The organism is Collinsella sp. MSK.8.10 (genome assembly GCF_019041915.1).
Classification (GTDB): Bacteria; Actinomycetota; Coriobacteriia; order Coriobacteriales; family Coriobacteriaceae; genus Collinsella.
This window is the reverse complement of record NZ_JAHPYF010000007.1, coordinates 57,672-115,342: the sequence shown is the minus strand read 5'-3', so window position 1 is coordinate 115,342 and position 57,671 is coordinate 57,672. Positions and strand designations below refer to the sequence as shown.

Annotated in this window: 54 protein-coding genes and 1 pseudogene (2 of these 55 cut by a window edge); 11 read left to right on the top strand and 44 right to left on the bottom strand. The window is 60.9% G+C overall.

The genetic code is table 11. From position 1 onward, the window contains the following. The 26 genes and pseudogenes from KTF55_RS08435 to KTF55_RS08310 form a co-directional block, all read right to left on the bottom strand. Positions 1-518, bottom strand: the 5' portion of a protein-coding gene (locus KTF55_RS08435) for a Gfo/Idh/MocA family protein (protein WP_217108316.1). 562 nt of this gene lie to the left of the window's left edge; 518 of the gene's 1,080 nt are visible here — the first part of the coding sequence; the start codon lies at positions 516-518; its stop codon lies beyond the left edge, outside the window. A gap of 510 nt (positions 519-1,028) precedes the next feature. After that, positions 1,029-1,334 (bottom strand): 50S ribosomal protein L24, encoded by a 306-nt coding sequence (gene rplX / locus KTF55_RS08430; protein ID WP_099432059.1) that lies wholly within the window; start codon positions 1,332-1,334, stop codon positions 1,029-1,031. 13 nt (positions 1,335-1,347) lie between these two features. Then, complete coding sequence (rplN, locus tag KTF55_RS08425) at positions 1,348-1,716, bottom strand: 50S ribosomal protein L14 (RefSeq protein WP_006235041.1); 369 nt, start codon at positions 1,714-1,716, stop codon at positions 1,348-1,350. 118 nt (positions 1,717-1,834) lie between these two features. After that, positions 1,835-2,095 (bottom strand): 30S ribosomal protein S17, encoded by a 261-nt coding sequence (rpsQ, locus tag KTF55_RS08420; protein WP_217108315.1) that lies wholly within the window; start codon positions 2,093-2,095, stop codon positions 1,835-1,837. Between the two features lie 16 nt (positions 2,096-2,111). Further along, on the bottom strand, positions 2,112-2,327 hold the full coding sequence (gene rpmC, locus KTF55_RS08415) for a 50S ribosomal protein L29 (RefSeq protein WP_006235039.1): 216 nt from the start codon (positions 2,325-2,327) through the stop codon (positions 2,112-2,114). Between the two features lie 107 nt (positions 2,328-2,434). Then, positions 2,435-2,830: pseudogene (rplP, locus tag KTF55_RS08410) on the bottom strand (50S ribosomal protein L16); the annotation flags it as partial. Further along, positions 2,830-3,540: a 30S ribosomal protein S3 gene (gene rpsC, locus KTF55_RS08405; protein WP_006235037.1), complete on the bottom strand. Its 711-nt coding sequence runs from the start codon at positions 3,538-3,540 to the stop codon at positions 2,830-2,832. The gene rpsC and the pseudogene rplP, both read right to left, overlap by 1 nt. A 6-nt stretch (positions 3,541-3,546) precedes the next feature. After that, positions 3,547-3,918, bottom strand: a complete 372-nt coding sequence (gene rplV, locus KTF55_RS08400; protein WP_006235036.1) for a 50S ribosomal protein L22 — start codon at positions 3,916-3,918, stop codon at positions 3,547-3,549. A 14-nt stretch (positions 3,919-3,932) separates the two neighbouring features. Beyond that, a complete protein-coding gene (gene rpsS, locus KTF55_RS08395) occupies positions 3,933-4,193 on the bottom strand; it encodes a 30S ribosomal protein S19 (RefSeq protein ID WP_006235035.1) in 261 nt (86 codons plus the stop codon). Between the two features lie 32 nt (positions 4,194-4,225). Further along, a complete protein-coding gene (rplB, locus tag KTF55_RS08390; protein ID WP_022094198.1) occupies positions 4,226-5,056 on the bottom strand; it encodes a 50S ribosomal protein L2 in 831 nt (276 codons plus the stop codon). Positions 5,057-5,235: 179 nt separating this feature from the next. Further along, entirely contained in the window at positions 5,236-5,523 is a 288-nt protein-coding gene (gene rplW, locus KTF55_RS08385) for a 50S ribosomal protein L23 (RefSeq protein WP_022094197.1), read from the bottom strand. Next, the gene (gene rplD / locus KTF55_RS08380; protein ID WP_006235032.1) at positions 5,524-6,150 is read right to left on the bottom strand and encodes a 50S ribosomal protein L4; all 627 of its coding nucleotides are present in this window, start codon (positions 6,148-6,150) and stop codon (positions 5,524-5,526) included. A gap of 46 nt (positions 6,151-6,196) precedes the next feature. Then, a complete protein-coding gene (gene rplC, locus KTF55_RS08375) occupies positions 6,197-6,817 on the bottom strand; it encodes a 50S ribosomal protein L3 (protein ID WP_035137484.1) in 621 nt (206 codons plus the stop codon). 459 nt (positions 6,818-7,276) lie between these two features. After that, on the bottom strand, positions 7,277-7,903 hold the full coding sequence (locus tag KTF55_RS08370) for a histidine phosphatase family protein (protein WP_217108314.1): 627 nt from the start codon (positions 7,901-7,903) through the stop codon (positions 7,277-7,279). Positions 7,904-7,942: 39 nt separating this feature from the next. Next, the gene (locus KTF55_RS08365; RefSeq protein WP_148331879.1) at positions 7,943-9,097 is read right to left on the bottom strand and encodes a cation diffusion facilitator family transporter; all 1,155 of its coding nucleotides are present in this window, start codon (positions 9,095-9,097) and stop codon (positions 7,943-7,945) included. A gap of 151 nt (positions 9,098-9,248) precedes the next feature. After that, complete coding sequence (locus KTF55_RS08360) at positions 9,249-10,463, bottom strand: PTS transporter subunit EIIC (RefSeq protein ID WP_217108313.1); 1,215 nt, start codon at positions 10,461-10,463, stop codon at positions 9,249-9,251. 40 nt (positions 10,464-10,503) lie between these two features. Next, the gene (gene accD / locus KTF55_RS08355; protein ID WP_226790690.1) at positions 10,504-12,228 is read right to left on the bottom strand and encodes an acetyl-CoA carboxylase, carboxyltransferase subunit beta; all 1,725 of its coding nucleotides are present in this window, start codon (positions 12,226-12,228) and stop codon (positions 10,504-10,506) included. Further along, positions 12,215-13,558 carry an acetyl/propionyl/methylcrotonyl-CoA carboxylase subunit alpha gene (locus tag KTF55_RS08350; protein ID WP_055250229.1) on the bottom strand — a complete coding sequence of 448 codons (1,344 nt, stop codon included), beginning with the start codon at positions 13,556-13,558 and terminating at the stop codon, positions 12,215-12,217. Before KTF55_RS08350 ends, accD begins: the two co-directional genes overlap by 14 nt. A 10-nt stretch (positions 13,559-13,568) precedes the next feature. Then, positions 13,569-13,991, bottom strand: a complete 423-nt coding sequence (gene fabZ / locus KTF55_RS08345; protein WP_118334718.1) for a 3-hydroxyacyl-ACP dehydratase FabZ — start codon at positions 13,989-13,991, stop codon at positions 13,569-13,571. A 9-nt stretch (positions 13,992-14,000) separates the two neighbouring features. Further along, the gene (gene accB, locus KTF55_RS08340; RefSeq protein WP_217108312.1) at positions 14,001-14,477 is read right to left on the bottom strand and encodes an acetyl-CoA carboxylase biotin carboxyl carrier protein; all 477 of its coding nucleotides are present in this window, start codon (positions 14,475-14,477) and stop codon (positions 14,001-14,003) included. 3 nt (positions 14,478-14,480) lie between these two features. Next, a complete protein-coding gene (gene fabF / locus KTF55_RS08335) occupies positions 14,481-15,728 on the bottom strand; it encodes a beta-ketoacyl-ACP synthase II (RefSeq protein ID WP_217108311.1) in 1,248 nt (415 codons plus the stop codon). Between the two features lie 39 nt (positions 15,729-15,767). Beyond that, positions 15,768-16,541: a 3-oxoacyl-[acyl-carrier-protein] reductase gene (fabG, locus tag KTF55_RS08330; RefSeq protein ID WP_217108310.1), complete on the bottom strand. Its 774-nt coding sequence runs from the start codon at positions 16,539-16,541 to the stop codon at positions 15,768-15,770. 30 nt (positions 16,542-16,571) lie between these two features. Further along, on the bottom strand, positions 16,572-17,498 hold the full coding sequence (locus KTF55_RS08325) for an ACP S-malonyltransferase (protein WP_217108309.1): 927 nt from the start codon (positions 17,496-17,498) through the stop codon (positions 16,572-16,574). Next, on the bottom strand, positions 17,486-18,430 hold the full coding sequence (gene fabK, locus KTF55_RS08320; protein ID WP_217108308.1) for an enoyl-[acyl-carrier-protein] reductase FabK: 945 nt from the start codon (positions 18,428-18,430) through the stop codon (positions 17,486-17,488). Before fabK ends, KTF55_RS08325 begins: the two co-directional genes overlap by 13 nt. A 2-nt stretch (positions 18,431-18,432) precedes the next feature. Next, positions 18,433-18,669, bottom strand: coding sequence for an acyl carrier protein (locus KTF55_RS08315; protein WP_217108307.1), 237 nt, complete (start codon positions 18,667-18,669; stop codon positions 18,433-18,435). 52 nt (positions 18,670-18,721) lie between these two features. Beyond that, entirely contained in the window at positions 18,722-19,681 is a 960-nt protein-coding gene (locus KTF55_RS08310) for a 3-oxoacyl-ACP synthase III family protein (protein WP_217108306.1), read from the bottom strand. A 116-nt stretch (positions 19,682-19,797) separates the two neighbouring features. Here KTF55_RS08310 and KTF55_RS08305 point away from each other — a divergent pair, with 116 nt between their 5' ends. Further along, on the top strand, positions 19,798-20,634 hold the full coding sequence (locus tag KTF55_RS08305) for a biotin--[acetyl-CoA-carboxylase] ligase (protein WP_217108305.1): 837 nt from the start codon (positions 19,798-19,800) through the stop codon (positions 20,632-20,634). Between the two features lie 116 nt (positions 20,635-20,750). On the opposite strand, the gene rpsJ is transcribed toward KTF55_RS08305, so the two are convergent. The 12 genes from rpsJ to KTF55_RS08245 form a co-directional block, all read right to left on the bottom strand. Further along, positions 20,751-21,059, bottom strand: coding sequence for a 30S ribosomal protein S10 (rpsJ, locus tag KTF55_RS08300; RefSeq protein WP_022094184.1), 309 nt, complete (start codon positions 21,057-21,059; stop codon positions 20,751-20,753). 60 nt (positions 21,060-21,119) lie between these two features. Further along, entirely contained in the window at positions 21,120-23,219 is a 2,100-nt protein-coding gene (gene fusA, locus KTF55_RS08295; RefSeq protein WP_022094183.1) for an elongation factor G, read from the bottom strand. Between the two features lie 19 nt (positions 23,220-23,238). Beyond that, complete coding sequence (gene rpsG / locus KTF55_RS08290; RefSeq protein ID WP_006235013.1) at positions 23,239-23,712, bottom strand: 30S ribosomal protein S7; 474 nt, start codon at positions 23,710-23,712, stop codon at positions 23,239-23,241. Positions 23,713-23,785: 73 nt separating this feature from the next. Continuing rightward, on the bottom strand, positions 23,786-24,163 hold the full coding sequence (gene rpsL / locus KTF55_RS08285; RefSeq protein ID WP_006235012.1) for a 30S ribosomal protein S12: 378 nt from the start codon (positions 24,161-24,163) through the stop codon (positions 23,786-23,788). 341 nt (positions 24,164-24,504) lie between these two features. Next, a complete protein-coding gene (locus tag KTF55_RS08280) occupies positions 24,505-25,581 on the bottom strand; it encodes a DUF4179 domain-containing protein (RefSeq protein WP_217108304.1) in 1,077 nt (358 codons plus the stop codon). Beyond that, entirely contained in the window at positions 25,532-26,050 is a 519-nt protein-coding gene (locus KTF55_RS08275) for an RNA polymerase sigma factor (protein WP_226790689.1), read from the bottom strand. Before KTF55_RS08275 ends, KTF55_RS08280 begins: the two co-directional genes overlap by 50 nt. A gap of 311 nt (positions 26,051-26,361) precedes the next feature. Next, on the bottom strand, positions 26,362-30,840 hold the full coding sequence (locus tag KTF55_RS08270; protein WP_217108303.1) for a DNA-directed RNA polymerase subunit beta': 4,479 nt from the start codon (positions 30,838-30,840) through the stop codon (positions 26,362-26,364). 6 nt (positions 30,841-30,846) lie between these two features. Further along, positions 30,847-34,275: a DNA-directed RNA polymerase subunit beta gene (locus KTF55_RS08265; protein ID WP_006235007.1), complete on the bottom strand. Its 3,429-nt coding sequence runs from the start codon at positions 34,273-34,275 to the stop codon at positions 30,847-30,849. 350 nt (positions 34,276-34,625) lie between these two features. Next, complete coding sequence (locus KTF55_RS08260; protein ID WP_195192002.1) at positions 34,626-35,534, bottom strand: UTP--glucose-1-phosphate uridylyltransferase; 909 nt, start codon at positions 35,532-35,534, stop codon at positions 34,626-34,628. A gap of 313 nt (positions 35,535-35,847) precedes the next feature. After that, the gene (rplL, locus tag KTF55_RS08255; protein WP_006235005.1) at positions 35,848-36,225 is read right to left on the bottom strand and encodes a 50S ribosomal protein L7/L12; all 378 of its coding nucleotides are present in this window, start codon (positions 36,223-36,225) and stop codon (positions 35,848-35,850) included. 102 nt (positions 36,226-36,327) lie between these two features. Then, positions 36,328-36,849 (bottom strand): 50S ribosomal protein L10, encoded by a 522-nt coding sequence (gene rplJ, locus KTF55_RS08250; RefSeq protein ID WP_089572500.1) that lies wholly within the window; start codon positions 36,847-36,849, stop codon positions 36,328-36,330. A 505-nt stretch (positions 36,850-37,354) separates the two neighbouring features. Next, a complete protein-coding gene (locus tag KTF55_RS08245) occupies positions 37,355-38,491 on the bottom strand; it encodes a pyridoxal phosphate-dependent aminotransferase (RefSeq protein ID WP_217108302.1) in 1,137 nt (378 codons plus the stop codon). A gap of 93 nt (positions 38,492-38,584) precedes the next feature. On the opposite strand from KTF55_RS08245, the gene KTF55_RS08240 reads away from it, so the two are divergent. Beyond that, positions 38,585-39,247 (top strand): hypothetical protein, encoded by a 663-nt coding sequence (locus KTF55_RS08240; RefSeq protein ID WP_217108301.1) that lies wholly within the window; start codon positions 38,585-38,587, stop codon positions 39,245-39,247. A gap of 1 nt (position 39,248) precedes the next feature. Here the strand turns inward: KTF55_RS08240 and KTF55_RS08235 are convergent, their stop codons facing one another. The 6 genes from KTF55_RS08235 to KTF55_RS08210 form a co-directional block, all read right to left on the bottom strand. Further along, positions 39,249-39,812 carry a uracil-DNA glycosylase family protein gene (locus KTF55_RS08235; protein ID WP_217108300.1) on the bottom strand — a complete coding sequence of 188 codons (564 nt, stop codon included), beginning with the start codon at positions 39,810-39,812 and terminating at the stop codon, positions 39,249-39,251. A 3-nt stretch (positions 39,813-39,815) separates the two neighbouring features. Then, entirely contained in the window at positions 39,816-41,192 is a 1,377-nt protein-coding gene (locus KTF55_RS08230; protein ID WP_217108299.1) for an alpha-amylase family glycosyl hydrolase, read from the bottom strand. Positions 41,193-41,345: 153 nt separating this feature from the next. Next, positions 41,346-42,542 (bottom strand): MFS transporter, encoded by a 1,197-nt coding sequence (locus KTF55_RS08225; RefSeq protein ID WP_217108298.1) that lies wholly within the window; start codon positions 42,540-42,542, stop codon positions 41,346-41,348. Positions 42,543-42,665: 123 nt separating this feature from the next. After that, on the bottom strand, positions 42,666-45,026 hold the full coding sequence (feoB, locus tag KTF55_RS08220; protein ID WP_217108297.1) for a ferrous iron transport protein B: 2,361 nt from the start codon (positions 45,024-45,026) through the stop codon (positions 42,666-42,668). 121 nt (positions 45,027-45,147) lie between these two features. Beyond that, positions 45,148-45,468 (bottom strand): hypothetical protein, encoded by a 321-nt coding sequence (locus KTF55_RS08215; protein WP_118065820.1) that lies wholly within the window; start codon positions 45,466-45,468, stop codon positions 45,148-45,150. A 47-nt stretch (positions 45,469-45,515) separates the two neighbouring features. After that, a complete protein-coding gene (locus tag KTF55_RS08210; RefSeq protein WP_217108296.1) occupies positions 45,516-46,415 on the bottom strand; it encodes an alpha/beta hydrolase in 900 nt (299 codons plus the stop codon). 246 nt (positions 46,416-46,661) lie between these two features. On the opposite strand from KTF55_RS08210, the gene KTF55_RS08205 reads away from it, so the two are divergent. From KTF55_RS08205 to KTF55_RS08165, 9 genes are all read left to right on the top strand, one after another. Continuing rightward, on the top strand, positions 46,662-47,225 hold the full coding sequence (locus KTF55_RS08205; RefSeq protein WP_217108295.1) for a PTS glucose transporter subunit IIA: 564 nt from the start codon (positions 46,662-46,664) through the stop codon (positions 47,223-47,225). A gap of 235 nt (positions 47,226-47,460) precedes the next feature. Then, positions 47,461-49,395, top strand: a complete 1,935-nt coding sequence (locus tag KTF55_RS08200) for an acyltransferase family protein (RefSeq protein ID WP_217108294.1) — start codon at positions 47,461-47,463, stop codon at positions 49,393-49,395. Between the two features lie 136 nt (positions 49,396-49,531). After that, the gene (gene asnS, locus KTF55_RS08195) at positions 49,532-50,935 is read left to right on the top strand and encodes an asparagine--tRNA ligase (protein WP_226790687.1); all 1,404 of its coding nucleotides are present in this window, start codon (positions 49,532-49,534) and stop codon (positions 50,933-50,935) included. Between the two features lie 258 nt (positions 50,936-51,193). Beyond that, the gene (locus KTF55_RS08190; RefSeq protein ID WP_217108292.1) at positions 51,194-51,976 is read left to right on the top strand and encodes a WYL domain-containing protein; all 783 of its coding nucleotides are present in this window, start codon (positions 51,194-51,196) and stop codon (positions 51,974-51,976) included. 160 nt (positions 51,977-52,136) lie between these two features. Further along, positions 52,137-53,117: an ABC transporter substrate-binding protein gene (locus KTF55_RS08185; protein ID WP_117765096.1), complete on the top strand. Its 981-nt coding sequence runs from the start codon at positions 52,137-52,139 to the stop codon at positions 53,115-53,117. Between the two features lie 204 nt (positions 53,118-53,321). After that, on the top strand, positions 53,322-54,245 hold the full coding sequence (locus tag KTF55_RS08180; RefSeq protein WP_117655043.1) for an ABC transporter permease: 924 nt from the start codon (positions 53,322-53,324) through the stop codon (positions 54,243-54,245). Next, a complete protein-coding gene (locus tag KTF55_RS08175) occupies positions 54,238-55,032 on the top strand; it encodes an ABC transporter ATP-binding protein (protein WP_117839998.1) in 795 nt (264 codons plus the stop codon). Before KTF55_RS08180 ends, KTF55_RS08175 begins: the two co-directional genes overlap by 8 nt. A 147-nt stretch (positions 55,033-55,179) precedes the next feature. Further along, entirely contained in the window at positions 55,180-55,947 is a 768-nt protein-coding gene (locus KTF55_RS08170; RefSeq protein ID WP_217108291.1) for a mechanosensitive ion channel family protein, read from the top strand. A 94-nt stretch (positions 55,948-56,041) separates the two neighbouring features. Next, on the top strand, positions 56,042-57,671 hold the 5' portion of the coding sequence (locus tag KTF55_RS08165; protein WP_217108290.1) for a BMP family ABC transporter substrate-binding protein. Its footprint extends 287 nt past the window's final position; the window shows 1,630 of its 1,917 coding nt (coding positions 1-1,630); the start codon lies at positions 56,042-56,044; the stop codon falls past the right edge of the window.

The following is a 57,671-nucleotide window of genomic DNA, read 5'->3' as shown; positions in this document are numbered from 1 at the left end:
CCGACATCCATGCGACGACGCAGCTCCTGATACAAGGGCATGTGAAGCACCGTGGTGGCGTCCATAAGGACCACGTTGTGCTCGTCGGCAATGGCGCGGGCCTCGTCAAGCTCGGCGGAATTGAGGGTAATGGCCTTCTCGCAGAGCACGTGCTTGCCAGCTGCCAGAGCGGCTCGCAGATAGGTGATATGCGTGTTGTGCGGCGTGGTGATATAGACTGCGTCAATGTCCGGATCGGCGTAGAGATCCTCGACCGTGCCATAGACCTTCTCAACGCCATACTGCTCTGCAAAAGCCTGAGCCTTGGACAGCGTGCGGTTGGCAACGCCCGCGAGCTTTCGGCCGGCAAGGGCGAGAGACTGAGCCATCTGGTTGGCGATAACGCCACACCCAATTACAGCCCAACGAAGCTCGGGAGCCGTAAAGATGTCGTTTGGGAACGGCTGATTCTGGACCGAGGCAAACGCCGCCTTTGCGGCTGCCTCGGCGTCGAGCGGAGCCTGTTTGGAATCTGCCATGATGTGCCTCCTGAGTCATCGGAAGTCCTTCATTTCTAACAAACCTATAGTCGCACAATTGCGCGCGTATCTGCTCGTGTTTGCGTATTTATTTGCTTATCGGTCATTATTTAGCCATAGTTGGCAGATGTTTGCGCGGCTATGCGCATTGTCGCGCAAGGCTATGCGCGTAAATGCGCATGCGACGATCCTTGTGAAACATAAAGGGGCGGAACACCAAAGCCCTAAAAGACAGACCCAGCTGTATTACTTCACTCCTCTGGGGGCATCAGACATCAAAGGATCGTCCCAAACTGCCGGCACATAGAGACTGTCCCCCCAACGACTGGTCATTTAAGTCTGTCCCCAATGAATGGTCGTCCCCAGCTGCCGACAGAAAATGAACGCCCCCAGGTGCCGGCATTTCAACGGCCACTCATTTAAGTCTGTCCCCAATGAGTAGGGATAGAAAAAGACCCGGGTGCCGTGGAGCATCCGGGCCTTTGCTAGCAACTTGATGTTGCGGGCAGCTTAGAACTTGTGGCCGCACTTCTTGCAGACGCGCAGCTTGTTCTTGCCGTCCTTCTCGTGACCGACGCGGGTAACCTTACCGCACTCGGGGCAAACGAGATTGACGTTGGAGGCGTCGATGGGAGCCTCCTGCGAAACGATGCCGCCCTGCTGGTTGGCAGCGTTGGGCTTGACGGCCTTCTTGACGACCGAAACGCCCTCGACAACGACCTTGTTCTCGGCGGGGAGAGCACGCAGGATAACGCCCTGCTTGCCGCGATCCTTACCAGAGAGAACCTGGACCTTATCGCCCTTCTTGATATACATATATCTCCCCTAACTACAGGGTCTCGGGAGCGAGCGAGACGATCTTCATGTACTTCTTGTCACGAAGCTCGCGAGCGACAGGCCCGAAGATACGGGTGCCGACGGGCGAACCATCGTTGTTGATGACAACGCAGGCGTTCTCATCAAAGCGAATGTAGGAGCCATCCTTGCGGCGGATCTCCTTAACGGTGCGAACGACGACGCAACGGACAACGTCCTTCTTCTTGACGTTGGCGCCAGGGGTAGCCTCCTGGACAGCACCGATGAACACATCGCCGATGCCTGCATAACGACGCTTGGAACCGCCAAGCACCTTGATGCAGCGAATCTTGCGAGCGCCGGAGTTGTCGGCGACGTTCAGCATGGTTTGCATCTGAATCATGGTAGATGTTCCTCCGAACTAAGAACCGAAGAGAGGTGCGCAGCCTTTATACGGCCCGTGGTATGCAAGCCAGGCATACGCACATCTTCGGAAACGTACAAGTCGTAAGAGCGACTGCTTATTTAGCGCGCTCGACGACCTCGATGAGGCGCCAACGCTTCATCTTGGACATAGGACGGGTCTCCATAACGCGGACGGTATCGCCCACGCCAGCCGTGCACTCCTCGTCGTGAGCGTGCAGCTTCTTGGAGCTGGTCATCATCTTGCCGTACTTGGGGTGACGCTTGTGCTCGGTGATGGTGACAACAATGGTCTTGGCACCGGAGACGGAGGTAACGACACCCGTACGGACCTTACGCGAGTTACGCGAATCAGTCATGTTCTCTCCTTAGGTCCTACTCGGCGACAGCGGACTTCTCCGCTGCGATCTCGCGGGCGCGCTGCTCCGTGAGGACGCGAGCGATGTCCTTCTTCACGGTGTTGACGCGAGCGGTGTTGTCCAGCTGGCTGGTGGCCATCTGGAAACGAAGGTTAAAGAGCTCGGCGCGCATTTCCTTCAGCTTCTCAACGAGCTGAGCGTCCGAGAGCTCACGAATCTCTGCGGGCTTCATTAGTTCTCCTCCTTGGCGGCGGCGGCGTCCTCAGCAGCCCACTTGGCCTCGAGAGCGGCCTCCTCAGCCATCTCCTTCTCGATGCGCTGCTCAGCGTTCTTGGCAGCAACAATCTTGGTCTTGATGGGAAGCTTATGCTGTGCAAGACGCAGAGCCTCGCGAGCGACCTCCTCGGGCACGCCCTTGACCTCGAACATGATGCGGCCGGGCTTGACGACGGCCACCCACTCCTCGGGGTTACCCTTACCAGAACCCATGCGAGTCTCGGCAGGCTTCTTGGTGATGGGCTTATCGGGGAAGATCGTGATGTAGACACGACCGCCACGCTTCATGTAGCGGGTCATGGCAATACGAGCGGCCTCGATCTGACGGTTGGTGATCCAATGGGCCTCGAGAGCCTGGATACCAAACTCGCCGAAATGCAGCTCGGTATTACCCTTGGCCTGGCCCTTCATGGAGCCACGCTGCACCTTGCGGTGAAGAATACGCTTAGGGGCAAGCACTACTGACCCCTCCTCTCGGAGTTACGACGACGAGGACGGGAAGAGCCCTCGAGTGCAGGGTTGGGAACAGGCTGGCCCGGGAGCTTCTCGCCCAGGTAGATCCAGACCTTCACGCCGCAAGCGCCCATGGTGGTGCTGGCGACAGCCGTGCCGTAGTCGATCTTGGCACGGAGGGTGTGCAGAGGCACGCGACCCTCACGGTACCACTCACGACGGCCCATCTCGGCACCGCCGAGACGACCGGAGCACTGGATACGGATGCCCTTAGCGCCGGCCTTGCGGGCGGACTGGACAGCCTTGCGCATGGCGCGACGGAAGGCAACGCGGCCCTCGAGCTGCTCGGCGATAGACTGAGCAACGAGGTTGGCGTCGAGCTCGGGGCGCTTGATCTCGACAACGTCGACGGAGAGCTGGCCCTTGGAGACGCCAGCAACCTTCTCGAGCTCGGTGCGGAGGGTATCGATCTCGGCACCCTTCTTACCGATGACAACGCCAGGGCGAGCGGTGAGGATGATGACCTTCACCTTGTCGCCAGCGCGCTCGATCTCGACGCGGGAGACAGCTGCGCGGGAAAGACGCTTCTCGAGGTACTTGCGGATCTCGAGATCGTTACCGAGGGTCTTAGCGTAATCCTTCTCTGCGAACCAGCGGGAGCGCCAGTTCTCGGTGATGCCAAGACGGAAGCCGGTGGGGTAGACTTTCTGACCCATACAGCTTTACGCCTCCTTTCGAGGAGCAACGACGACGGTGATGTGGGAAGTACGCTTCAGAATGCGAGAAGCGGAACCCTTGGCGCGGGGACGGATGCGCTTAAGCGTCGGACCCTCGTCAACATAGGCAGCGGCGACAACCAGGTTGTCGGCACGCAGACCGTTGTTGTTCTCGGCGTTCGCAACGGCGGAACGGAGAACCTTCTCGACATCCACGGCGACGGCGCGGTCGCAGAAGTGGAGGATGTCGAAGGCCTGAGCGACAGGCTTGCGGCGGATCAGATCGACCACCAGGCGGGCCTTGCTGGGGGAAACACGCACGTACTTAGCGACGGCGCGAACCTCGGTGGCCTCAGTTTCAATAGACTTAGTTGCCATTTACGGTTAACCCCCTATTTGGCCTTGTGGCCACGGAACGTACGAGTCGGCGCGAACTCGCCGAGCTTGTGACCAACCATGGACTCGGTAACATACACGGGCACATGCTTGCGGCCGTCGTGGACGGCGATGGTGTGACCAACCATCTCGGGGAAGATGGTGGACGCGCGGGACCAGGTCTTCACGACGTCCTTCTTGCCAGCCTCGTTCATCGCGGTGATACGCGAGAGAAGGCGAGTCTCCACGAACGGGCCCTTTTTGAGACTTCTGCTCATAAGTGCTTTCTCCTAAAACTCGGTATCCGAAATTACTTCTTACGGCGACGAATGATGTGCTGGTTCGAGACCTTCTTCTTCTTGCGCGTACGAAGGCCCTTCGTCGGCTTACCCCAGGGGGTAACGGAGGGACGACCAGAGGTGTGGTTCTTGCCCTCGCCACCGCCGTGCGGGTGGTCGACAGGGTTCATGACGGTACCGCGGACGGTCGGGCGCACGTTCATGTGACGCTTACGGCCGGCCTTGCCGATGACGATGTTGGAGTGATCGGCGTTGCCGACCTCACCGACGGTGGCGCGGCAGGTAACGAGGATGCGGCGCATCTCGGAGGAAGGCATACGGACGATGGCGTACTTGCCCTCCTTACCCATCAGCTGGCAGGAGTTACCGGCGGAACGGGCGATAGCAGCGCCCTTGCCCGGCTGGAACTCGACGGCGTGGATGAGCGTACCGACGGGGATGTCGGCGAGGGGCAGAGCGTTGCCCGGCTTGATGTCGGCGTCAGAACCGGACATGATGGTCTGACCGACCTCGAGGCCCTTGGGGGCCAGGATGTAGCGCTTCTCACCGTCAGCGTAGTGCAGCAGAGCGATGCGAGCGGAACGGTTCGGATCGTACTCGATCGTGGCGACCTTGGCGGGCACGCCGTCCTTGTTGCGCTTGAAGTCGATCACGCGGTAACGACGCTTCACGCCGCCGCCCTGGTGGCGGGTGGTGATGCGGCCGTTGTTGTTACGACCGGCCTTCTTGGGCAGGGGCTCGAGAAGAGACTTCTCGGGCTTGGTGCAGGTGATCTCGGAGAAGTCGGAGATCGTCTGCCAACGCCTACCAGCGGAGGTCGGCTTAAGGTGCTTTACAGCCATTACAATCCCTTTCAATAGGAATCCGTTAGCCATCGCAGACAGGGATTCGAGGTTCTGCCTCGGGTGCGATGACACCGGACGTATACACGGTTCCGGGCGTGTCCATTTTATACGCCCAAAACCTTGAGCTCTCGCCTCCCCTTTTTGGGAGGCATGAGCTCACTCAACAGCAGCGAGTCTTAGGCCTGGTTGCCAAAGACCTCGATGGTGTCGCCCTCGGCCAGCGTGACGATGGCCTTCTTCCAAGAACGGGTCTTGCCGGCGACATAGCGCACGCGCTTGGTCTTGGGCTTGACCGTCAGGGTGTTCACGCGAACGACCTTGACGCCGAAGATCTCCTCGACAGCGTCCTTGATCTGATACTTGTTAGCATCCTTGGCGACCTCGAACGTGTACTTGTTCAGCTCCATGCCGGAGAAGGAACGCTCGGACACGATCGGACGGATGATGATCTCGTGGGCGGTCATTTATGCAAGCACCTCCCCGAAGTGAGCGGCGATGTCGGCGGGCATCAGCACGGCGTTGTTGTTGACGAGATCGTAGGTGTTGGCCTCGTCAGCGGTGATGATGAACGTCTTGGGAATGTTGCGGAACGACAGGTAGGCGTTGACGTCCTCATCGCGAACGATGATGGTCAGACGCTTGCCCTCAAGGCCGAGAGCCTTGAGCATGGCGACGGCAGCCTTGGTGGAAGGCTTCTCGAAGCCGTAGTCGTCGACGAGCACGAGCTCGCCATCGGCCAGCTTGGCGGACAGCGCGGAGCGCATAGCCAGCTTGACCTCCTTGTTGTTCATACGCTTAGCGTAGGAACGGGGCTTGGGGGCGAAGACAACGCCACCGTGACGCCACTGGGCAGCACGGATGGAACCCTGGCGGGCACGGCCGGTGCCCTTCTGACGCCAAGGCTTCTTGCCGCCACCGGAAACCTCAGAGCGGCCCTTAGCGGACTGGGTGCCCTGACGCCAAGAGGCCATCTGGCACTTGACGATGTGGTGCATAACGTGGATGTTCGGCTCGATGCCGTACACCTCAGCGGCGAGCTCGGCCTCGGCGACCTTCTTGCCCTCGCTGTTCTTTACTTCAAACTTTGCCATTTAAGTGTTCTCCTTGGTATGACGCTGGGCTAAATGGGCTGGGCCCTTAGGCCATACGGATGGCGACGAGACCATTCTTGGCACCCGGGACAGCGCCCTTGACCAAGATGAGGTTCTGCTCGGCATCGATGCGGACAACGGAAAGGTTCTTGACGGTAACGCGCTCGTTACCCATGTGACCGGCCATCTTGACGCCCTTGAGGACGCGCGCAGGATAGGCGCACTGACCGATAGAACCGGGGTGACGCTGGAAGTGAGAACCATGCGTCATAGGACCGCGGCGCTGACCCCAGCGCTTGATGCGACCCTGGAAGCCCTTACCCTTGGAGGTACCGATGACGTCGACCTTCTCGACATCAGCGAAATCAGCGACGGTGACGACCTCGCCGACCTTGTGCTCCTCGCCGTTCTCGACGCGGACCTCACGAAGGAAGCGGACAGGCTCGACGCCAGCCTTGGCGAAGTGACCAGCCATGGGCTTGTTCACGTTCTTGGCCTTGATGTCGCCGAAACCGATCTGGACGGCGTCATAGCCGTCGGTTGCCTGAGTTTTAACCTGCGAGACAGCGCAGGGGCCAGCCTGGATGACCGTGACGGGAACGACGTTGTCGTCCTCGTCCCAAACCTGGGTCATGCCAATCTTGCGGCCGAGAATCATGCTGATCAAGATATGATCCCAACTCTCGCGTGGTCTTGGGACAATGCGTACACCACCGAGCGTACGCCCCTAGAGGACCACTACTTACACGACGTGCTCCCCAGCCTTGTATTTCGCCCGGACTACCTGACAACCCTATTAAGCAGGCATTTTGTCCAGCCAGAATACTCCCCTGGTTACACACAGCTGTTTAGTATACACGGCTGCGGGCGTATCCATCGAGATTCATATTTCACTCACATTGTTTACGCAGGTAAAGTGCGTGGCACGTTCCCAGTGTGCGGCGGAGGGGGCGGGCCTGAGACATATTAAGGTTGCTGCTCTACAGTCCTGCTCACGACGGAGAGCACATTAAGTGCTCTCCTGTTCGTGCGGAACTCGCGACAACCTTAATATGTCTCAGGCCCGCCCCCTCCGCCGCACACTGGGAACGCCACGTTGATGTCTGCTAAACCTTGCTCGCTCAGGCTAATGACTTTGTTGGGGGTCCACTATTTGCTGGAGGGTGAACTTGCATTGGGACGGTTCGCCTTCTGCTTGTGGCTTTGCCTCATCGAAATCGAAGATCATGATGGCGCAGTTGGGGAGTTTTGTTGGGAGCTCGAAGTCCTCTGGGGCTGCGGCCTTGATAAATTGGCGGCTGGCGCTGCCGTGGCTTACTGCTAGAAGGGTTTCGATGCCCCCGGAGCCCATGATATTGGTAAGCGCATCCACCATACGTTCTTGCAGCGCCTGGCTTCCTTCTCCTCCGAAGGGGACCAGGTCCTCGCCCGGATCCCAGACGTCGGTGGGCAGCGCGCCGTGCGGGCCTTCTTCGAAGGAGCCGTAGCAGCGCTCGATAATGCCTTCGCAGGGCTCGGCTGCTGCGTCCGGGCCGAGGAGCTCGCATGCGACGAGACTTGCCGTGTCCATGGCTCGGCCTAAGGGTGATGAGACCACTTTGTCGGGGACGACGCCGTGGGCTTTGAGCCATGCGGCTGCCATCCCGGCTTGCTGACGGCCTAAGTCGGTGAGCGGTGAATCGCAGCGGCCCTGGACCAGCTTTTTGACGTTGAACTCCGTCTGACCGTGGCGGAGTAGATACAGCTTCTTCATGCTCTCCCCTTCTGCATAACCTGCTTTGCCGGCATAGCCTTACTCGTGGGTATGCCCTACGTAGTCTTCGTCGATCGTAATCTTGGCAATCGACTTGGGATATTCCGATTCGACCCGTTGTGTCAGCGCGTGCTTTACGTCTTCGGCACTCATCTGCAGATCCGAGGGACGCACGCAGTCAAAGATCACGTTGGTGTGCGTAGGACCCGGCACGCAGCGCAGGTCATGAATCGAGAGGCGGCTATCGATCTCCTGGGCCATGGCGTGAATGCGCAAGCGCATGCTCGCCAGCTTGGGGTCATCGGTCACGATGGGATCGTAGTGAAGCGTAACGATCATGCCGTCTTCGTCCCTAAACGACTGCTCGATGTTATCGAGCGTGTCGTGACTTTCCAACGGGCTGTCCTCGGCCGCCATCTCGGCATGCGCACTTGCAAACTTCCTGCCCGGGCCGTAGTCGTGAACCATCAAATCGTGAACGCCCAAAACGCCGGGATAGCTCATGATCTTGTCTCGAATGTGCTTGACCAGCTTAGGATCGGGCGACTGGCCCAAAAGCGGGCTCACCGTATCCTGGATGAGCTCAAAACCGCTCCAGCCAATATAGGCGCCAACGGCAAGGCCGACCCATGCGTCAAGATTGATGTGCGTCACCTGCGAAACAATTGCGCACGCCAACACGGCGCCTGTGGCAAGGACATCGTTCTTGGAATCCTGCGCGGTCGCATGCAGCGTCTCGGACTCAATGCGATCGCCGAGCTTTTGGTTGAGGGCCGCCATCCACAGCTTTACAACCATCGAAAGTGCCAGGACCGCCACCAGGGCAAGCGAGAACTCGACAGGCTCCGGGTTGACAATACGCTCCACCGAGGACTTCACCAGTTCGATGCCAATAAGCAGCACGAGCGCCGCCACGACCAAACCCGAGAGATACTCGTAGCGACCGTGGCCGTAAGGATGCTCGGGGTCGGCCGGCTTGCTCGCCAGCTTAAAGCCCAGCACGCTCACGATATTCGAGCTTGCATCGGACAGGTTGTTCATGGCATCCGCCACAATCGAAACCGATCCCGACAGCACGCCAATTACGCCCTTCGCAGCGCATAGTGCCACATTGGCGAGAATACACACCACGCCCGTCAACGTGCCCACGCGCGCACGGTCGCCCTGCGCACGCTTAACAATCCACTCGACCATCTACATCCGCCCCCACGGTACTGCCTATATATCTATTGCTCAAACGGATTGTAGTGTAGCCACTTTGTCCCCCAGATACAAAAAAGGCCGCAACCCACACGGGCCACGGCCTTGGAATATGGCAAAGGAATCGTCCTTGTGTCGCACAGGTTTACGCGCTTACTTCGGCCACGCTCTTCGAGGTTTCGGGTGAATCGGCTCCGTCCCCCGTCGTCTGTCCCTTCGCCGGCACCGCGCCAAAGCAGTAGCTCAGCGCCGCAGACACCGCAAATGCCACACCGCCGGCAGCGCAGCACCACAGCAGGTTCGAGATGCCGCCCGTGGCAAAGCCAATGACCATAAGGACATTCGTCATGCCGATGGTATAGGCCGTAACGTGGCCCACGGCCGCAACAAGGCCTCCGACGGCGCCGCCAATGGCCATGCACGTCAGGCACCTGCCATATTTAAAGCCGCAACCGTACAGCGCCGGCTCGCTTACGCCGCCAAGAACACCCGAGATTGAATAGCCCAGCATGAGCGCCTTCTCGTCCTTATCCGCAACGCGAAGCGACGCGCCAAAGGGCATGCCCCAAACGGCGAACGTTGCCATCGTCGCGGCGATCAGGATGCACGAATCCGTTCCCACACTCATAAACTGCGCATAGGCGAGCGATAGGACAACGTTGCTGACGCCGGCGATCTTTAGGAACTCCCAGCCCGCAGCAAGCCCCATGAGCGTGAGCAGCGACACGATGCCACCGGAATTGCCAAGCATAAACATAAGCTGGCCCAACAGCATGCCCAGATAGCTGCCCGCCGGCGCCGTAATACACAGCGAAACCGGAACCATGACAAGCATGGTCGCAAACGGAACGAACGAAAACGCCACGGCCTTAGGGATAACGCGCTTAAAGAAACACTCCACTCGCCATAGCACGGGCACCGAGATGAGAACCGGAATAACAGTCGTCGTGTAATCGTTGACCGGCGCGGGAAGCAGACCATACACGGAAGTCATCGATGCCCCCGTCGTCGATGCGGCATCGACAAGCTTGAGTAAATCGGGTGCAATCAATACGCCGCCCAGCATCATGCCCAGCTGCTCCGAGCAACCGAGCTGGCGGGCGGCCGCCCAACCAAGATAAATGGGCAAAAAGTAGTAGCCGGCGTTATAGAGCCAACTGTAGAACAGGCGATAGATATCGGAATCGGCAGACCACAGGCCCAGCATGCCTTCGCCCATAATGACAGCGACGGTGCGGAACAACGCCGCGCAGACAATAAACGGCAGCGCCGACATCATGCTTTTGGACAGATAGTCCACCACGGCCATGGCGTTTGATGAAACCGACGTTGTAAACGAGGTGTTAGAAACTTGTAGCATGGAATGCCTTTCCCAATATGACATGCGGGCTGTCCCTTTGTTACATCGTGCGGTATCGACCGATTGCGCGGTACTTTTCGTAGCGGAGGTTTGTGAGGGTCGCGTCGTCGAGCTGCCCAAGCGCATCGAAGGCATCAAATGCCGAGGACATGACGGCACCGGCGATCTCCTCATGCGACAGGCCTTTATCGTCAACAATGCCGTCGATGATGCCGAGCGCCAGCAGATCGGGGGCCGTGAGCTTAAGCGCCTCGGCGGCCTCATTCGCGCGCTCGGTATCCTTCCACAGGATCGACGCACAGGCCTCGGGGCTCACGACCGAATAGGCCGAGCCCGAGAGCATCAGGATGCGGTCGGCCACGGACAGCGCCAGCGCGCCACCAGAGCCGCCCTCGCCTGTCACCACCGAGACAATCGGCGTCTTAAGGCCGCTCATCTCCATGAGGTTCTGGGCAATCGCCTCACCCTGGCCGCGTTCCTCGGCACCGATGCCGCAAAACGCGCCCGAAGTATCGACCAGGCACAGAACCGGTCGACCAAACTTTTCGGCCTGGCGCATCAGGCGACGCGCTTTGCGGTAGCCCTCGGGATGTGCCATACCAAAGTTGCGACGCATGCGCTCTTTGGTCGTGGTGCCGCGCTCGATGGCGATGACCGTTACGGGGCGTCCGTCTTTCCAGCCAATGCCAGCCACCACAGCGGCGTCGTCGCCAAAGTAGCGGTCGCCGTGCAGCTCCACAAATCCATCCAGGCCCAGCGAGATCATCTCGCCCGCCGTGGCGCGATCTGCCGAGCGGGTCTGCTTGACAATCTCGAGCGCGGTTTTTGGTGCGGCCGAGCGCTTGAACAAGTATCCCAGCTTTTTGCCGCGGCGACCCGTATGCACGATCTCATGCGGTGCCCCCAGGCCGGGCGCGTGCCCTTCGTGCAGCGCCAGCAGCTCGCCTACCGTGAGCGCAATCTCGCCACGCGGAACAACGGCATCGCAAAAGCCGTGCTCCAGCAAAAACTCGGAGCGCTGGAATCCCTTGGGCAGGCGCTTGTGCATGTTCTGCTCGATCACGCGCGGGCCGGCAAATGCCGTCAGGGCATCGGGCTCGGCCAGGATAATGTCGCCCTCCATGGCAAAGCTCGCGGTTACGCCTCCGGTCGTGGGGTCGGTGAGCACCGTGATATACAGGCCGCCCGCCTCGCTGTGGCGCCTAACCGCCGCAGAAATCTTGGCCATCTGCATAAGCGAGGTCACGCCCTCCTGCATGCGCGCACCGCCCGAAACGGTAAAGCCGACAACCGGCAATCCCAGCTCGGTCGCACGCTCAAATGTGCGACAGATCTTCTCGCCCACCACGGAGCCCATCGAGCCCATCATAAAGTTGGCGTCCATAAAGAAGAGCGCGGTATCGCAACCGCAGATTTTGCCCCTGCCGCACACAACGGCATCGCGCTCGCCCGAACGCTCGCTCACGCTCTTGAGCTTGTCGGCATAGCCGGGAAACGAGAGGAAGTCCTCCGACGCCAGATTGGCATCCCATTCCTCAAACGTGCCCTCGTCGACCGTCATGCGCATGCGCGCGCGACCGCTCACGCGAAAGTGTTTGCCGCAACGAGGGCAGACCTCGAGGTTGTCGTGTAGGCGTGCCTCATCGATCACGCGGCGGCACTCCGGGCACTTGATAAACACGTGGCGCGCGGGAAACTCGGCGCACGACTCGGTCATCGGTCCCTCGAGGACGTTGACCGTCTTCGCTTTTCTATTCATCAGCATAGAGATGCCCCATCAGATCGGTGTGATACATGCCCGACAAGAACTCGTCGTTTGCCAGCACGTCGAGCTGAAGCTCGCTGTTTTCGCTCACGCCCTCAATCACGAGCTCGCCCAGGGCCGAGCGCATCTTGCGAATGGCGCCGTCACGCGTGGGCGCACACACGATGAGCTTGCCAAGCATGGAGTCGTAGTACGGCGGAACGTTCGCACCGGTAAACATGGCGGAATCCCAGCGCACGCGCGGACCACCCGGCACACGCAACGCGGTGACCGTTCCGCATGACGGCAGAAAGTCCGGCGTTTCGGCATTGATGCGGCACTCCATGGCGTGGTTGCGGACCGGCATATCCTCCTGCTCAAAGGGCAGAGGCTGGCCGGCTGCCACGCGCAGCTGCCACTTGACCAAGTCGGTATCGGTCACAAACTCCGTAACCGGATGCTCCACCTGCAAGCGCGTGTTCATTTCCATAAAGTAGAAATTGCCGTCGTCCGAATACAGGAACTCGATGGTGCCAGCGCCCTCATAGCCAACGGCACGAGCCAGGTCGCGCGCGGCCTTGTGCATGCGCGCGCGAATATCATCGCGTCCGTCGAGGCACGGCGCGGGGCTCTCCTCAATCAGCTTTTGGTTGCGGCGCTGCACCGAGCACTCGCGCTCGCCGAGCGAAAACACATGGCCCTGCTTATCGGCCATAATCTGCACCTCAACGTGATGCGCCGGCGCGACGAACTTCTCCATGTAGCACTCGCCGTCGCCAAAAACGGCCTCGCCCTCGGCACGTGCTTCAATAAAGGCCTTTGCCGCGTCTTCCACGCGCTCGACCTTGCGAATGCCGCGGCCGCCACCGCCTGCGCGCGCCTTGATGAGCACGGGGCAGCCGATGCGCTCAGCCTCGGCCGTCGCCTCCTCGGGGCTTTTGAGCAAATCGCAGCCCGGAACGATGGGCACGCCCGCCGCGGCAGCCGTTCGGCGTGCGGCGTCCTTGTCGCCCATGCTGTCGATGACCTCGGCCGAGGGACCAACAAACGCCAGACCGTACTTGTCGCAGTCGCGCACGAAGCTCGCCTTCTCGGAGAAAAAGCCATAGCCGGGATGAATTGCCTTAGCTCCCGACTTCACGGCACAGGTGAGCACGGCATCGTCGTTGAGGTAGCTCTCGGCAAGACGCGGGCCGCCGATGCAATACGCCTCGTCGGCAAGCTGCACGTGCAGCGCGTCCGCATCGGCCGTGGAATAAACGGCGACGGTCTTGATGCCCATATCGCGGCACGCGCGGATAACACGGACCGCGACTTCGCCGCGGTTGGCGATGAGCACTTTGTCGAACATGAAGCCTTCCTTAACTTTCGTGCACGAGTGCAAAAGACATATCGGCGCGGCAACACACCTCGCCGTTGACGCTCGCGGTGCCCGTCGCAAAGCGGAACGGCCCGCGCGCACGTGTGATGGAGCACACCAGATCCACCGTGTCGCCCGGGCGCACCGGACGCTTAAAGCGCACCTTGTCCAGGCTCGTATAGAACGGTGTCGCACCGCGCGCTTCCTCATCGCCCATCAGCAGCACGCAGCAGTTTTGGGCGAGCATCTCGCACTGAATCACGCCGGGGACCACCGGGTTTCCCGGAAAATGCCCCTGCAAAAAGTACTCGTCGCCCGTAATCGTGATCTTGCCGTGGGCCTCGTCGCCCACCAGCTCGGCTTCGTCGAGCAAAAGCATCGGCTCGCGATGCGGCAACAGCCTCTTGAGCTCTTCTTTGTTCATGGATATCACCTATCCGATCCTCATGAGGCAGCTGCCAAACTCCACGAGGTCGCCGTCGGCCACGCAGATCTCGAGCACCTCACCGTCTGCCTCGGCCGTCACCTCGTTGAGAACCTTCATGGCCTCGATGATGCAGAGGGTCTCGCCGGCCTTGACCTTAGAGCCCACGTGCACAAACGGCTCTTCGCCCGGCGCCGGGGCGGCATAGAACACGCCGACCATGGGAGCGGTCACCTCGGTGCCCTTGGGCTCCGGCGCGGCGGCAGGTGTCTGCGCGGCGGGTTCCGGTGCGGCGGCAGGCATGGCGACAGGAGCCACCGCCGGAGCGGTCACGGCACCCGGCATGGGCATGGGCACGGCAACCGGCTGTGCGGCGCTCGCACGCTCGAGTTCGACCGCGGTGCCATCGGGCTCCTCAACACGCACGCGTGTGAGGCCGCGGTCCTCCATCACATCGGCTATCTCGGCAAGTCTTTTGGAATCCATGCTCTAGCTCCTTGCATATCTACGCAGCGCGATGGCGGCGTTGTGCCCGCCAAAGCCCAGGTTGGTCGAAAGCGCCCAGGTAAGGTCGGCGCGAACCGCGCGATTAGGCGTGTAATCAAGATCGCAGGCGGGATCGGACGTGTGGTAGTTAATGGTCGGGGGTACCACGCCCTGCTCGAGCGCCATGGCGCAGGCCATGACCTCGATGGCACCCGTAGCGCCGATCATATGGCCGGTCATCGACTTGGTCGACGAGACGTGTGCGGCGCGCGCCGCATCCTCGCCGAGCGCCCGCTTAATACCCGCTGTCTCAGACGAATCGTTGAGCTTGGTCGAGGTACCGTGGGCGTTGATGTAGAGGCCCTCGGAAGGCTTGACGTCGCCCTCGGCCACCGCCAGCGATATCGCACGGGCAATGCCGGCGGCATCGGGGTCGGGGCTCGTAATGTGATAGGCATCATCGGTGTTGCCATAGCCCACGACCTCGGCATAAATGTGCGCACCGCGGGCCTGTGCGTGCTCCATACCCTCGAGCACGAGCACGCAGGCGCCCTCGCCCATCACAAAGCCGTCGCGGTCTGCATCGAACGGGCGGCAAGCCGTCGCAGGATCGGGGTTGGTGGTCAATGCGCGGCAGGACGTAAAGCCCGCAACGGCATCGGGGATAATGGCCGCCTCGGCGCCACCCGCGAGGATCGCGTCGGCATAGCCGTGCTTGATGGCGCGGAACGCCTCGCCCACCGCATGGGCCGAGGTCGCGCACGCGGTCACCACGGGCAGGGTCGGCCCCTTTGCCTTGTGGCGAATCGCGATATTACCCGATGCCATGTTGGGGATCATCATCGCAATCATGTAAGGCGATGCACGGCGGGGCCCACGGTCGGCAATCGTATGGACGTTGTCGACGAGCGTCTGCATGCCGCCCACGCCCGACCCCACGTAAACGCCCAGGCGCTCGCGATCGATGGCGCCTTCGACATCAAAGCCCGCATCGTGCATGGCCTCGTCCGACGCCGCCAGTGCAAACTGAACGCAGGGGTCCAGGTGCTTGGCGTCGTGCTTGCCAAAGTAGTCGTTGCCGTCAAAGCCCTTGACCTCGGCCGCCACCTTGACGGCAAACGCATCCGTATCGAAGTGCGTAATCGGGCCGATGCCACAGGTCCCGGCGCACATGGCCGCCCAGGTGGCAAGCGCGGTGTTGCCGAGCGGCGATACGGCACCGATGCCGGTGATTGCAACTCTCTGTTCCATCTTGGTCTCCTCATTCAAGCCGTTCTTCGGCCCTGGTTTCTACATCGCCATTCCACCGTCAATGCGTACGACCTCGCCCGTAATGTAGGCAGCCGCATCACTCGCCAAAAAGCGCACCACGCCGGCCACTTCCTCGGGGCGCGCCATGCGCTTAAGGGGAATCTGCTCCTCGGTTGCCGCACGCACCTTCTCCGAGAGCTTTGCCGTCATGTCCGTCTCGACAAACCCGGGGGCGACCGCGTTAACCCTCACGCCGCGGGGCGCAAGCTCGCGCGCGACCGCTTTGGTAAGCCCTATCACACCCGCCTTGGAGGCAGCGTAGTTGGCCTGCCCGGCATTGCCCATCAGGCCCACGACCGAGCTCATGTTGATGACGCAACCGCCGCGCTGGCGCATAAAGGTCTTGGTGAGCGCACGCGTCGTGTTGAACGTGCCCTTGAGATTGACATCGAGCACGCGATCGAAGGCGTCATCGCCCATACGCATGAGCAGGCCATCGCGGGTGATGCCGGCGTTGTTGACAAGCGCCCAAATGGAGCCAAAGTCGTTGAGGACCGTCTCCACGCACGCGTTGACGGCATCGGGGTTGGCCACGTCACATTGATATGCGCGCGCCGTGGCGCCAGCCGCCTCACAGGCTTCGCATGTCTCGCGCGCCGCATCGACGCTGCCGGCATAGACGACGGCGATATCGTAGCCATCCTCCGCCAGGCCCACGGCACAAGCGCGGCCGATACCACGCGAGCCGCCCGTGACCAGTGCCACGCGACGTGAGTCGTTGCGCTCGAGCGTGCCGTTGTTCAAGTTGCCCATGTCATTCCTTTCGGGTTACAGCCCTGTGGACTATGCGAGCTCGTCGGCAATAGCTGCGACCTGCTCGGCCGTTTCGCACGAATACACGCGAACGTCGCTCAGCGTACGCTTGACCAGGCCCGACAGCGTTTTACCAGGGCCGACCTCAATAAACGTGTCGATGCCCTGATCTTGCAGAGCATGCAGCGTGTCGACCCAGCGAACGGCATGGCTCACCTGGTTGGCCAAGACATCCGATGCCGCTCGCGGGTCCGCCGGATAGGGCGCCGCCGTCATGTTTGCCATGACCGGAATCAGCAGCGGAGACAGCGCGTGGCCGGCTTGGATATACGTCGCCAGCCCCTCAGTCGCCTCGGCCATATAGGGGCTATGGAATGCACCCGACACCGCGACCTTCATGGCGCGACCGCCAGCCTCTTTTACCAGGACGTCGAGGGCCTGCAGCGCCTCAGGCGCTCCGGCAACAACCGTCTGCTGCGGACTGTTGTAGTTGACCGGCCAGCAGTTCTCGCCGGCCTGTTTTGCCAGGTTCTCGACTTGCGCCGCATCGAGTTTGATGACGGCGCGCATGCCGCCGGGGTGACGCTCGGCCGCCGTGGCCATCAATGCCGCGCGCTCACACACGAGCTCAAAACCCGCTCGCGTATCGAATGCCCCCGCAAAGGTGAGCGCGGCGACCTCGCCCAGCGAAAAACCCGCACAGGCGGCAGGTACCACGCCGCGCTCACGCAGGGCGGCAGCCGCTGCCAGGTCGTGAACGAACACGCACGGTTGCGTGTTCTCGGTCTGCGAGAGCTCCTCTTTCGAGGCGCTCCGGCACTGCTCGCTGGTCCCCGGGCGCACCTCGTCGGCAATGGCAAACACCTCGGCAGCCGCCGGCGATGCTTCGATGAGGTCGACGCCCATCGCGGGATGCTGGGCACCCTGACCGGCAAACAGAAACGCTACGCTACCCATGCGGACGCACCCTTCAGGACGTGCTCGGCGCCATCGACCAGATCGTCGACGATTTCGCGAGCGCTCTGGCGCTCGTTGACCATGCCGGCAATCTGCCCGCACAAATACGAACCCTCTTCGTAATTACCGTCCTTGGCGGCCTTGCGAAGCGCACCCGTGCCCATGGCCCCGAGCTCCTCGGGGCTTGCGCCCGCCGCCTCGTTCTTGGCATAGGCGTTGGTGAAGGGGCTCTTGAGGGCGCGAACCGGATGTCCCGTCGAGCGACCGGTCGCACGCGTCGAGGTGTCGTTGGCCTTCAGGACCATCTCCTTGTACTGCTCCGATACGGTGCACTCGTCTGCGACCAGAAAGCGCGTACCCACCTGGACGCCGGCAGCGCCGAGCATAAAGGCGGCCGCCACACCGCGGCCATCGGCGATACCGCCAGCCGCAACCACGGGAATATCGACCGCATCGACAACCTGCGGGACAAGCGCCATCGTCGAGGTCTCGCCAATATGGCCGCCTGATTCGGTGCCCTCGGCAACCACGGCAGTGGCTCCGCGACGCGCCACGAGACGTGCCAGTGCCACCGAAGCCACGACGGGAATAACCTTGATGCCCGCATCGCTCCAGGTCCTCATGTACTTGGTGGGATTGCCGGCGCCGGTCACCACAACGGGCACCCGCTCATCAATCACCACTTGTGCGACCTCGTCGACAAACGGGCTCATGAGCATAACGTTGACGCCGAATGGCTTATCCGTTTTGGCGCGCAGCTCGTGAATCTGATCGCGCAGCCAGTTTGCGTCGGCATTCATGGCCGCGATAATCCCTAAGCCGCCCGCCTCGGACACGGCAGATGCCAGCGAGGCGTCAGCAATCCAGGCCATGCCACCCTGGAACACGGGTTTTTCGATGCCGAGTAGATCGCAGAGAGGAGACTTGAGCATCACTACTTCTCCAATGCCGCCTCGACCGTATCGACGAACTCGCCGACCGTCTTGGGGTTCTCCTCGGTATCGAGCTCAATGCCAAACTCGTCCTCGACGGCAACGAGAATCTCGACGGTACCCAGGCTGTCGAGGCCAATCTCCTCGAGCGTGGACTCGGACTTCATCTCGACATCGTCAAGGCCGGCGGTCTCGCGGATAACGTCGCAAACGCGCTCGAAGGTCTTCTGATCTGCCATGGTAGTTCTCCTTTGTTTGTGCCCTAGGGGCGTTTTTATTTCCTATGTGCGACTACTTCCAACGAAGCAGATAGCCACCTATATCCAGGCCGGCGCCAAATCCAACGAAGGCGATGGTGTCGCCCGCATTCAGTGCGTCGGTGCGTGCCAGCCGGTCAAGCGCAAAGGGAATGCAGGCGCTCGAAATGTTGCCGGTCTCGCGCAGCGTTCGAACCACGCGCTCGTCTGGCACGCCGAGACGCTTGACCGCCTGACTCAGGATTCGTTCGTTAGCCTGATGGAATACAAAATGATTGATGTCTTCGACCGAAATGCCCGCATCGCTCACAAGCCTATGGACCGTGTCGCAGATGGCATTGACGCCGAACTTGAACACACGACGACCGTTCATGGACAGCACGCTCTCGCTATCTGCGGAAGCCTTAAACGGCGAGGTGCCGACCAGACCGGGAACGCGCAATGTCTCGACGTCGGGCGCCGTCGAAAGCTCAACGGCAAGGGGGCTGTCTCCCCCAGCCTCAATCACCGCGGCGCCTGCCCCATCGCCAAAGAGCACGCAGGTGGCGCGGTCGGTCCAGTCGAGCGCGCGCGTCATCTGCTCGGCAGCAACGATAAGCACGCGCTTGGCACGACCCCGGGCGATATAGCCCTCGGCAACATCGAGCGCAAATACGAAGCCGGCACAGGCCGCCGAGACATCGAAGGCAGGGCACGTCGCGCCTAGTCGCTCAGCGACGGCACATGCCTCAGCGGGAACAAGGTGGTCACCCGTCGTCGTCGAGCAGACGATCAGATCCAGCTGGCTCGCGTTGATTCCGGACACCAGGAGTGCCCGCTCGCTCGCCGCTACGGCAAGGTCGTCGAGTGACTCGGTGGTGCACACATGGCGGCTCTTGATGCCTGTGCGGGTAAAAATCCACTCATCCGAGGTATCGAGGAACTCGGACAGCTCGTCATTGGAAACACTGCGCTTAGGAAGCGCCGAGCCTGTTCCAAGAATCGTGAAACCCATCACTAACCTCCTTTGAGTTGTTGACGTGTTTACATCGACCAAGAGAGGATAGCGCATTCTTCGCTTTGTTGACGTGTTAACATTAAAATGTCCAAATGCGACAAAGGCTTCACATTGTGTCTATCTCTCGACACCATTGCGTCATTCACTTATTCATTAAGGAGGTAGCAGCCGCTATAGATGCCCAATTAACGATAGTCGACGTAACCGGATCGACCAACGATGACCTGCTCGAGGCAGGAAAACAGGGAGCGCCGCACGGCACGGGGCTTGCCGCCCGCGCGCAAACGGCAGGACGCGGCCGACGCGGCCACAAGTGGGATTCAACCGCCGGCAACCTATTGCTTTCGATTGTCCTACGTCCATGCGTTAATCCTGCAAAGTACTCTGGTCTTGCCGCCGTCAGCGGCCTAGCGGTGCTCGAAGCGCTCGAAAGGCAGGGTCTTGCAAACGAGATTCGCCTTAAATGGCCCAACGACCTGGTCGCGCGTGGACGCAAGCTCGGCGGCATTTTGGTCGAGGCGGCTCGTGACACCGAGGGCAAGCCCTTTGCCGTCTGCGGCATTGGCGTCAATGTGAACTATGTGCCCTCGGAGGTTCCCGATGGCGGCCTGCCGGCAATCGGCCTCTCAGACCTCAACGAGAATGTTCCCACCGTCGATGCGCTGCTCAAGGAGGTCTATCACACCGTCGTAAACGCTGTGGACACGTGGGCAGATCTGCTCAACGCCATGGGAGAAGACGCTGGTCCGATCGCGCCCTTCCACGATGATTATGTTGCTCATCTCAATTGGATTGGGAAGCACGTTATCGCCCGTTCCCCTGCCGGTGACGAGCTGGCGCGTGGCATATTTCAAACGGTCGATGCCTTTGGTCGCGCGTGTATCGAAACGGAAGACGGCTTGCAATCCTTCCATTTTGAGGAGGCATCGATGCGTCCCATGGGTAAATAAGGCGCCACAGCCACCCGCTCTACAGCATTACCAGGTCCCCCAAGGCCATCACTCAGAACAAAAGAGCCCCGCTACCGTAATGGCAGCGGGGCTCTGTAAGCTATGAGCGATATCGCTTAGAGCTTGATGTCGATGTCGACGCCAGCGGGAAGGTCGAGACGCATGAGCGAATCAACGGTGCCCGAGGTGGGGTCGAGGATGTCGATGAGGCGCTTGTGGGTGCGCATCTCGAACTGCTCACGGGAGTCCTTGTTCACGTGCGGCGAGCGGATAACCGTGTACAGGTTGCGCTCGGTGGGCAGGGGGACAGGACCGGAAACGCGAGCGCCGGTCTTCTGAGCGGTCTCGACGATGAGCTTCGCGGACTGATCGACGACCTCGTGATCATAGCCCTTGAGGCGAATGCGGATCTTCTGGGTAGCCAACTTAAACCTCCAAAGAGTGCGAGAGACGTTCTCGCGGATTACGTAACAGGGAGCTCGAACTTAGGCGTTCTTGCTCATGACCTCGTCCACGATGGACTTGGGCGCGGGCTCATAAGAGTCGAACTGCATCGTGTAGGATGCACGGCCCTGGGTCTGGGAGCGAAGGTCGGTAGCGTAACCGAACATCTCGCCCAGCGGCACCTTGGCACGGATGAGCTTGCTGTTCTTGCGATCCTCCATGCCCTCGATCTTGCCGCGGCGACCGGAGAGGTTGCCCATAACGTCGCCCATGTACTGCTCGGGGGTCTCGACCTCGACAGCCATGATCGGCTCGAGCAGCTGCGGATCGGACTTCTTGAGAGCGTCCTTGATAGCCATGGAACCGGCGATCTTGAAGGCGGCCTCGGAGGAGTCGACCTCGTGGTAAGAACCGTCGAACAGGGTGACCTTAACGTCGAGGACCGGGAAGCCGGCGATAACACCGGTGTTCAGGGCCTCCTGGATGCCCTTGTCGATGGACGGGATGTACTCCTTGGGCACGACGCCGCCGACGATAGCGTTGACGAACTCGTAGCCGAAGCCCTCCTCCATCTTCTCGAGCTTGATGACGGCGTGGCCATACTGACCGCGACCACCGGACTGACGGACGAACTTGCCCTCAGCCTTCTCGACGTCGTGACCAGCGGTCTCGCGGTAGGCAACCTGGGGCTTACCGACGTTAGCGTCAACCTTGAACTCGCGGAGCAGACGGTCGACGATGATCTCGAGGTGCAGCTCGCCCATGCCGGCGATGATGGTCTGGCCGGTCTCGTGGTTGGTGGACACCTGGAAGGTCGGGTCCTCCTCGGCGAGCTTGGTCAGAGCCAGGGACATCTTGTCCTGCTCGGCCTTGGTCTTGGGCTCGATGGCAACGTCGATAACGGGCTTGGCGAACTCGATCTTCTCGAGGACGATCTCCTTGCCCTCGGCGCACAGGGTGTCACCGGTGGTGGAGTTCTTGAAGCCGACGCAAGCGACGATGTCGCCGGCGGCAGCGTCGTCACGGTCGATACGCTCGGCGGCGTTCATCTCGAGGATGCGGCCGAGGCGCTCGCGCTGACCATTGGAAGCGTTGACCACGTAGGAGCCGGACTCGGCACGGCCGGAGTAAACGCGGACGTAGGTGAGCTTACCGACGAACGGGTCGGTCATGATCTTGAAGACCAGGCCGGAGAAGGGCTCGTCGAAGGAAGGATGACGCTGAATCTCCTCGCCGGTGTCCGGATCGGTACCGGTGACGGCCTCGACGTCGAGCGGGCTGGGCAGGTAGTCGACGACAGCGTCGAGCAGCTCCTGGACGCCCTTGTTCTTGTAGGCGGAGCCCACGAAGACGAGGTTGAGCTCGTTGGCCAGAACGCCCTTGCGCAGAGCAGCCTTGAGCTCCTCGACGGTGAAGTCCTCCTCCATGAGGATCTTCTCCATGAGCTCGTCGTCAAAGCTGGCAGCAGCGTCGAGGAGCTCCTCGCGCTTGGTGGCAGCGATGTCGGCAAACTCAGCCGGGATCTCGTCCATCGGCTCGGGGTAGGTCATACCCTTCTCGTCGGCCTTGAAGTCCCATGCAGTCATGGTGACCAGGTCGATGACGCCCCAGAAGTTGTCCTCGGCGCCCATCGGGACCTGAGCGGCCACGGCGTTAGCGTCGAGACGATCCTTCATGGTCTCGATAGCGTTGAAGAAGTCAGCGCCCACGCGGTCATACTTGTTGATGAAGGCGATGCGGGGGACGTTGAAGGTAGAAGCCTGACGCCAAACGGTCTCAGACTGGGGCTGAACGCCGGCAACGGCGTCGAAGACGGCGACAGCGCCATCGAGGACGCGCAGGCAGCGCTCGACCTCGGCGGTGAAGTCAACGTGGCCCGGGGTGTCGATGATCTGGATGCGGTAGTCCTTACCGTCCTTGTTCCAGAAGCACGTGGTAGCAGCGGAGGTAATGGTTACGCCGCGCTCCTGCTCCTGAACCATCCAGTCCATGGTGGCAGCGCCCTCATGGACCTCACCGATCTTGTGGGTCTTACCGGTGTAGTAAAGAATACGCTCGGTCGTGGTGGTCTTACCAGCATCGATGTGGGCCATGATGCCGATGTTACGGGTATCGGAAAGCTTGTACTTAGGCTTAGCCATGTTAGTTCCTTACCTTAACTTACCAACGATAGTGAGAGAACGCGCGGTTGGCCTCGGCCATCTTGAAGACGTCCTCACGCTTCTTGACGGAAGCGCCCAGGCCGTTGGAAGCGTCGAGGATCTCGTTGGCGAGACGCTCGGCCATGGTCTTCTCCTTGCGAGCGCGGGAGAAGTTGACGATCCAGCGGATACCCAGAGCGGTGGAACGACGGGAGTTGACCTCCATCGGGACCTGATAGGTAGCGCCACCGACACGCTTGGGCTTAACCTCGAGCGTGGGCTTGACGTTGTCCATAGCCTTCTTGAAGGTAGCGAGAGCGTCGCCACCCTCGGACTTCTCGGCAACGATCTCGAAAGCGGTGTAAACGATGCGCTCAGCGGTGGCCTTCTTGCCGTCAAGAAGGACCTTGTTGATGAGCTGAGTCACCAGGCGGTTGTTGTAAACGGCGTCAGGCTGAACCTCACGACGATTAGCTGCTGCACGACGCGGCATGTGAAATCTCCTTAAGTGTCTACCGTGCGGCGCTTAGGCGGCACACGGCGAAAGTATCAAAACGTTATCTGGCTTATTTGGCCTTGGGGCGCTTAGCACCGTACTTGGAACGGGCCTGCATACGGTTCTGGACCGGAGCAGCGTCGTAGGCGCCACGGATGACGTGATAACGGACACCAGGGAGGTCACGGACACGACCGCCGCGGACGAGCACGATGGAGTGCTCCTGCAGGTTGTGGCCCTCACCCGGGATGTAAGCAGTAACTTCGATGCCGTTGACAAGGCGAACACGGGCAACCTTACGAAGAGCCGAGTTCGGCTTCTTGGGGCTCGTGGTGAAGACGCGGGTGCACACGCCGCGCTTCTGGGAGTTGTGCTGCAGAGCAGCGTTCTTGGACTTCTTGGGCACGGAACGGCGGCCCTGGCGAACCAGCTGGTTAATAGTAGGCAAAGCGTACTCCTTCTCGAATGATTCCAGCTTTCTGTAAAGTGCAACGGCTTGAATCGAGGGGTCAGCATCCCCCTACGAAACACGCAGTTCGATAGGATACGTGGCGTTAGCTGTGCCGTCAACAGACCACGCCGCCGGGCGTATCCCAAAATAGACACATTTCCGCAAAGCCTACACAAAAGGAATCCCCTCCTGTGCGGGGGGGGGGGGCGGATTCCCGGCCCGGGCGGCCTATCAAGATTTTGCCGCATACTTCCGAAATTCAGACGAATACCGCTCGCTTTAACCGCCCATTTACCGCAAAAGAGGCCGCTTCCCCTAGTAGGAAGCGGCCCCAAATCTTACGAATAGACGATGGCAAAGGGTACTTCTGTTTCGGTCTCTCCTGTTGACGTGCACCTCGTGCCCTCAAGCGTTACTGAGACCACTTGGTCGACATCAATCAACTTCGTTGGCACCCAGATGTTCTCTCCGCTATTGCGCGCATAAGAAAAATATAAGTTGAACACCCCTGCGTCGTCATCTTCGATAGTCTGCTCCGATCCATCCTTGTAGCTGACGGTCAGCTTATTATCAACTGCTTCATAGCCCAGATCATCGATGTGCGTCTGGATGGAAAACGGGCTAATCTCAAGAGTCGAGTCATCGGAGCGGAGTTCCTTTGTATCGACGTACGCTCCAACGCTAAACTCGGGCGTCGATGCCTCGAACGGCTTCGCATCCTCGCCTTCGCCCTCGGTCCACGAGATATTCCAGGTGACCGCATGTTGAAAACCTCGCTCGCGATTCATAGAAGCAAAGTACATCGTGCCATTAATGACAGTATCGCTTGATGTGTCCTTATCAATGGTGCAGCGTGTGTCAGCCCATTCCTCGCCGAACTTCATATCGGGCGTGCCGATGCCCTGTTCTTCTTCACCATAAAGAACAAGTTCGCCGATCTCTGCTGCCGGCTTGTAGCAGTTAACTCCATTTGGATTGGACAACGTAAACGTCACGGCGCCGCAGCCGTTTTGATCGATAGCCATCTCATGGATATCGAGCGTATAACCGTTACCCTCGACGGACAGATTAACCTTCTGGACTGCACCCTCCAGGCTTTGGGGCGCGATGCCATCACCAAACTCTCTGGTGTAGGTGTATTTAGTCCCCGATGAGCCACCGTTGGTCCAGGTAATGGAATCCCCATTGCCGTGGTTTCCCCAGGCTGAGGCAAAATAGCCGGAATTGACAACGGCGTAGGCGACCCCTCCGGTCGCCAGCACTCCGGCAAGGCATCCGATCACGGCAACATACAGAGGCTTCGCGTGACCCTTTCGGCGAAGCGGCTCACCAGCAGCGGCATAAAGAACACGGTCAGCAAGATCGCTATCGGCTTGGACGGACTCGAAGGCCTGCTTGATTTGATTGGATTTCACGGTCGCCCTCCTCTAGGATGAACTTGAGTTTCGATCTGCCGCGAGCTAAACGCGTTCGAACGGTCGCGGCTGGTACATGCAACAACTCGGCAATCTCTGAGGTCGAAAAGCCCAGATAGTAATAGAGCACGATGGGGACACGGAATCGCTCCGGAAGTCGCATAACGTCTGACAGGACCGCCTTGGTCTCATCCTGCGCCGCCGAAAGCGAATCGGCCAGGTTCTCAATATCCTCCACACGCCTCCATGGCTTTCGAAAGAGAGATTTGCATTCATTGATCGTGACCCGGATAAGCCATCGACGAAGATGTTCCCAGCTTTCAAATTGCGCATCGTTTTTGAGTAACTTCAGAAAGACGTCTTGAGCGACATCGTCGGCGTCGGCGCGATCACGCAGGTACGTCAACGCGATTCGAAACACGACATCCCTGTGATCTTCAACCGCCTGTCTAAAAGCTTGTTCTTCCATAATCACCTCCCGGTGATGCTGATGTTTCTTGCTGAGGCCCTCACCATAGATACGCTTTGACCGAACGGAATGTTTCAAATTCAAGCAGGAAAAAACCGACCAACATAAACCCGTCCCTTATTGGCAAGGGATCAACGGAACGCAACAGGTTGAGCATACGCAAGCGAGCGGTCCCCAGAGCGTACAAGGTGGCATGAAAAAGGCAGGGCATTGACCTTTTGGTCATGCCCTGCCTTTTGAATGACAGATTGTAGCTCTGGGGGCCGCGCAGCGACGGAGGTCGCCGCCGTTCGTTAGAACGGCGGAACTAATTACTCCTCGTCGTTGTCCTTTGCCTCTTCGGCGTCGTCGGTGTCCACGAGCTGGTTGAGCAGCTCGTCGAGGGACGCCATGTCCTCGTTGATCGCGCCGTTGGCGGGAGCCTTCTTGTCGTCGATCGGGGCGCCCAGGAGCTCCTCGTCGGCGTCGGCGTGATGCGTTGGCGTGGCGGAGGTGCCCAGCAGGATGTCGTCCGGACCGTCGGGGCTAAAGACCATCTGCAGCAGCTGCGAGAGGTCTTCCTCGTCGGCAACGTCATCGTTGTTCTCGAGGATGTAGAGCAGGTCGTGGGCCTCCAGGCCGTCACGGAGCTCCTCGATCGCCTTGGCACCGATACCATCGATGCGCAGCAGATCCTCCTCGGACTTGCCGACCAGGTCGCCGACCGTCTCAATGCCGACCTCGCTGAACTTGTTGGTCCAGCGCTGCGACACGCCCAGGTCGTCGAACAGGTACAGGCGAGCCTTCTCGGCGGAGATGGTGTGGCCGTTGCGGGTGAACGAACCGTCAGCACCGCCGAACTCGTCGTAGCCGGCCCAGTCGAGCTGCTGCGGGAGCTGCTCGTCCAGGTCCTTGAGCTCAACCGGAGCCCACTCGGGCAGCGACTTGGCGTTGGGCGAAGCCGGACCGTCGATGTCGACATAGCCGTCGGCCGTGCGATACGTCAGCTTGGCGTTGGCGTACGGCTTGAGGCCGGTACCAGCCGGGATCTTCTTACCGACGATGACGTTGGACTTAAGGTCGAGCAGGTGGTCGACCTTGCCCTCGATGGCAGCCTCGGTAAGGACGCCGGCGGTACGGATGAACGAAGCGCTCGACAGCCAGGAGTCGATGTTGGACGCGACCTTGAGCGTACCCAGGATGACGGGCTCGGCCACGGGAGCCTGACCGCCCAGACGGGCAACGCGCTCGACCTCGTCGGCGAACTCGTAGCGGTCGACGTACTGACCAAGCAGGTACTTGGAGTCGCCGGGGTTGGTGATCTGAACGCGACGCAGCATCTGACGTGCGAGCACCTCGATGTGCTTGTCGTTCAGGTCGACGCCCTGGCTGGTGTAGACGTCCTTGACGCTCTCGACGAAGGTGTGCATCGTCGACTCGATGTCGGTCAGCTTGCGCAGGTTGCGGAAGTTGACGAAGCCCTTGGTGATCTGGTCGCCGGCGCGAACCTCGCAGCCGTCCTCGATCTCGGGCATGAAGCGCACCGAAGCGGGGACGCGACGCTCGTCGAGGACACGGGTGTGATCCTCGGAGTCGGTGAGCGTCAGCACGTACTCGGACTTCTCGGGCTTAATCGAGAGGTGACCGGAGTACGGAGCCAGCTCGGCCTCGCGACCCAGAATCTTCTCGTTGACGTTGCCGACGATATCGAACATACGGCTGACCGTAGGCAGACCCTGCGTAATATCGTCGACGCCAGCGACGCCGCCGGAGTGAATGGTACGCATCGTAAGCTGCGTACCAGGCTCGCCGATGGACTGGGCGGCAATAATGCCGACCGCGGTACCGATGGCGACCGGACGACGGGTGGAAAGATCCCAGCCGTAGCACTTCTGGCACACGCCGTACTTGGAGCGGCAGGTGAGCAGCGCGCGAAGCTTGACCTTCTTAAGGCCCGCATCGACCATCTTCTGGATGTCGGCGACCTTCTCGATGTAACCGTCCTGCTCAAAGAGCACGGTGCCATCGGGAGCCACGACGTCCCCAATGAAGCAACGGCCGACGAGGTCGGTGTTGAGGTCGGTGGTGCCGGGGATGATGAGGTTGTAGGTGACGCCCTCGTGCGTACCGCAGTCCTCTTCGCGGACGATGACGTCCTGGGCCACGTCGACCAGACGACGGGTCAGGTAACCAGAGTCCGAGGTGTGGGATGCGGTATCGACCAGGCCCTTACGGGCACCGTAGGTCGAAATAAAGTACTCAAGCGGCAGCAGGCCCTCGCGGAAGTTCGCCTTAATGGGAAGGTCGATCGTCTCGCCGGACATGTCTGCCATCAGGCCACGCATGCCGCCGAGCTGACGCAGCTGGGTCTTAGAACCACGGGCGCCGGAGTCGGCCATCATGTAGAGCGGGTTCTCCTCGTCGAACATGTCGAGCATGAGCGCTGCAACCTTATCGGTACAAGCGGTCCACTCGTTAACGACTTCGATGTGGCGCTCCGTCTCGTTGATGAAGCCCTCCTCGAAGTACTCGTTGATCTGGTCGACGTTGGCCTGGGCGCGGTCGAGCAGCTCCTGCTTCTCGGCAGGGATGAGAGCGTCCCACACCGAGATGGTGAGGCCGGCGCGGGTAGCGTAGTGGAAGCCGGAGTACTTGATGGCGTCGAGGATCGGACCGACCTTGGCCTCGGGGTAACGATCGCAGCAGTCGGCAACCAGCTTGGCCACATCGCCCTTGACCATCTTGTAGTTCATGAACTCATAGTCTTCGGGCAGGCACTGGCGGTTGAAGATGATGCGGCCGATGGAGGTCTCGAAGCGCGCGGTCTTGTTGCCGGTGACGTCGTAGTCGACGAACTCGTTCTTGCCGTTCTTGACGCGGAAGATACGGGTGCCGTCCTCGTTGATGACATTGGCGTCGGCAGCGGACACACGGACCTGAATCTTGGCCTGCATGTCGACCTCGGAGCGGCAGTCATAGGCGTGCAGCGCATCGTCGAAGCTTGCGAACACGTGGTTCTCGCCCGGCAGACCGTCGCGGACCTGGGTCAGGTAGTACACACCGATGATCATGTCCTGCGAGGGGATGTTGACCGGCTTGCCGGATGCCGGCGAGCGCAGGTTGTTCGCAGAGAGCATGAGCACGCGGGCCTCGGCCTGAGCCTGGCTGGACAGCGGCACGTGGACAGACATCTGGTCGCCGTCGAAGTCGGCGTTGAAGGGCGAGCAGACCAGCGGGTGCAGGTGGATAGCCTTGCCCTCGACCAGCACCGGCTCAAAGGCCTGGATGGACAGACGGTGCAGGGTCGGTGCACGGTTGAGCAGCACGACGCGGCCGTCGATGACCTCTTCGAGGATGTCCCACACAAAGGTGGCACCGCGGTCGATAGCGCGCTTGGCGCCCTTGATGTTCTCGACCTTGCCAAGCTCGACCAGGCGCTTCATGACGAAGGGCTTGAAGAGCTCCAGCGCCATGGTCTTGGGCAGACCGCACTGGTGCAGCAGCAGCTTGGGGTCGGTAACGATAACCGAACGGCCGGAGTAGTCGACACGCTTACCAAGCAGGTTCTGACGGAAACGGCCCTGCTTGCCCTTGAGGGCCTCGGCGAGCGACTTGAGCGGGCGACCGCCACGGCCAGAGACCGGGCGACCACGACGGCCGTTGTCGAACAGGGCGTCCACGGACTCCTGGAGCATGCGCTTCTCGTTGTTCACGATGATTGCAGGGGCGTCCAGGTCGAGCAGGCGCTTGAGTCGGTTGTTACGGTTGATCACGCGACGGTACAGGTCGTTGAGGTCGGACGCGGCGAAGCGGCCGCCGTCGAGCTGGACCATCGGGCGCAGATCGGGCGGAATGACCGGGATGACGTCCAGGATCATGTTCGCGGGGCTGTTGCCACCCTTCAGGAAGGCGTCAACGACCTCGAGGCGCTTAACGGCCTTCTCACGCTTCTGCTTCTGGGAGTCCTCGTCGGCGATGATGGCCTTGAGCTTCTCGGCCTCGGAAGGAAGGTCGATGGCAGCGAGCAGGTCGCGGACGGCCTCGGCACCCATGCCACCCTTGAAGTACATGGAGTAGTAACGGGTCATCTCACGGAACAGCGGCTCATCGGAAATGAGGTCGCGCTCGGTGAGCTTCATGAAGGCGTTGAAGGCGTCCGTGCGGAGCTGCTTCTCGTCCTTGCACTCTTCCTCGATATCGACGATACCGGAAGCGATCTCCTCGGGGGTCAGTGGCTCCTCGTCGGAGAACTCGTCAAAGTTCTCGGGGTCGCCCTGCTCCTTGAGGGACTCGATCTGGCGGGCGCACTCAGCATCGATCTCTTCCAGATCGGCGGCGAGCTCCTCGCGCAGGTCGTCAGCGTCGGCCTCGCGAGCCTCGTAGTCGACCTCGGTGATGATGTAGCTGGCAAAGTACAGAACCTTCTCGAGGTCCTTGGACTTGATGTCGAGCATACGGCTCATCGGGAAGCTCGTGGGGCTCTTGAAATACCAGATGTGGGACACGGGAGCGGCGAGCTCGATGTGACCCATGCGGTCGCGACGCACCTTGGCCGAGGTGACCTCGACGCCGCAGCGCTCGCAGACGATGCCCTTAAAGCGGATGCCCTTGTACTTGCCGCAGGAGCACTCCCAGTCCTTGGCGGGACCGAAGATCTTCTCGCAGAACAGGCCGTCCTTCTCGGGCTTGAGGGTACGGTAATTGATAGTCTCCGGCTTCTTGACCTCACCGTGCGACCAGGAACGGATCTGGTCGGCGGAGGCAAGGGAGATCTTTACCGAGTCAAAATCAGTAGCTTCGAAATCTGCCACAGTCAACTACTCCTTATCAGTGGTCGTGGCGGCGACAGCCTCGGGTGCCTCGGCGGTCTCGGCATCCTCGGCCTCGACGTCGGCGTCAACGCCGGCGAGCGCAGCCAGGTCGTCGAGAGCGGAGGTCTCCTCGGCGGTCACAGGGGCGGAGGCGTCCTCGTCGGCATCGTGCATGGGCTCGATGTCCAGCGCGAGGGAGCGGATCTCCTTGACGAGAACCTTGAAGGACTCGGGGATACCCGGGACAGGGACGTTCTCGCCCTTGACGATGGACTCGTAGGTCTTGACGCGGCCCACGGTATCGTCGGACTTGACGGTCAGGATCTCCTGCAGGACGTTGGAAGCACCGTAAGCGTACAGTGCCCAAACTTCCATCTCGCCGAAACGCTGGCCGCCGAACTGAGCCTTGCCGCCCAGAGGCTGCTGGGTAACCAGGCTGTAAGGGCCGGTCGAACGGGCGTGGATCTTGTCGTCGACCATGTGGCCGAGCTTGAGGATGTAGGACGTACCCACGGTAATGGGCTCGCGGAACTCCTCGCCGGTGCGGCCGTCGAACAGACGGGTCTTGCCGCGCTCGTCAAGCTGGGTGACGAACTCGGGGCGCATGTGATCGCCAAAGGCAGCGGTGGCCTTGTTGAGCATGTTCTTGTTGGCACGACGGATGACCTCGGCGATCTCGTCCTCCTTGGCGCCGTCGAAGACGGGCGTCGCGGTGAAGAACGGACCGGGGACGTACTTGTCGGAGTCGGCCTGCTCGGTATCCCAACCGCAGGCAGCAGCCCAGCCAAGGTGGCACTCGAGCAGCTGGCCGACGTTCATACGCGAAGGAACGCCCAGCGGGTTGAGGATAACGTCGATCGGGGTACCGTCAGCCATGTAGGGCATGTCCTCGACCGGCAGAACGTTACAAATAACACCCTTGTTGCCGTGGCGGCCGGCGATCTTATCGCCCTGCTGGATCTTACGACGCTGGGCGACGTAGACGCGCACCTGCTCGTTGACGCCGGGGGCCAGGTCGTCGCCGTTCTCGCGGCTAAAGCGGACGACGTCGATAACGCGGCCGTAAGCGCCGTGAGGCATCTTAAGGGAAGTGTCGCGAACGTCGTGAGCCTTGGCACCGAAGATGGCGCGCAGCAGGCGCTCCTCGGCGGTCAGAGCGCTCTCGCCCTTAGGCGTGACCTTGCCGACCAGGATGTCGCCAGGGCCGACCTCGGCGCCGATGCGGATGATACCGTCCTCGTCGAGGTTGGCAAGCATGTCCTCGGAGAGGTTCGGGATCTCGCGGGTGATCTCCTCGGGGCCGAGCTTGGTGTCGCGGGCGTCGATCTCGTGGCGGGTGATGTTGATGGTCGTCAGCAGGTCCTCGGCCACCAGGCGCTCGGACACGACGATACCGTCCTCGTAGTTAAAGCCTTCCCACGGCATGTAGGCCACGGTGAGGTTCTGGCCCAGTGCGAGCTCGCCGTGATCGGTCGAAGGACCGTCGGCCAGGGGCTCGCCCTGCTCAACGGTGTCACCGACGCGCACGAGCGGACGGTGGTTGATGCAGGTGGACTGGTTGGAGCGCTGGTACTTGGCCAGGTGATACTCGTCCATGCCGCCGGCATGCTTGACGATGATCTTGGCGGCGTCGGCAAAGATGACCTCGCCGGCGTTCTTGGCCAGGGTGACCTCGCCGGAGTCCAGAGCGGCGCGACGCTCCATGCCGGTACCGACATAGGGAGCGGCGGGGTGAACCAGCGGCACGGCCTGACGCTGCATGTTAGCGCCCATCAGCGTACGCTTGGCGTCATCGTGCTCAAGGAACGGGATCAGCGTGGCTGCGACGGAGAGCATCTGACGCGGCGAGACGTCCATGTAGTCGACGTCCTCGACAGGCACGTCGGCGGGTGCGCCGAAGGAGCCGTCGAAGTCGCGGGTACGGGCGATCACGGTGTGGGGACGGACGATCTTGCCCTCGGCATCGGTCGTGATGAACTCGTTGGTCTTGGGATCGAGCGGCGTGTTGGCCGGCGCGATGACGTGCTTCTCTTCCTCGTCAGCGGTCATCCAGTCGATCTGGTCGGTGGCAACGCCGTTCTCGACGCGACGGAACGGGGCCTCGATGAAGCCGTACTCGTTGACGCGGGCGTAGAGGGCGAGCGAGCCGATCAGGCCGATGTTGGGGCCTTCGGGGGTCTCGATCGGGCACATGCGGCTGTAGTGCGAGTTGTGAACGTCGCGGACGGCCGTCGGCACGTTGGTGCGGCGGCTGGAGCCGGACTTGTGGCCGGCAAGACCACCAGGGCCGAGTGCGGACAGACGGCGCTTGTGGGTCAGACCCGTCAGGGGGTTCGCCTGGTCCATGAACTGCGAGAGCTGCGAGGAACCGAAGAACTCCTTGATGGAGGCCACGATCGGGCGGATGTTGATGAGCGACTGCGGGGTGATCTCGTCGATGTCCTGGGAGCTCATGCGCTCACGGACGACGCGCTCCATACGGCTCATGCCGATACGGAACTGGTTGGCGACGAGCTCGCCGACGGTACGAATGCGGCGGTTGCCGAAGTGGTCGATGTCATCGACCTTGAAGCCCTGCTCGCCGGCAGCGAGGGACAGGAGGTAGCGCAGCGTCGCGACGATATCCTCGTCGGTGAGCACCGTGACCTCTTCCTCGGTGGTGAGGTTGAGCTTCTTGTTGACCTTGTAACGACCGACGCGGGCCAGGTCGTAGCGCTGCGGGTTAAAGAGCAGACCCTCGAGCAGGCTGCGGGAAGCGTCCACGGTGGGAGGCTCGCCCGGGCGCAGACGACGGTAGATCTCGATGAGGGCGTCCTCGCGAGTGAGGGCGGTGTCGCGCTCCAGGGTGCGCTTGATCACATCGGAGTTGCCGAGCAGCTCGATGATGTCGTCGTTGGTGACGGCGATGCCAAGGGCGCGCAGGAACATCGTGGCGCTCTGCTTGCGCTTACGGTCGATGGAGACCATGAGCTGGTCGCGCTTGTCGACCTCAAACTCAAGCCAGGCACCGCGGGACGGGATGATCTGGGCCTTGTAGATCTGCTTGCCCGAATCCATCTCGGAGCTGTAGTACACGCCCGGGGAGCGGACGAGCTGCGAGACGACGATACGCTCGGTACCGTTGATGATGAAGGTGCCCTGATCGGTCATCATGGGGAAGTCGCCCATGAAGACGAGCTGCTCCTTGATCTCGCCGGTCTCCTTGTTGGTGAGACGGACGTCGGTCAGAAGCGGAGCCTGATAGGTCATATCCTTCTCGCGGCACTCCTCGACGGTGTGCGCGGGGTCGCCGAACTGATGCTCGCCGAAGGTAACCTCGAGAACATGGTTCTGGCTCTGGATGGGGCTGGATTCCTTGAACGCCTCACGAAGACCCTCGTCCTTAAAACGCTCAAAGGATTCCCTTTGAACAGAGATAAGGTTGGGGAGCTCCATGGCCTCCGGGATTTTCCCGAAGCTGACGCGCTTGCGCTCAGTGGCAGTGTATGCGTAGGTCACCAGGTTTTTCCTCCTTCACGGAAATGCTCGGTGGGTTGGCGAGGCATAGCTTCGCCAGTTATCGCAACCTAATAGTTTATCAGGTACCGACCGTTGGGCAAGAAAAGCCTTGACGCGATTGAGTTTTTGGAGTAGCAAAGTTTTTCGACAGAAAAGGTGCAGGTAGATAGGTATGTATCGAACACCTGTTCATATATTTTATGTGAACAGGGAGCCAGCAATCGCAGCTCTTATAAAAAACGGGTGCAGACCGAAGTCCGCACCCGTAAATGTCGATGCCCGAAGGCTTACTTGCGCATCAAACCGCCACGCTCGTCGATGGCGTCCCAGAAGGCGCTGGCAAAGCGAGGATCGCTTGCGGCCATGAGGGCGTTGGTGGCCATCCAGCCAGACGGGGTACCGGTATCGTAGCCCGACAGCGGGTCGATGACGACAGCGTACATAGCCTCGCGGTCGAGCGAACGTGCCATGGCGTCGGTCAGCTGAATCTCGCCGCCCTTACCGGCCTGCTGATCAGCGAGCAGGTCCATGACCAGCGGGCTCAGCAGGTAGCGACCGACGATGTACAGGTTGGACGGAGCCGCCTCGGGAGCGGGCTTCTCAACCAGGCCGCCGATGCGCCAAACGGCACCGGGCTCGTCGTCAGCGGCATTCTCGAAGCCCTCGAGAGAGCCCACGCGATCGCCGGCGATAACGCCGTAGCGGCTGACTTCCTCGGGCGAGCAAGCAGCGACGGCGATAACCGAAGCGCCACCGTGCTCCTTGGAAACGGCGAGCATCTTGTCGCAGATGTCGCGGTTAGGCACAACGTAGTCGCCCAGAAGAACCAGGAAGTTCTCCCCTGCCACGGCGTCGGCAGCAGAGCGAATGGCGTGACCGAGGCCCTTGGGCTCGTACTGATAACGGAAGTCGACCGGCATACCGCCAGCGTGGGCAACGGCATCGGCATAGGCGTTCTTGCCGCGCTCGCGCAGCAGGTTCTCGAGCGAACGGTCGGGCTGGAAGTAGCTCAGCAGCTCGGGCTTACCGGGAGAGGTAACGATGATGGCGTCGTCGACCTCCTCGGGGTCGAGTGCCTCCTCAACGACATACTGAATGACCGGCTTATCGAGCACCGGCAGCATCTCTTTGGGCGTGCACTTAGTGCCAGGCAGAAAACGCGTGCCAAGACCGGCGGCGGGGATGATTGCCTTCATGTTATTCAAGGATCCTTTCGCAGGCGCAGAATGCGCCCTGTGCGTGCGGCACGGCGGCCGCAGACCAAATTGCGATACCGAAGTATCTTACCGCCGAAGACATACGTCACCGTAAGGCAAACGCAATTCTTCAGCAGGTCAACGCAAATTATTGCTCGAATGGTGCAATTTTACGCCCCAGCGGTAACGGGATTGACACGGCGAAGACAACGGTGTTCTGCGTGCCGAGCAATGGGAATGAGAGGCCAAAACAAAAAAGACGGGGCTCGCATAGCGAGTCCCGTCTGCAAAGAAATCTGGCGAGAAAGCCTGATTACTTGAGGGTGACAGCAGCGCCAGCAGCCTCGAGCTTCTCCTTGGCAGCCTCGGCGTCCTCCTTCTTGGCACCCTCGAGAACAGCCTTGGGAGCGCCCTCGACGACCTCCTTGGCCTCCTTCAGGCCAAGGTTGGTGAGCTCACGGACGGCCTTGATGACCTGGATCTTGTTGTCGCCGAAGCCCTCGAGCACGACGTCAAACTCGGTCTTCTCCTCGGCCTCAGCAGCGCCAGCAGCAGGAGCGGCGACAACAGCGGCAGGAGCAGCGGCGGAAACGCCGAAGGTGTCCTCGATAGCCTTGACGAGCTCGGAAGCCTCGAGAAGGGTCATTTCCTTAAGAGCATCGATGATCTCATCGGTGGTAAGCTTAGCCATTTCTAAGTCCTTTCGGTTTCCGTGTCTGTGCACGGAGATCAGTTAAAACACGGCGCGAATGCGCCAGGGGTGCGGCGTTGCCGCCGCGGGTGAAAACAGCAACTAGGCTGCCTTCTGCTCGGAGACCTGCTGGATCGAACGAGCGAGACCAGAGGAAACGCCGTTGACGCAGACAGCGATGTCGCGAGCGAAACCGGAGATGAGACCGGCGATCTGGCCGAGAAGCTGATCCTTGGTGGGCAGCTCGGCGATAGCCTTAACATCATCAGCGGAAACGGCCTTGCCGTCGGAGATACCGCCCTTGATCTCAAGGACGCCCTTGGACTTAGCAGAGAAGTCCTTGAGGGCCTTAGCGGCCTCGACCGGCTCGGTCTCGTAGAACACATAAGCGACGGGGCCGGCGAGGATCTCGTCGAGCTCGGGCTGCTCCTGGTTCTTGAGAGCGATCTTGACCAGGTTGTTCTTGTAGACCTTCATCTCGGCGCCGCACTCGCGAAGCTGATGACGCAGCTCCTGAGCCTGCTTAACCGTCAGACCGTTGTAGTTGACGACGAACAGACCGGCGTTCTCGGCGATACGGGACTCGATCTCTGCAACCTTGTCGATTTTGTACTGCTGGGGCATGAATTACACCTCCTCGAATTCTTTCCGGGCACGGTCCGCCACAAGGACGTGACGGGGGCATGTCCAAAAAGAAAGCCCCCGCGCTGCATGAGCGACGGGGGCGAGAAGACATATCTACTCGACCACCTCGGCTGGCGGGATATCCCATTAAGCTTGCGGGCGATGCCCGTTTGCACCGGCTGTCTCTGGCAGCGGATTCGTGCGTGAACCGAAAGTATTATGGCGGGGACCCCGGCGTCGGTCAACGGAAAACCGGGCTGCACACAATTCCACCATCCGGCACGCTCCGCCGAAGGCCAGGCGCAAGGTTTTCGTTCGGTCAAGTCCTGGCTCGCACGAAGAGCACATTAAGTGCTCTTCGGCTCGTGCGGAATCTACGAAAACCTTGCGCCTGGCCTTCGGCGGAGCGTGCCTGCGTTGACTTTGGGCAGCCCGGGTTTTCGTTGACCGACGTCCCCACTCATAATGCTTGGGTCGGTGGGCTGATGTGTTGCGTCCCGTTGGGCTATAAGGTTGAAATGAAGGTGGACAGGCGATTTAGGCCTTCGTCCAGGTCTTTATCGGAAACGCAATAGCTTAGGCGGATGTGGCCTTCGGTGCCGAAGCAGTCGCCCGGGACTAGGGCTACGTTTGCCTCTTTGATGGCTTTGATGCAGAAGGCTTCGCTTGTTAGGTCGAACTTTTTGATGCTGGGGAAGGCGTAGAAGGCGCCTGCGGGCTCTACGACGTCCAGGCCCATGGCATCTAAAGCTGCGAGTACGCGTTCGCGGCGGGCTCGGTAGACTTCGAGCATGGGGGTTGGGTCGACGGTGAGGGCTCGAGCTGCGGCGTCCATTTCGAAGGAGACGGCACTCGATACTAGGTATTGGTGAGCTTTTGCAATCTCGGCGATGACGGGGGCTGCCGCTGCGAGCCAACCCAAGCGCCAGCCGGTCATAGCCCATGGCTTGGAGAAACTCTCGATGACTACTGTCTGCTCGTGCAGCTCCGGGTGACGCTGGGCAAAGCGCTCGTAGCCATCCACATAGACCAGACGGTTGTATACGTCGTCGCAGACTACGTAGATGCCCGCCTGTTCTGCCACGCGCGCCACGGCGTCGAGCGATGCCGCGTTGAGAATGCAGCCCGTGGGATTGTTGGGCGAGCAGATGACGATGGCTTTGGTCGCCGGGGTCACACAGGCGCGAAGCGCGTCTTCGTCAATCTGAAATTGCGCAGGCTCCGTATCCAAAAAGACCGCTTTGGCGTGATTGGCTACGACGATGCTCTCGTACAGACCAAAGGCCGGCGTGGGAATAATAACCTCGTCGCCGGGGTTGAGCATAGCCATGAATGTTGCCGACAGGGCCTCGGTCGCGCCGTCGGTCAGGATGACCTCGTCGGCCGAAAACGCAAGGCCCGCTTCGCCCATATATGCGGATAGCGCCTCGCGCAGGGCAGGGCGACCGTTGTTGGGCGGATAGTGCGTGTCACCGCGGCCCAGTGCGGCGGTCACCTCGGCGCTAATCACGTCGGGCGTGGGAAAATCAGGCTCGCCGAGCGCAAGCGCGATGCATCCCGGATGCTGAGCGGCGAGCGCGTTGATTCGGCGGATACCGGAGGGCTTGAGCGTGGCAAGCGAGGTATTCATGGGCAGGCGCATGGCGTTCCTTTCGTAAGGGTTGCACTAGGATAGCGCGGCGAGGCGCCACCAGACGGTGTAACCTAAACGGAAACCAACCGGAAAGGAGGCGGCATGGAGACGATCGCGCGCGGCGATAAGCCCAAGACGTTGCAAACCATTGCGTATATCAGCATTCCCGAGAGCGCCGATCTTGAGTTTTTGCTCTGGGACCTGCAGGATGCCATCGCCGCCTATGCACAGCTTTCCGGCACTGTACTCCCCCGACCGGTCGACTTGAAGGCGGATGATGACGATGCTGCCGCCGATGGCCTCGTGCTCGCCGTTGATGATGCATTTGATGACGGGGCGATGATCACTGTCGAGCAGATGCTCGATCGCCTTGGGAATGCAGAGACACGCGTCTATGTCGTCGTGCAGGTTGCCCACAGAAGCACCGAGGGGGCGCACATGCCCGTCAAGCGCCTGCGGGAAGCTTGCGAGCTCCGTAAACTAACGTGGTGTGGCGGCGTTGCCATCTGCGCCGGCAGCGGCATCGCAGCGCTTCGCCACTCCCCGCGCATGGGCCTCTTGCGCCGACCGTTTTCCGAAGCCATGGACAAGCTCGTGGGTGCGGTGCGTATGGGTTGCTCGGTTGAGCATGCGCAGCGACTCGGCGGCGGCAGTGCCGAGGACATCGACACCAATGGCATGGTTTGCGCCGAGCCGGCCGTGCCCGCGCCGATCTGGCGAGGCGTTCTGAAACACCTCGGCGCCCGCACTCAATCAATAATCTAAATTAATAAGCTGCCCAGTCAACGGCTTCACTCCAACGCTCGACAAGCCGCTCCAAACGCCACGCCGCGTTGGCAGGACTCGTCGACGGCAGCACGATGGCAGGTAGCCCCGTCCGCTCTTGTAGATAGCGTTTGTAGAGCCGCCCGGCCGCGCCGCCGTTGCAGATAACAACCTCAATCGGCGTGACATCGGTAATGCGCTCGATATGTGCCGGCACAACGTTGCGAATGCTCGCGTCACTCGAGCCCTTAATGTCACAGCTCTCAATCACGTCCCACAGGGCCACACCGCCGTTGAGCAACATAGCCCGCTTGGCGGCAATCGAGGCGTCGAGCGTCGCGGGCTCGCCGCCCACCAGAGGGTCGCCCTCGTTGGGTGGCACGGGCACACCGAGGCACGCGGCCATCACACGCCAAAAGCGATTCTGAGGGTTGCCGTAATAAAAGGCATTGGCGCGCGAAAGCACCGAGGGAAACGACCCCAGCACCAAAACGCGCGAGTGCTGGTCGAACACGGGTTCAAACCCGTGCTCAATATGTTGATAGCCCTCGTCAGGCGTTGCCATGACCTAGGCCCTCGACAGATAGCGCACCTCGTAGGGCGCAAGCTCAAGAGTACCCGTCAGCTCAACCGTGGGCGCGCCGTCGGCAAGCAGGTCAACAAAGGACCCGTTGAGCTCGCCAGCGCCAAAGGTGTAAGGCTCGCCCACGGCGTTCACCGCCACGAGCATCGTCGCGTCGTCGCAGGCGCGCTCGAACAGCAGCTGCTTATTCTGGATAACCACGTTGCGATAGGCACCGTAGTTGAGGGCACGGGCCGCCGCGTCGTCGGCCGAGCGAAGGTGCGCGAGCTGCGTGATGAACGCCGTCAGCTCGTTGGGCGCAGGCTCATCGAGCGCAGGGCGCAGCGCCCAGTCACCATCGGGGCCGCCCTTTTCGCCGGCAATCCCCCACTCGCTGCCATAGTAGACGCATGGGATGCCCGGCATGCCAAACAGCATGCCGTAGGCGGGGCGCAGGCAGGACTTGTCGGTGAGGATGCTTGCCAGGCGCGGCACGTCGTGGTTGTCGACAAACGACAGCAGATGCTTGCCGCGATAAATGCACCACGGGTCACCGCCAAACTGGCGATGCAGCGAGTGGGCAATCTCGAACATGTTGACCGAGTTAAAGCTGGAGTACAGACCCTTGTAGCACTCATAGTTGGTGCAGGAGTCGAGCATCTCGTCGTTGACGATCTGGTTGTAGTCGCCGTGGAGCGTCTCGCCGATCAGCACAAAATCGGGCTTGAGCTCGCGGGTAAAGGTATGCAGACGACGCATGAAGTCGCGGTCGAGCATATAGGCAACGTCCAGGCGCAGGCCGTCAACGCCAAACACGTCAGCCCAACGGCGCACGGACTCGAGCAGGTAATCGACCACAGCGGGATTTTGCAGGTTGAGCTTCACAAGCTCAAAATGGCCCTCCCAGCCCTCGTACCAAAAGCCGTCGCCGTAGCACGAGTCACCGTCAAAGTTGATGTGGAACCAATCCTTGTACGGCGAGTCCCACTTACGCTCCTGCACATCGCGGAAGGCCCAAAAGCCACGGCCCACATGGTTGAAGACGGCATCGAGCACCACGCGGATGCCGTGGGCGTGCAGCGTCTCGCACACAGCGGCAAAATCGGCATCCCCGCCAAGGCGACGGTCGATATGGCGCAGGCTGCGTGTATCGTAGCCGTGGCTATCAGATTCGAGCGGCGGGTTGATGAGCACAGCGCCAACGCCGAGTTCCTGCAGGTAGTCGGCCCATTGGGCGATCTTCATTATGGGCGCATCGGGGTTGGGCGCGGCGTTGGCAGCCTGGGCGAGCTCATCCTCGGCAACGGGTGCGGCGTTTTCGCGCAGAGCTCCGCAAAAGCCCAGCGGATAGATTTGATAGAACGTCGTCTCGTATGCCCACATAGCAACCTCCCGGTAAGCTCAACACAACGACATCCATTGTATGCCCAGCTTGTATCCTCTCCCCCAAAATAAGTTGCGATGGAATAGTTCCTGTTTGAGCCTTCAGAGGCCTTAAACAGGAACTATTCCACCGCAACTGATGAGGGAACATGATTAGGCGACAGGCTTTGCGCGGCGTATGGCTGGGAACAGTACGGTGATGGCGAGGATGACGCCCACGACAGCGATCGTGCCGCCTGCGTAGCCGATCCAGGCGATGCCGGGGCCCGACACCACGGCGCCGCCGATCGCCGTACCGGTGCCGATCCCCAGGTTGAACAGGCCCGAGAAGATCGACATGGCGACGGCCGACGAATCCGCCGGCGTGTACTTGATGAGCTCGGCCTGGAACGCCACGTTAAAGGCCGTGGAGCAGCAGCCCCATAGCGCGCAAACAGCGAGAACGGCGACGAGCGACGGTGCAACCGGACCCATGAGCAGCAGAGCCACCGGCACGCCGGAGAGCGTAATCGCGAGAAACGGGAACCGGTGCCCATCGAACAGGCGGCCAAACAGCCAGCTTCCGAGCAGACCAGAGCAACCGAACGCCGTCAGCGTCATAGTGATGGCGCCCGCGTCGACGTGCGCGACCTGTGCCAGGAACGGCTCGATATAGCTGTAACCCGCATAATAGCCGGTCGCCATAAAGACCGTGACCGCATAAAGCGCGATGAGGAACGGGTTCTTGAGCAGCTCGGGAAGCTGTTTGAGCGTAAAGCGCTCACCCGCCGGCATGGCCGGGAACACCGCTGCCTGGTACACCACCGCGGCGGCAGAAAAGACCCCGACCACGGCAAACGTCATGCGCCAGCCCACGGCCAGGCCGATGGCGCGGCCGATCGGCAGGCCAAAGATCTGCGCGATGGACGAGCCCGTGGCGATCATGCTGATGGCGAGCGCCCCGTGACGGGTGTCGACCAGGCGCGAGGCCATAATCGAGGCGACTGACCAGAACACGGCGTGCGCGCAGGCGACCACCAGGCGCGCGCAGACCAGGATGGGATATGTCGGTGCCATAGCGGACAGGAACTGGCCCAAGGAGAACACGGCGAGCACGCCGAGCAGCATGCGCTTGAACTCGAAGCGCGAGGCAAACACCATAAGCGGCAACGACAGCAGCATGACGCCCCAGGCGTAGACCGAGATCATGATGCCGGCCTGGGCCTCGGTGAGCGAGAACGACGCGGCAATATCAGTCAGAAGGCCAATGGGCATGAACTCCGACGTGTTGAATACGAACGCGCAACAGGCGAGCCCGATAATCGGGAGCCACTGCTTGAGTGAGATGCCATCTTGTCTTGCCTGAGTCATGTAGGAACCTCTCCGATTGTCCTGAGCGGTGGGCGATTATATAGCAACGGCCCCGCATCCGTCAGCAACAGATGCGGGGTCGCAATCAACTCAATACACAGGGGTTGCGCCGTCAATAAATAGCTAAGCCAACCCCAGCAATATGCCCGCCGAATGCACGACAAACGCCACGATCCAGGCGACCGTCACCTGAAACGCGAACACGGCAACGGCGTAGCGTCCGCCCAGCTCACTCTTGACGGCGCCGATTGCCGCTACGCAGGGCGGGTACAGCAGCGTAAAGACCAGGAACACGTAAGCGGTAAACGGCGAAAACATGGTCGACAGTGCCGCGGGCGAGGTCGTGCCCAAAAGCACCGTGAGGGTCGAAATGACGCTCTCCTTGGCGATAAGTCCGGTGACGAGCGCCGTCGAGGCGCGCCAGTCGCCGAAGCCGAGCGGGGCCAACACCGGCGCGATGATGCTACCCAGACCGGCAAGCAGACTCTGCGACTGATCGGCGACCACATTAAAGCGGATGTCGAACGTCTGCAGGAACCAGATGACCACCGTAGCGGCAAAGATAATGGTAAAGGCCTTGGTAATAAAGTCCTTGGCCTTATCCCATGCCAGCATCACCGTCGTCTTGACGCTTGGCAGGCGATAGTTGGGAAGCTCCATGATAAACGGTACCGGGTCGCCCTTAAATGCCGTGCGGTTGAGCACCAAAGCCGCGATGCAACCGACTGCAATGCCAATCAAATAGAGCGAGACCATGGCGGGAACTGTCGCCTGCGGGAAAAACGCCCCGCACAGCAGACCGTAGACCGGCAACTTGGCCGAGCAGCTCATGAACGGCGTGAGCATGACCGTCATCTTGCGGTCGTGCTCGGATGGGAGCGTACGGGTCGACATGATAGCCGGCACGGTGCAGCCAAAACCGACGAGCATGGGCACAAAGCTGCGGCCCGAAAGGCCAAAGCGACGCAGCACCTTATCCATAACAAAGGCCACGCGTGCCATGTATCCGGAGTCTTCCAGAATGGAAAGGAACAAAAAGAGCACGACGATAATCGGCAGGAAGGTCAGCACGCTGCCCACGCCCGTAAGCACGCCGTCGACAGCCAGTGAGCGCACCACGTCGTTGGTGCCGAACGCCTTGAGGCCCGCATCGGCCGAGGCGATGATGGCAGCGATGCCGTCCTCCATGAGCCCCTGCAACGCCGCGCCGATCACGCCAAACGTCAGCCAAAAGACGAGGCCCATGATCACCAGAAACGCCGGAATGGCTGTGTAGCGACCCGTCAGGATGCGGTCGATCTTGACGGAGCGCACGTGCTCGCGGCTCTCGTGCGGCTTGACGACGCAACGCCCGCACACGTCGCCGATAAAGCTAAAGCGCATATCGGCCAGCGCGGACAGGCGGTCGGTGCCGGCCTCGCCCTCCATCTGGGTAATGATGTGCTCGATGGCGTCGAGCTCGTTGCGATCCAGGTGAAGCGCCTCGGTTACCAGCTCGTCGCCCTCAACCAGCTTGGTCGCCGCAAAACGCACCGGAATATGCGCCGTCGCGGCATGGTCCTCGATAAGGTTGGCGATGCCGTGAATGCAGCGATGCAGCGCGCCGCCGTCTGGACCATCGGGCGCGCAGAAGTCCAGGCGACCGGGGCGCTCGCGGAACCGCGCCACGTGCAAGGCATGATCCACCAACTCGCCGATGCCCTCGTTGCGGGCAGCGCTAATGGGGACAACAGGCACGCCCAACAGGCTCTCGAGCAGGTTGACGTCCACGGCGCCGCCGTTGGCCGTCACCTCGTCCATCATGTTGAGCGCGATGACCATGGGGCGGTCGAGCTCCATAAGCTGCAGCGTCAGGTACAGGTTGCGTTCGATGTTGGTGGCGTCGATGATATCGATGATGGCGTCGGGGGTTTCGTCCAAGATGAATTGGCGGCTGACGATCTCTTCGCCCGTGTACGGTGACAGGGAGTAAATGCCGGGCAGGTCGGTAACGCTTGCCTCAGGATGGTTGCGGATGGTGCCGTCCTTGCGGTCGACCGTTACGCCGGGAAAGTTACCAACGTGCTGGTTGGAGCCCGTAAGCTGGTTGAACAGTGTGGTCTTACCGCAGTTTTGGTTGCCGGCGAGGGCAAAATGCAGCGGTGCGCCCTCGGGCACGGCCGTCTTGGCAGCACGAGGCGAATACGTCCCCTCGCCCAGTGCCGGGTGATCTGTCGTGCCGATTGCGGCGTTAGCGCGCGGACCCGTATCTGTATCGTGAACACCCACGAGCTCGATGCGAGCGGCATCGTCCTTGCGCAGCGTCAACTCGTAGCCACGCAGGCGAATCTCGAGCGGGTCGCCCATAGGAGCGTACTTCATCATGGTGACTTCGGTGCCCGGCGTTAGGCCCATGTCCAAAATATGCTGTCGGAGTGCCTGATCGTCCGATGCCACCGATGCGACAACGGCGTCCTTTCCAATCTCGAGTGTATCGAGCTTCACGCGCTCATCCTTTCGTTAGACGCGGTTAACCGTTTACCGGGGCTAACCAACTCGTAACGACAAATGATAGCGCTCTGGACTTTTTTATAAAGTCAAATACCGATGTTTACCTGCGCAAACTTTATGCGGTGCGCCCCGAAAGCTCTTTGCGCATACCGCTCAGCGAGATCGAAATGGAACCCGACCGCGCGGTAGCAGTGAGTCGATCACCCTCGACTGACCCCGTGCATGTAAAGGGCGCCTTGCCCATCAAGACGTGGGAGATAGTACCCGAGAGTTCAAAGAAATCGCCCTCAGCGCGGGCACTCGAGAGAGCGATATTGAGACCCCTGACGTTTAGTACTGCCCTGAGCACGCCGTTCACCCCATGTGAAAACGTCACCTCGCCGCGTTTACTCCCCACCGGCGTCTGGGCCGAAACCACATACGTACCCTCAAGCATGGCTCCTCCTCTGAGTAGGCTTTTTGAAATGGGCAAGTAGTCTACTTTTACATATGGCGCTCCAGGAAGCGGAAGGCTAGGCGAATCCAGGGACGGACCGCCACCTGCTTGTCCTCGTTGTCGACCGCGGTGTTGGCGTTGCCGAGCGAAAGGCCGTGGCCACCCTGGTCAAAGACGTGCATCTCGCATGCAACACCCTCCTCGGCCATGCGCTGCGCAAACGGGTAGACCTGCGCGACCGGCGCCGTCTTATCGTCCGAAACGCCCCACACAAAGGTCGGAGGCATCTGGCGCGAAACGTGCGTGATAGGGCAAATGTCGGTCAGGTGCTCATCGGTCGCCTCGCCGCCCGTCACCATCGACAGATAGTCGTTGAGCAAATCGCGCCCTGTCTTGCCACCCGTCTTGGGCACGCGCAGGTCGATGCGCGGGTCACGCGTCTGCATATCGCGCACATAGGCAAGGTCGAGCAACGGATAGCCCAGCACCACGGCGTCGGGACGAATATCCTCCGGACGAGCCCCGGCAAGGCCCGCGAAGGGTCCGGTCTTCCACTGCGTTGCCAACGAGGCGCAGATCATGCCGCCCGCCGAGAAACCCACGATGCACACGCGCTTGGGATCGACATGCCACTCGTCGGCGTTGGCGCGCACGGTAGCGACCATCTTGGCGAGGTCCGCCTGCGGGTGCGGAAAGCTCACGTCGCCCGTGGCGCTCGTCACATAGTTGAGCACAAAGGCCTGGTAGCCGCGGTCCAAAAACGCAAACGCCACCGGGTCCTGCTCGTGCGGAGCGATATGCGTAAACCCGCCTCCGCCGCAGATGATCACCGCGGGGCGGCGGCCATTGGGCTTGTCGGGCAGCGGCTCGGCACCCAGATACGTAAACGTCGCCGGATAATCCTCGGTCGGCTCCTCGCCCCACAGCGCATGGTTCTCAATAATCATAGGTGCTCCCTCCGTGCGATTCGTGCGCACTCGTTTTTCGCACCTTAGCGTACCCCACTTGAGCCCGCGGCGCAGAAACACCCCCGCAATAAGTTGGCCTTCAACTGATATATCACAAAATCGCTGTTCAGAGGTATCGTTGGGCAGCGTAAAATAGGAGCGCTGACCGTGCTGGGAAACACGTACGAAACGTTTCCGGCAAACCACACGCGTGCAACATGCACGCCTGATACGTTGGAGGCATCTATGGGTCTGCTCGATTCGCTCAAGTCCACGTTCACTTCGTCGGGCGAGGCGTCCGTTCCGCCCGCAGCAAGCTTCGCCACCCGCGAAGGCGTCATCTACGCTCCCGTCAACGGCGTGCTCGTCAATCTGAGTGAGGTTCCCGACGAGACCATCGCCTCGGGCATGCTCGGCCAGGGTTACGGCATCGAGCCCATTACCGGCACCATTTACGCCCCCGCCAACGGTCGCATCGGCGCCACCACCGTCACCAATCACTCCATCGGCATGATCACCGAGGACGGCCTGCGCGTGTTCATCCATGTTGGCCTGGGCACCGTGGAAATGAACGGCAAGGGTTTTGCCCGCTTTGTCGAGATGGGCGATGTGGTCAAGGCAGGCCAGCCGCTCATCAGCTTCGACCGCGAGGCCATTAAGGCCGCCGGTCACGAGGACATCGTGACCGTCATCATCTCTGAGCTCGACCGCCTCAAGAGCATCGACCACGTCGGCGAGTCTGGCACGCTTATCGGCGGCAATCCGCTCGTCAAGCTTGGCGATCCGCTGCTGGTTGCCAAGACCAAGTAGCCGATCATCATCGCATAAAGGCTCAACCACCCGTGCATCTTTGCCGCATCTGTGTTGTTGTTTTTGCCTATGTAGAGGTTCTGAAACGTTTCTATATAGGCAGCTGAGCATCAACGCAGGTGCGGCTTTTGCGTAGCGAAGCATCGCCCCGCGGCATGTTGTTCAACCGCACGAACCCCCTTCCTTTGTCTGCACGGAGCGCTAGACTGCTAGGTCGACATTGGAGGAAAGATCGATGCAAAACACACCCACGGGCGCCGCACATGCCGCGCCTCAACGCAACCAACGCATCGTCGCGCTCGACGGGCTTCGCGCCCTCGCCATCGCCGGCGTCGTCCTATATCACCTTCGCCCCAGCCGCCTGACCGGCGGTTTTTTGGGCGTTACACTCTTCTTTACGCTGAGTGGCTATCTCGCCACCAAAAGCATTATGCGGGCCACGGCACGCGACGGATTCTCATACCCGCGCTATATCTGCCGCCGCGTTGCGCGCATGATGCCGCCGATCGTCGTGACCATCGCGCTTACCGCCGTCGCCACCTACATCGCGGCCCCGAGCCTACTCCCCAAGGTGCAGCAGGATGCACTGCCATCGGCACTCTTTTTGAGCAACTGGTTCTACATCTTCCGCAACGTCTCGTATTTCGCCGCCGCGGGGCTCCCCTCGCCGCTCACGCACCTGTGGTTCTGTGCTGTCACTATGCAGTTCTATCTGGTATGGCCGGTCATCCTTATGGCGCTGTGCAGCAAAACCAGGTCTCGCAACACCGCCATCGGCATCACGATCGCATTCGCGCTTGTATCGACGGCAGCCATGGTCCTCATGTTTAATCCCACCGCCGACACATCGCGCGTCTACTACGGAACCGACGCCCGTGCCGCCGAGCTTCTATGCGGAGCCTTAGCCGCCATCGCCGCGCCGCGTCTGCGCGAGATACTGAGCGGTGACATCCATACCCCCGGCGCCAACAAGGGCATCTCAAAGGTCAACGCGATTTCTATCGCGTGGCTCGTTGCCGTTATAGCCGGCGCACTCATGCTGACCGGAGAGAGCGCCTGGCTCTACCGCGGCGGCTTTTTGCTGCTTGCCCTCGTCACCGGACTCCTCATCATCTGCGTGCAGAATACGGAGTGCATCGTGCGTCGCCTGTTGTCGGTCAAGCCGCTCGTCTGGCTGGGTCAGCGCTCATTCTCGGTCTATCTGGTGCACTATCCCCTACTGCTTCTTATGAACCCCGCAACCCGCACTACCCGCATCGCCTGGTGGGAGCAGGTATTACAGCTTGTACTGATTCTTGCGGTAGCCGAGATTTTCTATCGCCTAGTCGAACGTCCTTGGTCCCACAAGCCGGCCCAACAGGACAGCACGGCAAGAAAGCACGTCCTCGCGCCCGCCATGGTGCTCCCCGCGCTTGGCGCCGTATGCGTCGCCGCACTTGCCTTCGCGCCGCTTGACTGGGCAGGTATCGCCACCGCCCGCGCCGAGCAGCTCCGCCCCGAGCTTGCCCAGAACCCGACCTCATCCCAGGACAACGGAGCCAACGACAAGGGCGCCGAGCCCGCATCCGGTAAAGACTCCCAGCCCAGCGACACCGCATCCGATGACGCCACCAAGCAAAAGCCCAAAGAAGGTCCTATCGCCGAAAAGATCCCCAAGAACTTGGACTGGAAGAGCTTTACCTACGACGAGGCGACCGGGACCTGCGATGCCCGCGTGCTGATGATCGGCGACTCGGTCACTGCGGGCGCACAGTCCGGTATTCAGGCGGCACTTCCCAACGCCTACATCGACGGCGTGGTGAGCCGCCAGTTCTACACCTTCCAGGATGTCTATGCACAGGACAGTGCCAACTACGATCCAAGCGTGGTCATCTGCGCACTTGGCACCAACGGCCTCATCCGCGACCCCCAGCAGGTGCAGGACGTGATTAATGCCGTGGGCGGCAAGCCCATCTACTTTGTGACCGTGCGCGTGCCGCTCGAGCTACAGGACCGCAATAACCAGACGATTCGTGACGTCTGCGCCCAAAACGACAACGCCGGCGTCATCGACTGGAACGGTGCCTCGGAGGGCCACAGCGAATACCTCGTCGACGACGGCACGCACCTCACCCAGGCGGGAATCGACACCTACGCCGCCCTCATACGCCAAGCCATCTGCGGGCACTAGGCGCCGCAAAATCGGCGCTTGCGCGGTGCCCACGTCGCGCCCATACATCACACCTGACGTTTTGCTACGCCCCCGCTCGCGGGTTAGAATGGTTAACTGTTTGGAAATAATCCGTACAACCGCTCTGGGAGGATACGTGAACCGCACCAAAATCGCGCAGCTCTATGCCGATGCCGAGTCGCTCGGTGGCCAGACCGTCACCGTTGCCGGCTGGGTCAAGTCCGTCCGCGACATGAAGAACTTTGGCTTTGTTACGCTCAACGACGGCAGCTGCTTCCGCGACCTGCAGGTCGTCATGAACCGCGAGGCGCTCGACAACTACGACGAGATCGCCCATCAAAACGTCTCGGCCGCACTCATTTGCACCGGCACCGTCAAGCTGACGCCCGATGCGCCCCAGCCTTTCGAGCTTTCTGCCACTTCCATCGAGGTCGAGGGCGTCAGCGCCCCGGATTACCCGCTGCAGAAGAAGCGCGCGACCGTCGAGTTCCTGCGCACCCAGCAGCACCTGCGCCCGCGCACCAACCTGTTCCGCGCCGTGTTCCGCATCCGCTCTGTCGCGGCTGCAGCCATCCACCGCTTCTTCCAGGAGCAGGGCTTTGTCTACGTCAACACCCCCATCATCACCACGAGTGACTGCGAGGGCGCCGGCGAGATGTTCCGCGTGACCACGCTCGACCCCAAAAATCCGCCCCTCACCGAGTCCGGCGAGGTCGACTGGAGCCAGGACTTCTTTGGCAAGCATGCGAGCCTCACCGTGTCCGGCCAGCTCAATGCCGAGAACTTTGCCATGGCCTTTGGCGACGTGTATACCTTTGGCCCCACCTTCCGCGCCGAAAACTCCAACACCACGCGCCACGCCGCCGAGTTTTGGATGATCGAGCCCGAGATGGCCTTTGCCGATCTGAACGACTACATGGATAACGCCGAGGCCATGCTCAAGTACGTCCTTAAGGACGTTATGGCCACCTGCCCCGACGAGCTCAACATGCTCAACAAGTTTGTGGACAAGGGTCTGATCGAGCGCCTGAACCACGTGGCAAACTCCGACTTTGCCCGCGTCACCTACACCGAGGCCGTCGAAATCCTGGAGCAGGCCGTCGCCGCCGGTCACAAGTTTGACTATCCCGTGAGCTGGGGCATCGACCTGCAAACCGAGCACGAGCGCTTCCTGACCGAGGAGCACTTTAAGCGCCCGACCTTCGTAACCGACTACCCGGCCGAGATCAAGGCCTTCTACATGCGCATGAACGACGACGGCAAGACCGTCGCCGCCGCCGACTGCCTGGTGCCGGGCATCGGCGAGATCATCGGTGGCTCCCAGCGCGAGGAGCGCCTGGACCTGCTCGAGGCCCGCATCAAGGACCTGGGCATGAATCCCGAACAGTACAAGTACTATCTGGACCTGCGCCGCTATGGTTCCTGCAAGCACGCTGGCTACGGCTTGGGCTTCGAGCGCCTGGTCATGTACCTGACCGGCGTGGGCAACATCCGCGACGTCCTGCCGCACCCGCGCACCGTGGGCAACGCCGACTTCTAATCGTCGGACGCTAGCTCGCGTCGCCACACGCCAACGCTCATCGCACAAGCGTCTCTCGACATCGGTCGAGAGACGCTTTTTTCAACGGTATCCGTCAAGCTTTTGGCAAGTTTTTGGTCAGTTGAGCAGAGCTGTTGAAAACTCGACCCGCCGTTTGCCGACGACTACCGACCGCCCAGAGCGCCCTGCGCCCCTGGGAAAACCCCGCGTCCTAGGCTCCATACCGTCGCCACCCAAAACGGAAAGGACGTGGGCACCATGACCGAAACCGCTGTTGAAACTTACGAGTCCACGACGAGGGGCGCCGCCTCGATGGCCGCCTATCGCGCCGTTCGCATCTTGCAACTATTAAGCGAGAACACCGGCGAGGACAAGGCCATGCTTTCCGATGAGTTGATCAGGCGCCTCGCCCATCCCGACGACCCCGCCCGCATGCCCATCTCGGCGGCGCGGCGCAGCATCTACACCGCCATCTCCGCACTTCGCCATGCCGGATACGAAATTGAGTACAAGCGCGGCGTGGGGTATCGACTCTTGACCCGTCCACTCACCGACGAAGAGGTCATCCGCCTCCACGGCATGGTCATGCGCAACCGTTCTACGCCCATCGCCATCCGAAAAAGCATGGCGCAGCACTTGGTCGCCATGGCGAGTGCCGACGTTCGCGGCTACCTCGATGCACCCGAGCCCGCTCCAAGCGCGGGCAGCAAATCCACCAAGGCCCCGCGCACGCCCGTCAAGCGCATCGACACCTGCGAGCTCATCGAGCAGGCCATCGACCACGGAACCACGGTGAGTTTTGATATTTCGAGCGTCACGGCACGTGGCGAAACCGAGGTGGTGCGGATGACGGTCCGGCCCTTTGCCATCAGGCAACGCGATGGCGTCTCGTATCTGCTGGGAACGGTCTACGACACCCGAGGCGCCGACGACACCCTGCGCACCGTTGAGGTCAGCCGCATGAAAAACGTCAGCACGCGCTTGCTCGACGGCAAAAAACTCTTTGCCGCGCTAGACGATGAGAACGCCTCCGCCGCATAAGAACCTCCGCCGCCCATTCGACTACCCGTACCGCCCATCCGGTTCTGTATTAAAAAACCCGCTAGGTTATTGTAAAAATGGACATCCGCGCTACTATAGTTCCACTTGCACTTTGTTTGAGTGCAGTGTTTCCAGCCATTTCTATACTGGGGGTAACGATATGAAGGACATCACCATCAGCCGCAGGAGCCTTCTGGTCTCCGCCGGTCTGCTCGCACTGGCCCCGCTTGCCGGATGCGGCGGCAACTCTGGTTCCGGCTCCGCAGCCGCCGGTTCCGACTACACCATCGGCGTTCTGCAGCTCACCGAGCACTCCGCACTCGACGCCGCCAATGACGGCTTTGTCAAGGCCATCAAGAAGAGCGGCCTTAAGGTCAAGATCGACCAGAAGAACGCCCAGAACGACCAGTCCACGTGTAAGTCCATCGCCGACAAGTTTGTGGGCGACAACGTCGACCTGATCTACGCCATCGCCACGCCTGCCGCGCAGGCCGCCGCCGGCGCCACGGCCGATATCCCCATCGTGGGCTGCGCCATCACCGACTACGCCGCCTCCGGCCTGGTCCAGGACAACGACAAACCCGGCACCAACGTCACTGGCGCCTCCGACCTCACCCCGGTCGCCGAGCAGCTCGAGATGATGCAGAAGGTCCTGCCCGACGTAAAGAAGGTCGGTCTGCTCTACTGCACTGCCGAGTCCAACTCCGACGTCCAAATCAAGGCCGCCAAGAAGGAACTCGGCAAGCTGGGCCTGGAGTACACCGACTTCACCGTCTCGAGCTCCAACGAGATCCAGTCCGTCGTCGAGTCCGCCGTGGGCAAGGTCGACGCGCTCTACTCCCCCACCGACAACACCATCGCCGCGGGCGCTTCGCAGGTCGGCCAGATCTGCAAGGAGAATAAGCTCCCCTTCGTGACCGGCGAGGAGGGTATGTGCATGGCCGGCGGCCTGTTCACCCTCTCCATCAACTATGAGGACCTGGGCTACGCCGCGGGCGAGATGGCCGTCAAGATCCTGAAGGGCGAGGCCAAGCCCGAGGATATGCCGATCAAGCACCTCTCGAGCAAGGACCTGGTCGTCGTCAAGAACGACGAGATGGCCGAGGCTCTGGGCATCGACCTCTCCGCTCTGGACGAGTAGCGGTATGCGCGGCGATGTGCCTAGGGCCCATACTCGCGCCGTTGCCGTGTTATTCAATATCTGAGCCACAGGGGCGAACGCCAAAGACCGGCGTTCGCCCTGCTTGTTACGGATGAGACAAAACATCCGGCCGCAGCTCTTTTATGCATTGTTACCGCTATCATGGTGACTCACGTGTCCACCCTATCCTAGGAGGTATGAAGCATGCTCATTGCATTGCAGGGCGCCGTTTCGCAGGGCGTCCTCTGGGGCATTATGGTGCTTGGCGTGTTTATCACGTTCCGCCTGCTCGACATCCCCGATATGACCTGCGACGGCAGCTTTGCCCTCGGCGGCTGCGTCTGCGCCGTACTCATCGTCAATAACAACGTCGACCCGCTGCTCGCCGTACTGGCCGGCATGTGCGCCGGCGCCATCGCGGGCGCCGTCACGGGCATTTTGACCACCGTCTTTGAGATTCCCGCGATCCTCGCCGGAATCCTGACGCAGATCAGCCTGTGGTCCATCAACCTGCGCATCATGGGCAAGTCCAACACGCCCATCCTCGCCAAGGGCACCATCTTCTCGTCCGTCAGCAACATGACCGGCCTACCGCAGTCCACCGTTGCCATTATCTTGGGCATTGTGCTGGCCGTGGCCATCGTCGCCATCCTGTACTGGTTCTTTGGTACCGAGATCGGCTCCGCACTGCGCGCTACCGGCAACAACGAGTACATGATCCGCGCCCTGGGCGTCAACACCAACTCCACCAAGATGATCGCCCTCGTGCTCTCCAACGCCCTCATCGGCCTCTCTGGCGCGCTCATCTGCCAGAGCCAGAAGTACGCCGACATTGGCATGGGTACCGGCGCCATCGTTATCGGTCTTGCCGCTATTGTTATCGGCGAGGTGCTCGGCCGCCTGCTGCCCGGCGGTCTCACGCAGTTTAGCGTCCGTCTTGCCTCCGCCGTCTTTGGCTCCGTGGTGTACTTCCTTATCCGCGCCATCGTGCTGCAGCTGGGCATGGACGCCAACGACATGAAGCTGCTCTCCGCCGTGATCGTTGCCGTGGCCCTGTGCGTGCCCGTGGTTTGGGAGCGCTATAAGCTCCGCAGCTCCTACACGAAGGGGGATGAGGCAGATGCTTAAACTCTCACACGTCAAGAAGACCTTTAACAAGGGCACCGTCACCGAGAAGCGCGCTCTTACCGGCGTCGACCTCACTCTGAATGATGGCGACTTTGTAACCGTGATTGGTGGCAACGGCGCCGGCAAGTCCACGTTGCTCAACATGATCGCCGGCGTATATCCGCTCGATTCGGGCGTTATCGAGCTCGACGGCACCGACATCTCGCGTCTGAGCGAGTCGCAGCGCGCCAAGTACCTGGGCCGTGTGTTCCAGGACCCCATGCGCGGCACCGCAGCCGACATGCAGATTGCCGAGAACCTGGCCCTCGCCAAGCGCCGCGGCCAGCGCCGCGGTCTTTCGTGGGGCGTCACCAAGGCCGAGAAGGACGAGTACGTTAAGCTGCTCAAACGCCTGGACCTTGGCCTGGACACACGCCTCAACGCCAAGGTCGGTCTGCTCTCGGGCGGCCAGCGCCAGGCACTCACCCTGCTGATGGCCACGCTCACCAAGCCGCGCCTGCTGCTGCTCGACGAGCACACCGCGGCCCTCGATCCCAAGACGGCTTCTAAGGTACTCAACCTGACCGAGGAGATTGTCGACGAGAACCACCTGACCACGCTCATGGTCACGCATAACATGAACGACGCCATCCGTCTGGGCAACCGTCTGATCATGATGCACGAAGGCCACGTGATCTACGACGTGGCCGGCGACGAGAAAAAGTCGCTCACCGTCGCCGACCTGCTCCAGAAGTTCGAGGAGGTCTCGGGCGGCGAGCTCGCCAACGACCGCATGCTGCTGAGCTAACGACCTAGAAAACCACCACAAAGGGGACAGGCACCTTTGTGGTGGTTTTCGTTAACCCTTATATCGAGCGCAGAAGCCCGTCCAATGTGATCGGACGGGCTTTTTGGTGGGTATCATGGTTGGACGATCATTAGGAGGTTTCCCTACATGGAATTGTTTGAGCCAATTCTTCATTTCTTTGCACAACGATGGGTCCACAACATCATCTGGGCAGGTATCTTGGCTATCGGCACCGCCGTTGCCGCCAAGGTCGCGTCCAAGACCCTGCGCCACCTGCTTAACCGCGACGATAACCCACTCCCTTCATCCAGCATCTTCATCAACATCGCGCGCGCCGTCATATGGACGATCGGCGGCAGTTTTATCCTCGACAACTGCTTTGGCGTTAACGCAAACGCCCTCGTCGCCGCTCTTGGCGTCGGCGGCATCGCCATCTCGCTCGGCTTTCAGGACACGCTTTCAAACCTCATCGGCGGCATGCAGGTGACGTTTATGGGCATTATCAAACCCGGCGACAATATCGAGGTCGGCGGCGTGTCGGGCGTGGTCCAAGATATCACCTGGCGCCATACGACCATCGAAGATGCCTGCGGGCAGACCATCATCATCCCCAACTCCAACATCTCCAAGAACACACTCGTGCATTTGATGCCCTTTGGGCGCGTGGCCGTCCCCGTCGCGGTCAAGGACACGTCCAAGTGGGCTTCACTGGACGCGCTGGCAGATGAGCTCACCAACGCCACCAAGGCCGCTGTGCTTCCCATCTCGGGCTTTGGCAAGGAGCCGTACGTGCTCTTTAGCGAGATCGGCGACTTTGGCGTCAAGGGCAAAATCATCTTCATCGTCAGTGACGACAGCATCACTTTCACGGCAGCCGACGCCTGTATCCGCGCCATCGCCCCCATCATCGCCTAAAACCACCGCAAAGGGGACAGGCACCTTTCTGGTGGTTTCGCATCGTGGTACCATGGTTCATATCGTTGTTTAAACGACTAAGGGAGTAGACACCATGGAAGAGGCCTATCGTCAAGCACGCAAGCGCGGCGAGCAGGGACGCCGTCGCGCCATCAGCCAAAGCGAGCACCCGTACCTTACGGACCTCGATAGCCTCGTTGCCCAGCTCCCCTTAGGTCAGCGAGAGAGCGTCGGCCTAAGGGACATTCCGCTCGAAATGGTCGTCGGCACGGTTACCAAGGGCCGTCAGTCAGCCTTTTCGTGCAACTTTATGCCCCTGTTGCCATTTAGCACCGAGTTCGCCCGCAAGTGGTCCAACCTCTATGACATCCAGGTGACCGAGGGCTATCGCGACCCCATCATCGTCACCGAGTTCATGCATCGGTTCTACGTCCAGGAGGGCAACAAGCGCGTCAGCGTCCTCAAATTCCTGGACGCCCCGACGGTTTCGGCCAAGGTCACCCGCCTCTACCCCGGCACATGGGATTCCGTCGAAAGTCGCCTGTACGGCGAGTTCTGCGCGTTTTGGCGCGTCTGCCCCCTATACGAGATTGAGTTCTCGCGCGAGGGAAGCTATGAGACGCTCGCCAAGATGCTCGGCCAGGACCTTGTCGAAAAGTGGCCACAGAAAAAGGTCGACTACCTGCGCCACACCTTCCTACTCTTTAAACGCGCCTACCTGCGCGCCGGCGGCGACCATCTGGACATTACGCCCGCCGACGCCATGCTCGTCTACCTCAATGTTTACAACCAGGACCGCCTGCTAGATACGCCGACGGATATCGTCGTAAACCGCCTGTGCAAGATTTGGCGCGAGCTGGTCATTGCCGGCAAAAATGACGAGGACAAGGTCAGTCTTGTCGAAGCGCCGAGCGTCGATGAGGAAGAGGCGCCCGCCAAGTCCACCTCCGGCGTGCTCAACTTCTTTATGGGCAAGACTGTCTACTCGGCGGCCAACCCCCTGCGCATCGCCTTTATCCATGAATTCCCCTGTGCTACGTCGAGCTGGGACAGCCTGCACGACCAAGGGCGTCAGTATCTCGACGAGCACTTTGGCGGCATCGTGCGCACCGAGGCATTCGAGGACTGCCACGGTCCAGACGTGTTCTACGCCGCCGTGGAAACGGCTGTCAAACACGGAGACAACGTCATCTTCTCGACCTCGCACCGCCTGATGGAATATACGCTCAGGGCTGCCGTTGAGTATCCCCAGGTTCGGTTCCTCAACTGCTCTATCGGCCTTCCCCACCAAAGCGTGCGCTCGTATTTTGGAAAGATGTACGAGGCCAAGTTCCTCCTGGGCGCCCTTGCGGCCAGCATGGCAGACAACCATCGCATTGGCTACCACGCGTCCGTCTTTGCGTCGGGCGCGCTTAGCGAGATCAACGCCTTTGCAATTGGCGCCTCGCTGCTCGACCCCCGCGCGCAAATTATCCTGACCTGGGGCGATGTGCCCGCCGGCGGTCTTGCCGAGGCCATGTGCCGCGAAGGCGTGAGTGTTATGACCGGCGCTGACATGTCCAAGTCGCTGGAGGACCCCACGGCCTACGGACTTCACCGCCTGGTCGATGGCAAGGTCGTCGGCACCGCCATGCCGGTATGGAACTGGGGCCGTTACTACGAGCTTATCGTGCGAAGCCTGCTGCATGGCACCTGGGATGAGACCAGTGACGACAGCCAGGTTC

What these genes read in the sequence shown, in the direction of transcription:
- rplX (WP_099432059.1), bottom strand. Translation starts at nt 1,334, where the DNA reads ATGTATATCAAGAAGGGCGATAAGGTCCAGGTTCTCTCTGGTAAGGAT.
- rplN (WP_006235041.1), bottom strand. Translation starts at nt 1,716, where the DNA reads ATGATTCAGATGCAAACCATGCTGAACGTCGCCGACAACTCCGGCGCT.
- rpsQ (WP_217108315.1), bottom strand. Translation starts at nt 2,095, where the DNA reads ATGACTGATTCGCGTAACTCGCGTAAGGTCCGTACGGGTGTCGTTACC.
- rpmC (WP_006235039.1), bottom strand. Translation starts at nt 2,327, where the DNA reads ATGAAGCCCGCAGAGATTCGTGAGCTCTCGGACGCTCAGCTCGTTGAG.
- rpsC (WP_006235037.1), bottom strand. Translation starts at nt 3,540, where the DNA reads ATGGGTCAGAAAGTCTACCCCACCGGCTTCCGTCTTGGCATCACCGAG.
- rplV (WP_006235036.1), bottom strand. Translation starts at nt 3,918, where the DNA reads ATGGCAACTAAGTCTATTGAAACTGAGGCCACCGAGGTTCGCGCCGTC.
- rpsS (WP_006235035.1), bottom strand. Translation starts at nt 4,193, where the DNA reads ATGAGCAGAAGTCTCAAAAAGGGCCCGTTCGTGGAGACTCGCCTTCTC.
- rplB (WP_022094198.1), bottom strand. Translation starts at nt 5,056, where the DNA reads ATGGCTGTAAAGCACCTTAAGCCGACCTCCGCTGGTAGGCGTTGGCAG.
- rplW (WP_022094197.1), bottom strand. Translation starts at nt 5,523, where the DNA reads ATGACCGCCCACGAGATCATCATCCGTCCGATCGTGTCCGAGCGTTCC.
- rplD (WP_006235032.1), bottom strand. Translation starts at nt 6,150, where the DNA reads ATGGCAAAGTTTGAAGTAAAGAACAGCGAGGGCAAGAAGGTCGCCGAG.
- KTF55_RS08370 (WP_217108314.1), bottom strand. Translation starts at nt 7,903, where the DNA reads ATGAAGAAGCTGTATCTACTCCGCCACGGTCAGACGGAGTTCAACGTC.
- KTF55_RS08365 (WP_148331879.1), bottom strand. Translation starts at nt 9,097, where the DNA reads ATGGTCGAGTGGATTGTTAAGCGTGCGCAGGGCGACCGTGCGCGCGTG.
- KTF55_RS08360 (WP_217108313.1), bottom strand. Translation starts at nt 10,463, where the DNA reads ATGCTACAAGTTTCTAACACCTCGTTTACAACGTCGGTTTCATCAAAC.
- accD (WP_226790690.1), bottom strand. Translation starts at nt 12,228, where the DNA reads ATGCTGATGAATAGAAAAGCGAAGACGGTCAACGTCCTCGAGGGACCG.
- KTF55_RS08350 (WP_055250229.1), bottom strand. Translation starts at nt 13,558, where the DNA reads ATGTTCGACAAAGTGCTCATCGCCAACCGCGGCGAAGTCGCGGTCCGT.
- fabZ (WP_118334718.1), bottom strand. Translation starts at nt 13,991, where the DNA reads ATGAACAAAGAAGAGCTCAAGAGGCTGTTGCCGCATCGCGAGCCGATG.
- accB (WP_217108312.1), bottom strand. Translation starts at nt 14,477, where the DNA reads ATGGATTCCAAAAGACTTGCCGAGATAGCCGATGTGATGGAGGACCGC.
- fabF (WP_217108311.1), bottom strand. Translation starts at nt 15,728, where the DNA reads ATGGAACAGAGAGTTGCAATCACCGGCATCGGTGCCGTATCGCCGCTC.
- fabG (WP_217108310.1), bottom strand. Translation starts at nt 16,541, where the DNA reads ATGGGCAACTTGAACAACGGCACGCTCGAGCGCAACGACTCACGTCGC.
- KTF55_RS08325 (WP_217108309.1), bottom strand. Translation starts at nt 17,498, where the DNA reads ATGGGTAGCGTAGCGTTTCTGTTTGCCGGTCAGGGTGCCCAGCATCCC.
- fabK (WP_217108308.1), bottom strand. Translation starts at nt 18,430, where the DNA reads ATGCTCAAGTCTCCTCTCTGCGATCTACTCGGCATCGAAAAACCCGTG.
- KTF55_RS08315 (WP_217108307.1), bottom strand. Translation starts at nt 18,669, where the DNA reads ATGGCAGATCAGAAGACCTTCGAGCGCGTTTGCGACGTTATCCGCGAG.
- KTF55_RS08310 (WP_217108306.1), bottom strand. Translation starts at nt 19,681, where the DNA reads ATGGGTTTCACGATTCTTGGAACAGGCTCGGCGCTTCCTAAGCGCAGT.
- fusA (WP_022094183.1), bottom strand. Translation starts at nt 23,219, where the DNA reads ATGGCTAAGCCTAAGTACAAGCTTTCCGATACCCGTAACATCGGCATC.
- rpsG (WP_006235013.1), bottom strand. Translation starts at nt 23,712, where the DNA reads ATGCCGCGTCGTGCAGCAGCTAATCGTCGTGAGGTTCAGCCTGACGCC.
- KTF55_RS08275 (WP_226790689.1), bottom strand. Translation starts at nt 26,050, where the DNA reads ATGGAAGAACAAGCTTTTAGACAGGCGGTTGAAGATCACAGGGATGTC.
- KTF55_RS08265 (WP_006235007.1), bottom strand. Translation starts at nt 34,275, where the DNA reads ATGGAGCTCCCCAACCTTATCTCTGTTCAAAGGGAATCCTTTGAGCGT.
- KTF55_RS08260 (WP_195192002.1), bottom strand. Translation starts at nt 35,534, where the DNA reads ATGAAGGCAATCATCCCCGCCGCCGGTCTTGGCACGCGTTTTCTGCCT.
- rplL (WP_006235005.1), bottom strand. Translation starts at nt 36,225, where the DNA reads ATGGCTAAGCTTACCACCGATGAGATCATCGATGCTCTTAAGGAAATG.
- rplJ (WP_089572500.1), bottom strand. Translation starts at nt 36,849, where the DNA reads ATGCCCCAGCAGTACAAAATCGACAAGGTTGCAGAGATCGAGTCCCGT.
- KTF55_RS08245 (WP_217108302.1), bottom strand. Translation starts at nt 38,491, where the DNA reads ATGCGCCTGCCCATGAATACCTCGCTTGCCACGCTCAAGCCCTCCGGT.
- KTF55_RS08240 (WP_217108301.1), top strand. Translation starts at nt 38,585, where the DNA reads ATGGAGACGATCGCGCGCGGCGATAAGCCCAAGACGTTGCAAACCATT.
- KTF55_RS08235 (WP_217108300.1), bottom strand. Translation starts at nt 39,812, where the DNA reads ATGGCAACGCCTGACGAGGGCTATCAACATATTGAGCACGGGTTTGAA.
- KTF55_RS08230 (WP_217108299.1), bottom strand. Translation starts at nt 41,192, where the DNA reads ATGTGGGCATACGAGACGACGTTCTATCAAATCTATCCGCTGGGCTTT.
- KTF55_RS08225 (WP_217108298.1), bottom strand. Translation starts at nt 42,542, where the DNA reads ATGACTCAGGCAAGACAAGATGGCATCTCACTCAAGCAGTGGCTCCCG.
- KTF55_RS08215 (WP_118065820.1), bottom strand. Translation starts at nt 45,468, where the DNA reads ATGCTTGAGGGTACGTATGTGGTTTCGGCCCAGACGCCGGTGGGGAGT.
- KTF55_RS08210 (WP_217108296.1), bottom strand. Translation starts at nt 46,415, where the DNA reads ATGATTATTGAGAACCATGCGCTGTGGGGCGAGGAGCCGACCGAGGAT.
- KTF55_RS08205 (WP_217108295.1), top strand. Translation starts at nt 46,662, where the DNA reads ATGGGTCTGCTCGATTCGCTCAAGTCCACGTTCACTTCGTCGGGCGAG.
- KTF55_RS08200 (WP_217108294.1), top strand. Translation starts at nt 47,461, where the DNA reads ATGCAAAACACACCCACGGGCGCCGCACATGCCGCGCCTCAACGCAAC.
- KTF55_RS08190 (WP_217108292.1), top strand. Translation starts at nt 51,194, where the DNA reads ATGACCGAAACCGCTGTTGAAACTTACGAGTCCACGACGAGGGGCGCC.
- KTF55_RS08185 (WP_117765096.1), top strand. Translation starts at nt 52,137, where the DNA reads ATGAAGGACATCACCATCAGCCGCAGGAGCCTTCTGGTCTCCGCCGGT.
- KTF55_RS08180 (WP_117655043.1), top strand. Translation starts at nt 53,322, where the DNA reads ATGCTCATTGCATTGCAGGGCGCCGTTTCGCAGGGCGTCCTCTGGGGC.
- KTF55_RS08175 (WP_117839998.1), top strand. Translation starts at nt 54,238, where the DNA reads ATGCTTAAACTCTCACACGTCAAGAAGACCTTTAACAAGGGCACCGTC.
- KTF55_RS08170 (WP_217108291.1), top strand. Translation starts at nt 55,180, where the DNA reads ATGGAATTGTTTGAGCCAATTCTTCATTTCTTTGCACAACGATGGGTC.